The following is a 53431-nucleotide window of genomic DNA, read 5'->3' on the forward strand; positions in this document are numbered from 1 at the left end:
GGGTCAAGAATGAGCACCGCCCGCCCAAGGTGGTCCGCGATGAACGGCTGAAACAGACCCGCACGCCCCACGATCTGATGTGGGAGGCCATGCGCGGCCTTGGTCAGTTCACACCGCGTGATGTGGTGGCCCATGCGACGACGGACTGGCTTTCCGTCAGCGAGGACGAGGCGCGCGACTTTTGCCGGCTGCTTCTCAAGGGCGGCTATTTCAAGGTCATGGAAAAGGCGATCCCCGGCAAACGCGAGGCGACCTACCGCCTTCGCCGGAACACAGGGCCGCTGCCGCCCCGCGAACGCAGGGTCACGGTCGTCTATGACCCGAACCTGAACGAGATCACCCACATGCCGGAGGCCTTGGCATGAGTGGCGCTGTGACAGTAGCCCGCGAGGCATGGGGTGCGGCTTTGCCCGACTGGGTTCTGCGTCTGGCCGAGGCCTGCGAAGAAACATCCCAGAACAAGGTCGCAAGGCGGCTCGAACGGTCGCCCGCCTTGGTCAGTCAGGTCTTGCGCAACAAATATGCGGCCGAGCTCGACCTGGTCGAAGAGCTGGTCACGGGCAAGCTGCTGGCCGCGACGCGCGATTGCCCGGCGTTGGGCGAGCTGCCGCTGGATCAATGCCAAGCGTGGCGCAGGCGCGCCCGCGTGTTCAACGGGGCCAATGCGCAAGGCGTCAAGATGTACCGCGCCTGCCACCGCTGCCCGGTCTTTCTGGTGGAGGCCCGCAAATGACCCGCGAAATCGAGAACCGCATCATCGCCCTCGCCAAGGAAGGCATGGCACCTGCCCAGATCGCGCTCGAGGTCGATCGGCAGATCACCACGGTCTATCACTATTGCTGCAAGGCACGACGTAATGGCGAGGTCATCCCGAAGTTTCGTACCGGCATGGGCGCGGGGCAGCGGCCGACCTTGATGTCTGTGGCACCGCAGACCGTGAGCCGTTTGCGGCCACTCGCCCATGAGCGTGGCCAGACCGTGCCGGAATTCTGCAACGAGTTGCTGGCCGTGATCGCCCAAGACGATCTCGCGGCCTCCGTCCTTGATGATGGAGAGCCAGATGCCTGATCCGCACCATCCAATGAAATCCGCAAAAAAGGAGAACCGGACATGACCGGCACCCTGATTTTCATCGCGGGCACGGTCGTGGGCGTTTTCGCCTTTGCCGTGTTCATCGCCGCCATCGACAAAAAGGACCACACCCATGACTGACATGACCCCCATCGGCACCGGCCGTCGCGAAATCGACGGCCGCATCGAAATCGGCGACGGCAAGGGCGGCTGGAAGCCCGTTGACCTGGTCAAGCCGCAACACCTGCTGGAGGACGAAACCGTCCGCAAGATCGTGGGCTTTGCCTGCGCGCTGTCGGACCAGGTCGCCCGTTTCAAGGAACACACCTTTGACGACATCGGGGCCTTCGAGGCGCTGCTTGCCCAGGAGTACGACGCCAAGCTGGGCGGTAAAAAGGGTAACAAGACCCTGATGAGCGTGGACAGCCTGTTCAAAGTGCAGGTTCAGGTCAGCGACCACATCGACTTTGGTCCCGAACTCCAGATCGCCAAGGAGCTGGTGGACGAGTGCCTGAACGAGTGGGCGGCCAACGCCCGTGACGAGATCCGCACGATCGTCACCCGCGCCTTCAACACCGACAAGGCGGGGCAGATCAATCGCTCTGAAGTATTCATGCTGCTGCGTCTGGATATCGCAGACCCGCGCTGGACCAAGGCGATGGACGCGATCCGTGACGCCATGCGCGTGGTCGGGTCGAAAACATATGTCCGCTGCTACCGTCGCGACCGCTTTGACGCACCTTGGCAGGCCATCACCATCGATCTTGCTAAGGCCTAATCGATGACCCGTGCTCTGCAACGCCTTGTCCATGTCGCCTGCCGCGAGCTGGCGATCGACGCTGAAACCCGCCGCGACCTGCAACTGGTCGTGACGGGCAAGGCGTCGATGGCGGACATGGACGAGGCGGACCTGCAAAAGCTGCTGACCCGGCTCAAGGAAAAGGGGTTCCGGGTCACGACCACGGGCAAACGCGCGGCCGCACCCCGCGCGGACCTGCGCTACATCCATGTGCTCTGGCGGCTGCTGGGCAAGGATGGAGCATTGGATCGTCCAGGGCGCGCAGGTCTGAACGCCTTCGTCCGGTCCCGGTTCGAGGGCAAGTGGGCCTCGGTGCCGATCGACATCGACGCACTGCAGGACGCGGGCCAGATCAACGATGTGACCCGCGCACTGAAGGACTGGTGCGCGCGCCGCGGCATCAAGACCGAGCGATGACCCAGTTGCCGGGCATCGCTGGCGAGATCGAGGATGCGATCGGGCTGGAGTTGACCGCCAAGCTGCTCAAGCGGCGGGGCGGGACAGAGGTCAACATCCCAGTTAGACCATCTCGCAGCTTGATCGCCGACATCATCGGCGAGCAGGCGACCCTCAAATTGATAGAGACATTCGGCCCTGGGCGGATCACTCTGCCTTGCGGGCATATGCGCGGCCGGGATGCCGAGCGCCTGGAGCGCCGCCGTCGTGCGCTCGACATGCTGCAGGCTGGTGAAACCGTCCTCGACGTTGCGCTTCAATGCGACCTCAACCAGAGGACGGTCAAAAAGTATCGCGCCGAACTGCGCCGCGACGACGACCAGAAAGACTTCGGGTTTTAGATTTACGGTGTCGGTTTATCTGTCAGACGACAGCTATGCTCAAGAGCGAGCTAATCTTCCTGTGTGACATCATCTGATAATTCAATGCCTTTCTTGCGAAGGTCCGCCCGCAGCTCGGAAGCAAATTCCTGAATTTTACGGTCGGGAAAAACCTCTTCCAAAGGTCGCCACCGATAGAGGAATTCTACTTTGCCATCGAGATCAGAGCTCCAGACACCTTCGTCACCATCTTCGGAATCATACCAAATTCTTGAGGTGGACGTATTGGTAAGCTCGTTTTGAACAATGAATGCACTGAGGGTCAGTGTTGAGGTCGCCTCTCTAGCATCCGGAAGCTTTGCAGGATTGGGGCTGCCACCTTTATGTCGCTGGTCACGCTCGGCATCGAAAACTGTATCGTCACTTTCGAGGTGAGCAACTAGAAACCAGTTGCCCTTCGCGAATGGACCCGTCGTACCACTACCTCTTAAGGTGAAGCAGACCAGCATATTGTGAAAAGGAACCCCATCCCATGTCCACTTTTCCATAGGTCTTTTAAGTCGGCTAGGAGGCCGGTGTGTATATGTAGGTTGCCATTCCGCAAACTGAAGTTCAGGAAATAGGTTTTCAATTTCTCGCAAAAGGTGATGGGTGCGATCATGATACGCGACCACGATGCGATAAGCTTGCCTTAGATCGGCGAGAGTTGCCTTCCAGTCGTGATCATCGCTCATGTCAAATTTCCTCCAATGCCAGTGCCCGCAGAGTGCTTGTCCCAGCAGTCAGGGGCTTCAATTTTTCAAGGCCTCTTGGGGTTTCAATGAAACTATAGCCAAAAAGGTTAAGCGCCTTGGTCATGTCGTCAAGGATACGCTGCTCGCCTGAGTTTACAGGCTCGACAGATGCACAGGCTTTGACAAGATCCATCCAGCCGATCAGAACAAACGACAGATTATCAATTTCCGTAGCTTGGATATCTGAGTTCGCGTAGGCATCTGCGATTAAATCCGTGTTTGAAATGTGACGGCTACTCAAGCCGTCTAGAGCCATGTAAACAACATAATCGGCGGGATCGATCACTTCCGAGTCTATTGATTGACGGTAAGCTGAAAGCTGTTCGGCCCACTGGCTCACTCTTTGCGGGTTACCTCTGTATTTAGACTCTACGATCAGATGGACTCGCTTTTCCGGATCGCCGACCGTGAAGGTGATTAAGACGTCAGGCTCTACACCGATCTTCTTCCCTTCGAACTCCCACATTGGCCAGAACTCAATTTCGACCAGCTCACCGAGACGAAACCTGGTAAGCGTCTCAGACATGCTCGCACGTAAGATTGACCAAGATGTCGATCCAGACAGGTACGACAATCGCTCCATAACCGTAGCGGTTACGAGATCTTCGCTTCCCTTAAATAAATCGCGCCATCGAGTGACCGCATCACCATCATGCAGGCGTCCGGCTTTACTTGATAGAATAGCGTTGAGCATGTTGCGCGTCCAAATCCTTCAAAGAATCTTGTAGATTCATCAAAGCCGTTATCTGCGATCACAACAATCCCGATTTAAGGCAGCCCTCCAGTTGAGAATAATGGACACCCGGTGAACGCGTTCACCGGCTACGGCCCGCGCGCGCGATGGCAAATTGACCGGGACACTGCCGCCCGGAGCCCGCGCCATGAAACTTTCCCGCCACAAGATCTCGACTGCCACATGGCAGGCCGCAACGCATGTCGGCGGCACGATCGAGCCGACGCTGATCGTCCTGCACGATACAGCCAGCCGCTTGGACGAAGGCTCCGCCGCTGACTACTTGGCAGACAACGCCGCCAAGGTTTCGGTCCACTTTGTCGTCGAGCGCGACGGTTCGCTGATCCAGCAGGTCGCGACTAACCGGCGCGCCAACCACGCGGGCCGGTCGGAATACCACGGCCAGACCGGCTGCAACGGCTTTTCCATCGGGATCGAGATCGTGAACCCCGGCCGCATGACGGCCGCAGGGCATGGCTTTGCGCGGACGTGGTTCAAGGAGACCTTCAACGTCGAGACATTCCACATCCACGAGGTCACGACAGACGAACACGGTCACGGCTGGTGGATGGACTACACGCCCGAACAGATCGCCACGGTCACCGCACTTTGCACCGCGCTGTTCGCCGGTATCCCGACGCTGATGGACATCCGCACGCACTGGTATGTCTCACCCGGCCGCAAGACCGACACCAACCCACTGTTCCCGCTTGAGGCGATCCGCGCCAAGGTTCTAGGCCGTGACGATCCGGCTGACATCGCAGCCGAGGAACAATCGTCCCGCCGTCAGGGCCAGCAGCTTGTCCAGATCGCCACACGCGGCAGCCGCCTGAACATGCGCCGCTGGCCCAGCTTCAACCCCAACGTCATCGCAGCGATCCCCGACGGGACTGCCGTCCCGGTCATCCGCGAGGGCGTCTTTGCCGGGCGGCCCTGGATGCGCGTCCTGTGGGGCGGGCAAGAGGGATGGATCGTCGCCGACTACACCACCGAACTGACCAAACCCATCTGAAAGGGCATCCCGATGCTGAACTCACCCAAATCTCCCTTTGCGTCGAAAACGATCTGGGGCGCTGTCGCGGCCGTGATCATCGGCCTGCTGAACCTGCTTGGCTATGCGACATCCGAGGCTGACGCGGAAACCCTGTCGCAGCTCCTGACCGGCATCGCTGCCAGCGTTGCGGGGGCTGTCGCGCTCTATGGTCGGATCAAGGCCAACGCCCCGATCAAGCTGACCAAGGACTAGGCCCGTGGAATTGGGCTGGTCCGCCATCACCCTCGCCGGGCATGTGACGCTTTGCCTGTCGATCCTGCTGATCCTCTGGAACGGGGTAACGGTGCTGCCCTACGTTCAGGCCCCCGCCAGCTTTGCGCCGGTCGCCAGTCCGCTGTTCCTGTTCGGGGCCGCGATCCTTGTTGAACGGATCTACTACATCGCGGCGCGGCTGTTGGTGAACAGCGGCACGAACCTTTGGGAATTGCACCCTGCCCCGGATCTGCTGTCAGCCATCGTTGCTGCGGCAGGTTTCTGGGTTGCTGCGACGGTGCGCATGATCGGACGCCCGCGCGGACTACCCTGCCGAGGCGCAATCACCACACAGGCAGGCGTGATGCTGTCCGTATTCGGCCTGCTGTCTTGGGGGTTGGCATGATGGAATGGATCACGGGCGGAAAGGAACTGCTGGGTCTGATCCTCGCGGCAATCGGCGTTCTGGGGTTCCTCGGACGCTGGTTCTGGGGCCGCGTGTCCAGTCGGGTCAAATCCGATTTCAGCGGCCTGACCTCTGGCCACAAGGAAATCGTCAAGCGGCTTGAGGATGTCGAAAAGGATCAAGGCCGCCTGGGGGACGAGCTCAAGAAGGTCGAGACGCGCCTGACGGCGGTCGAGGCACGCATGGGCTCACTCGCGACCAAGTCCGACCTCCAGGCTGTCGTGGTCTCGATCGCCAAGCTGGAAGTCACGGGCGCGCATACAGCCCAGATGGTCGATACGCTCTACCGCGGTGTGCTGGCCAATGCGGAGCGCGGCAAGTGAGCATGCTGCGCCAATGGGCCAACAGCGTGGTCCGGATCGAGACCGAGAAGCGCCGCTTGGAAATCCTCGAATACCTGATGGGCACCCCCGGTTACGAGGCCGCCGCGAGCCTGTTGCGCCTGAACTGCCAACGCCTCGGCGTGCCCTCGACGATGGACCAGACAATCGCCGCGCTGCAGTGGCTGGAAGAACAAGAGCTGATCACGGTCCGACGGCATGCTGACGAGATCATTGCCCGCATCACGCTCGATGGGCGCGAGGTCGCCGACGGCACGCGGACAGTGCCGGGCGTCATGCGCCCCGATCCCTGAACCCGTTTCAATACCCTTTCAAAGGAGCCTTCAACATGGCTGCAAACCCTGAGACTGAACACCGCCGCCTGTCGATCCTTCGGCATCTCGAACGGTCGTCTGATTACACGTCGAACGCCTCGATCCTGATCGATGTGGTCAACGGTGTCGGTGTGTCCACGACCGAGGACCAGATGCGGGCCGCACTTGCCTGGCTGGCGGATGCCGAATTGATCGAGATGACGGACCACGGCCATGTCGTCATCGCCACGGCGACTGTGCGGGGTGCAGAGGTGGCGCTTGGCCGCAGCGTTCATCCCGGCGTCAAACGTCCGACGGCGCGGCGCTGACATGCCCCCGCCCCGCAAGATCGATCTGCTGCCAAAGGAGCTGCGCGACTGGCTTCAGGACGCGCTGAAGGAGCGCGGGTTTTCCGGCTATGTCGAACTCGCGGCGGATCTGAACGACAAGCTGGAAGAGCGCGGCCTTGAGGTGCGGATCGGCAAATCGGCGGTGCATGCCTACGGGCAGGAATACGAACAGATGGCCCGCGCCCAGGAAGAGGCGAGCGCCTGGGCGATCAGCTGGATGGAGGGAAACGGTCTCGAAGAGGAGGCCAAGCGCCACAACGTCCTGTTCCAGATGATCACGACGCTGGCCTTCAAGGTCATGAAATCCCAGATGCTCAAGGAAGGCGAGGAAATCGACCCGCGCGAGTTGGCGTTCTTGGGCAAGATGCTCAAGGACGTGATGAGTTCGTCCGGTATGCGCGAGAAGATGACGGCTGATCAGGAAAAGCGCATCGCAGAACAAGCCGCGCGCGAGGCCAAGGCCGCTGTCGCCGATGACCTGACCCAGAACGCCAAGACCTTTGGCCTGACCGCAGACACGGCGGCCGCGATCAAGGCGCGCATCCTCGGGGTGGCGCTGTGACCGGCGTTGCGACCAAACCGGAGCTGCCGGCCAACGTGGTCGCAGGCCGTGACCTGCCGTCTGTCCTGCTGCCCTACCAACAGCGCTTGCTGTCGCTGATGGCGACAGAGCAGCTCGTCGTTTGTGAGAAGTCGCGTCGCATTGGCATGACCTGGGGGATCGGGTCGGACGCCGTGCTGACGGCCGGCGCGCAACGGGCGGCAGGCGGGATGGACGTGCTCTACATCGGGTTCAATCTGGACATGGCGCAAGAGTTCATCGACGTCTGCGCGATGTGGGCCAAGGCCTTCATGCCCGCTGCGAGCGCTGTCGAGGAGTTCATCTTCAAGGACCAGACCGAGGACGGGGCGGACAAGGACATCAACGCCTTTCGCATCCGGTTCGCGTCCGGTTTCGACATCGTTGCCCTGACCAGCAAGCCGCGCAGCTTGCGTGGCCGCCAGGGCTTCGTGATCTTTGACGAGGCCGCGTTCCACGATGAGTTGGACGAGATGCTCAAGGCTGCGGTGGCGCTGTTGATGCTGGGCGGCAAGGTTCTGGTGATCAGCACGCACGACGGCGCGGAAAACGCCTTCAACCGTTTGATCGCCGACGTCCGGTCCGGAAAGCGCAAGGGCGTTGTGCTGCGGGTCACCTTTGACGATGCCGTCAACGACGGCTGGTACGAACAGATGGCGCTATCGCGCGGCTGGCCCAATACACCCGAGGCCAAGGCGGAAAAGATCGCGGACATCATGGCCTTCTACGGCGATGACGCCGACGAGGAATTGCACTGCATCCCCAAGATGGGCAGCGGAGCCTATATCTCGGCTGCCGCCGTCGAGGCCTGCATGACCGATGCGCATCACGTCGCCCGGCTGTCATGCCCGTCAGGGTTCGAGTTGCGGCCTGCCGCAGAGCGCAGGACCTTTGTGCAGACGTTCCTCGATAATGAGGTCGTGCCACATCTGACCCGGCTGGACGACGATCGGTTGACCGCGATGGGCGAGGACTTCGGCCGCACCTCTGACCTGACCATCCTCGCCATCGGGCAGGAACAGCGGGACCTGTCCGTCATGGTGCCGCTGATAATCGAGCTCAAGAACATGCCGATCGAACAGCAATACCAGGTGATCGAATGCGTCATCACCAGGCTGACGCGGTTTCTGGGGGCCAAGTTCGACGCGACGGGCAACGGCCTTGGCCTGGCCGAGCGATGCCAGGAGAGGTTTGGCTACGACCGGATCGAGGCGGTGAAGCTGAGCCAGAGCTATTACCTGGAGCACGGACCGCGCGTGAAGAAACACTTCGAGGATCAGACGATCAGCCTCGCCAACGATGTCGATGTCCGCGACGACATGCGGGCGGTCAAGCTGGTGCGGGGCATCCCGACGATCCCGAACGAGCGCAACAAGGGACGGCACGGCGATGCCTTCGTCGCCCTGATGCTGCTGCTGGCCGCACTCAAAACTGAATACCAGGTCGCGACCTATGAGCGGGTGCCACGGGGCGGGCGGCCTGACGATGACGGAAAGACGGTGGAGACCACCGCAGGCTTTGGATCACGCGAGGGGCTATGGTGAAAATCAGGGATATGTTGCGCGATGCCTGGGGCCGCCTGGTCAAGACGGGCGAGCTGACCGAGGAACAGGCCGAAGGCGGCATGACCGGTGTCCGCCAGTCTTGGGTGGAATCCGTGGCCAGCGGTCTGACGCCGCAGGCGCTGGCGGGTATTCTGCAGGACTGCGACCGGGGCGAGCTGGACGCCTTCATGACGCTGGCCGAAGAGATGGAAGAACGCGACCCGCACTACGCCTCTGTCCTGGGCCAGCGCAAACGTGCCGTGTCCGGTATCAAGGCAACGGTCAAACCCTATTCCGAGGATGCCGCCGACGTGGCCATCGCCATATGGGTCGAGGACAATATCACCGGGCACGATCAATTCGCGGACCTGGTCGAGGATTTGATGGATGCCGTCGGCAAGGGTTTTGCAGTGGTCGAGATCGACTGGTCCACGGATGCGACCGGCTGGACGCCCCGCGCCTTTGTCTGGCGGACGCAGCGGTTTTTCCAGTTCGACCGCGAGACCGGACGCAAGATCAGGCTGCGCGATGATGCCGATCCGCTGGACGGGGTCGAGCTGCGCCCGTTTCGGTTCATCGTCCACACCGCCAAGCTGAAATCCGGTCAGGCGTTTCGTGGTGGTCTGGCCCGCGTCGTGGCCTTCAGCTGGATGTGCAAGGCCTACACGGTCAAGGACTGGATGGCCTTTGTCGAAACCTACGGCCTGCCGCTGCGCCTGGGCAAATACGATCAGGCCGCGACAAAGCAGGATGTGGCCACCTTGTTCCGCGCGGTGGCCAACATCGGCACGGATGCGGCGGCGGTGATCCCCAAGCATATGGATATCGAATTCGTCCAGAACACGTCCGGCAACGGCAGCCAGCCGATCTTTGAAAACCTCGCCCGCTATGTTGATGAGCAGATCAGCAAGGCAGTGCTGGGTCAGACGATGACCACCGACAACGGGTCCAGCCAGGCGCAGGCCAATGTCCACAACGAAGTCCGCCACGACGTTGCCACAGCCGACGCGCGGGGCATCACGGGCTCGATCAATCGGGACTTGGTGATCCCGGCGGTGCTGCTGAACTTCGGCCCGGTCAAAGGCTTTCCCAAGGTTCTGATCACGGTCGAGGAACCCGAGGACATCAAGGCCAAGGTCGATGGTGTCGTGGCACTCGCCAGTGCTGGTGTGACCTTCAAGGCGACCGAGGCGCGCGGGATCGTGCGCATGTCCGACCCCGACGATGACGACGAAGTCTTTGGCGGTGCGCCTGCGGCTCCGGAGCCAACCAGAAAGGCGCGGGTGTGGTTTTCGCGGTTCGGTTCAGAGGCCGATATGATCGACGACATTCAGCGCGACATGCTGTCGGACTGGGAACCGGTCATGGACGAGTTGATGGAGCCGTTCATGGCGGCGATCGCGGAGGCAGACAGCTATGAGACCGCCCGTGCGGCCCTGGACAAGATCGACGGCTTGCCCAGCTCCCGGCTGATCGACCAGCTCGTCCGCGCCAGCTTTACCGCCCGCGCCGCCGGGGACGTGGCGGATGGCTGAAGCTGACGACCGGCCCGGCTACAGCTTTGATCCGGGCCCACCGCCTGAGGCGTCACGCTTTCTCGCCAACAAGGGCTGGCAGCCGGCCTTTAGCTGGCTGGATGTTGAACCCGAGGAACACGCCGTCGCCTTTAGCGTAGCCAAGGCCACCAGCCTTGACGTCCTGGGCGATATCCGTGCCGAGCTGCAAACGGCCCTTGATGACGGGCTGCCCTTTGCGGAGTTTCAAAAGCGGTTGCGCCCCCGTCTTCAGGCCCGCGGCTGGTGGGGCATGCAGGCTGTCACCGATCCGGCCACCGGCGAGACGGCCCCGGCCAAGCTGGGCACGCCGCGCCGTCTGCGCACGATCTATGACGCGAACCTGCGATCGGCCCGCGCGGCCGGCCAATGGGACCGCATCCAGCGGACCAAGGCGGCCCTGCCCTATCTGGCCTATCGCCTGGGACCGAGCGAACGGCACCGCCCGCATCACGCCGCCAAGGAATGGCTGGTCCTGCCGGTGGACGACCCGTTCTGGCAAACGTGGTATCCCCCCAACGGCTGGGGCTGCAAATGCTGGGTCATGCAGATCTCGCGCTCCCGCGCCGAGGAACTGGGCATCGACGACAGCCCCGTGATCGACACGCGCGAATGGCTGAATAACCGCACCGGCGAGACAAAGATGGTTCCGGTCGGCATCGATCCCGGCTGGGACCGCAATCCGGGTGCGATGCGTCAGGCGGCGATGCAAGGCTTTCTCGAACGCCGGGTCGCTGATTTACCGGAGGCTCAGGCGCGGACAGCCCTTCGAGATATGGCGTCTTCTTGGTTGGTGCAGCGCGTACTTGCTGGCCGAAGCGGCGCGAAGGTCGCTGTCGGCTTTATGCCGCCTGACATCGCCGAGGCCGTGGGCAACCGTGCGGCCTTCGTGCGCATCGCTGACGAATACGGCGCGAAGGTCGGCTCGAAAGCTGCGCCGGTGACGCCGGACGTGATGGCACGTGTCTCTGAGGCGATCGTCGAGGGGCCGCTGGCCCGTGACCGCAGGCGGGGTCAAGACGATCTGCTGGTGATGGTCGATGGAATAGAGCCGTGGATCGCCATCATCAAAAATCATCCGGCGACGAATGAATTCTGGATCAAGACGATACATCGCACAACACAGCGCAAGTGGCTGGCCGATCTCGCAGCAACCGATGTCGAGCAGTTAAGGTGAAGGATGCACCTGGAGGGTCGGAACCCCCTCACGGCACTGGTCGCCGGTACTCCGAATGGCTCAGGTGCGAGTGCGAAATATGCCGATACCGGTCCAAAATCAACCGCCACGCGCCGATCTGACATCCGCCCTGCGACGCAATAGGCCCTGAGAGCTCGATTAAATACCGTTTAAATACCCCCCTTTTGGTTTTGACGACCGTGGGTAGGGTTTTGGCGGTGAAGGCCCTGTATGGCCCTCTGAGCGGGTCGCGGAATTTCAGGCCAAATCGGCAATCACCCGGTGAACGCGTTCACGGGCTACCCGTCGCGCGCGCGATGTCACAACGGCAGCATGAACACTGCCCGTATTTCACAAATCACCCCCGTTGCTTTGGCCGCCGATGGCGGTGCCGCACCCGAGTGGGTCCAACTGACCCCCAAGGGGCCGGAGCTTGCCGCCAATGACGGGCGCAAGCATCGGCTGACGCGGCCCGACCAAGTGATCGCTGCCTTCCACGCCTACGGTCACCCGCTGCCGATAGATGTTGAGCACGCGACGCACGTCCGCGCCGACCAAGGCCTCGACGCACCTGCCTACGGCTGGGTGCGCGAGATCGAGACCCGCGACGGCGCGCTTTGGGGGCGTGTCGAGTGGAATGAACAGGGGGCCGCCTGGGTCGCGTCCAAGGCCTACAAGTTTCTGTCGATCGGCTACGCAGCCGACCCCGCGACCGGCGAGATCACCCGCCTGATCTCTGTCGGTCTGACCAACACCCCCGGTTTCAAAATGCCAGAGCTCGCGAAGGCGGGCACCACAAAGGAGAACGACATCATGGACAAAGCCGTCCTCGACGCGCTGGGGCTTGCCTCGGACGCGACCGCCGCCGACGCGGTGGCCAAGATCAAGGACCTCAAGCTGGAGGTCCACACCGCCAGCGCCAAGGCACCGGACCCGACGCTCTATGTCGCCAAGGCACAGCTTGATGCGGCCAACGCCAAGCTGACCCAGATGGAAGAGGCGGAAACCGCCCGCGCCGACCTGGCGATTACGGCAGCCGTCGATGCGGGTGTCGCCGCAGGCAAGATCGCGCCCGCCGCCAAGGATGGGTTCCTCGCCATGGCCAAGGCGCAGGGCATCGAGGCCTTTACCGCCACCGTCGCCAAGATGCCGGTCATCGTCGGCGGCAAGTCCGAGCTGGACGACAAGGACCCCGACAAGAAATCCACCACGCTCTCCGCCGAGGAGATCGCCGTCGCAAAACAGATGGGTCTGACCGAGGCGGAATTCGCCACGGCCAAGGCCGAACAGGAGGCCTGATCCATGGCTATCATCACCCCCGCCCTGCTCCTGGCGCTGAACACCTCGATCCAGAAGGCGTTCAAGGATGCCTACGCCCAGATGACGGTCGATCCGTTCTGGAAAAAGGTCGCCACGCTGGTGCCGTCCACGACCAGTTCCAACACCTACGGCTGGCTGCAGGATTTCCCGCAGTTGCGCGAATGGATCGGCGACCGCGTCGTCAAGGACATGAAGTCCCAGGGCTACGAGATCACCAACCGCCTGTTCGAGGCCACGCTCGGCGTCAAACGCACCGCGATCGAGGATGATCAATACGGTCACTATTCGCCGATTGCCGCGCACATGGGTCAGGAATCCGCACAGCACCCGGACCGTCTGATCTCTGACCTGATGGGCCAAGGCACCGCCTCGCTCTGCTACGACGGGCAGAACTTCTTCGATGTCGATCATCCGGTCTATGCCAACCCTGACGGGACCGGTGCCGTCACGACCGTCGCCAACTACGCCGACGGTCTGGAGCCTGCCTGGTATCTGCTGGACACCCGCAAGGTACTCAAGCCGTTCATCTTCCAGGAACGCACCAAGCCCGAGATGACCATGAAGATGGACCCCAAGACCTCGGACGTGGTGTTCACCAAGGACGAGTTCCAATGGGGCATCCGGTATCGCTGCGAGGCAGGCTTCGGCTTCTGGCAGATGGCCTATTGCTCGCGCCAGCCGCTGACGGTCGCCAACTTCGAGGCCGCCCGCACCGCGATGCGCAAGGTGACAGCCGACGGCGGCCGCCCGCTGGGGATCGCGCCCAACATGATCGTCGTCAACGCCGACAACCAGTCCGCGGCCGAGGACATCTTTGCGGTCCGCAGCCTGCCGAACGGTGGCGACAACAAGCATTACAACAAGGTCGAGATCGTCGTTGACGACTGGGCCGCGTAAGGGAGCGCGCGCATGAAACTCTTCATTCAAGCCACCACACCGTCGGGCACGTTTTTCCGGGCCGGGCGGATGTGGACCAAGGACGGCACCGTCGTGGACAGCGACGACTTCACCGACGCCCACGCTAAGGCGATCGAGAACGAGCCGCACCTGAAGGTCCGCGCCGCCACCCCGGCCGAGATCGCGGCCAGCGACTTGCCGGCAACGATCCCGACCGAAGCTGAGGTCATCGACGCGCTGCTGTCCGCGATCCCGCAGATGGTGGACGACGATTTCACCAAGGGCGGTCTGCCCGACATGGGCAAGCTGCGCGCTGCCGTGGCGATCGACGACAAGCTGGTCACGCCAGAGCTGCGCGACGCGGCGATGGAGCAGCTCGTCAAAGGTGGCTTCAAGGCCCCGTTGAAAGCCTGATCCCATTCGGCACCGCGGCAAGCAGACATCCTCCCCAGATGGCTGCGGTTGCCGATACGCCCGCCCCCGTGTGGCAGCGTCGGGGGCGGGCACGAAGACCAGGGGAAGCCATCGCGCCCCGCATCGCTGCACCGTCCGGTGGAACAAGCCCGGACCCGATGGCCCAGGGGGAGGATGGCCCCCACGAATTTCGAGGACACCATGTACGCAAGCCAGGACGACATCATCACGCTCTACACCGCCGACGCGCTGGTCGTGGCCGATCGCGACGGTGACGGTGTGCCTGACGATGCGGCGATCACCCGCGCCCTGCGCTCGGCCAGTGCCGAGATCAACGGCTATGTCGGTGTCCGCTACGACCTGCCGCTGGCCGATCCCCACGACATCCTGACGCAATACTGCGTTGATATCGCGCTTTACCGCCTTGCCGGATCGTCCAGCACGATGACCGAGGAGCTGCGCCAGCGATACGAGGACGCAATGGCCGCCCTCAAGCGGATCGCCAAGGGCGAGATGCGCCTGACCATCGCCCCGGTCGCGGGCGAGGAACCGGACGACGGTGGCCCCAACCCGCTGACAACCGGCGGACCCGCGCGTCTGTTTTCCCGTGACAAGATGCGGGGGCTCTGATGGTCGGCGTTGTCGCACAGTTTGAACTCGACACCGCCATGGTAGAGGCCGGTTTGCGTGACCTTGCCGCCTGGCAGATCGACGCGCTGGCCTTCAACATCGGGGCGCTGCTGGAAGGCTCGACCAAGGAACGCATCGCCGACGACAAGGCCGGTCCCGACGGCGAGCCATGGGCCGCATGGTCCGAAGCCTATGCCGCGACGCGCAGCGCACGTCATTCGCTGTTGGTCGGTGACGGCCTGCCGGGCCTACTGGACAGCATCCAGAACTATTCCGACGGCCCCGAGGCACGGGTCGGCACCAACCTGGTCTATGGCGCGATCCAGCAATTCGGCGGCGAAGAGGTCGGCAAACCCGGCTTGCCCGCAAGGCCCTACCTTGGCCTGTCCGATCAGGACCGTCGCGACATTGCAGAATTAGTGACCGGTGACCTGGGCGAGGTGCTGCAATGACCGGCCTGCTGCAAGAGCTGCCGGATGCTGTAGCTGTCCGCCTGAAGGAGGTGCTGCCGGCAAGCCGAACCTGCAAGGGCATCACCGGGCGGTTCAACCTCGAACGCCTCAAATCCGATGCGATCCAGACGCCCGCCGTGCTGGTTTCGATCCTCGACATCAAGCAGGCGGAGACCGCCGCCGGGGCATTCCACACCTTTGACCTCGCCATGGCCGCCTTCATCGTGACCAAGGATGCGCTGGGGCTGGACCGCGATACTGCTGCCGCCGCGATGATGGGTGCGCTGGCGACCGCCATTCCCGACCGCCGCTGGGGCCGCCCCGATTGCGGTCAGGCGCGCAACGTACGCGGTCAGTCTGTCGTGACCGCAGGCTGGCAAAAGTCAGCGGCCAGCCTTTGGGCTGTCACCTGGACGCAGCCCTGCACCTTTGATCCCGCCGCACCCGACGCGCCGCTGGGTGTCGACCTTTACGTCGGTCAATCGCCGGACATCGGTGCGGATCATGTCGATGACTACACCCGGATCGGAGAGGCACCATGACCCTTGCCGCCGCCGAAGGCGACCGCCGTATCGCCAATGTTCTGCAAGTCGGGACCATCGTGTCGGTCGATCCCGCCGGACCCAGCGTCGCCGTCAACCTGGGCGACATCACGATCCCCGCCGCGGCCGTCGGCATGATGCGCGCGGGGAGCCTCTCGCTGTGGTGGATGCCCGCCGTCGGCGAACAGGTCCTGGTCGCATGCCCCGGCGGCGACATGGCCCGCGCCATTGTCGTGTGCGGGATCTTCGCGGGCAACGCGCCCTCTGCCGATGCCGCCGTGCCGCTGTTCGAGTTGGCCGGTGGCGAGATCCACTTCAACGGCACCCTGATCGTCAGCGGCGATGTCATCGCCGGAGGGATCAGCCTGCAAAACCACATCCACGGCGGCGTCGCAGCCGGTGCCGCCACAACCGAAGGACCGCAGTGATGACCAAACCGACCAAAGCCAACCCGGGGGCCACACCCGACCCGCGCAAATCCTATGTGGCCAGTGCGTCCGGCTGGATTGCAGGCGCTTACCGCAAGAAAGGCGACGCCCTGATGCTCACACCGCAGGCCGCCGCCTATGAGAACGTGACACTGGCACCCGAGGCCAAGGACGCGAAGTGACAGGCCTCAGCCGCCATACTGGTCAGCGCCTGACCCTGGACGCGCATCTGGCGCAGTCCGTCGGTGTGATCCTGTCCACCCCCAAGGGCAGCCGCGTTTTGCGGCGTGACTTTGGGTCGGACCTGCCGCGCCTGATCGACATGCCGGTCACACCTGCGACGGTGATCGAGGTCTATGCCGCGACGGCCGAGGCGATTGATCTGTGGGAACCGCGCCTGACCCTGCGCCGTGTCAGCGTGATTGCCAGTGCGGCCGGTCGCGTGTCGCTGGCGCTGGAAGCCGAGATCGCGGGCGAGGTCACGACCCGCACGATCCCGGTCGAGGTGGCGGCATGACCCGGTTCACGCAGATCGATCTGGAAAACCTGCCTGCCCCCCAGGTGGTCGACACGCAGGACGTCGAGGCGATCTTTGCCCGCAAGCGTGATGCGCTGCTGGCGCTGGCACCTGACCTTGCCCCGGTGCTGGCGCTCGAAAGCGAGCCGCTGACGATGTATCTGCAGCGCGACGCCTTTGATGAGGTGCTCTTGCGGGCTGTCGTCAACGACGGCGCGCGCGCCGTGATGCCCGCCTATGCGACCGGCGCAAACCTCGACCAGCTTGCGGCCTTCTACGGTGTGGCCCGCCTTGTCCTCGCCCCGGCGCAACCGGACGCCACGCCGCCGGTCGCGGCGGTAATGGAGACCGACAGCGATTTCCGCAGCCGCATGCAGTTGGCGCTTGAGGCACAGACGACAGCCGGGACCATCGGGTCGTATCTGTTCTTTGCCAGATCCGCCGATCCGCGAGTCCGCGACATCGCGGTCGCCAACCTCGCGCCCGGCGTCGTGGGCATCCGTGTTCTGGCCGAGGCCGGTGATGGCAGCGCACCTGCGGACCTTTTGCAGGCCGTTGAAACCGCGTTGAACGATGACTTCGTCCGGCCCCTGACCGATCTGGTGCAGGTCAAAAGTGCAGTCATCGTGCCCTATCAGATCGCGGCCACCCTGACCTTTTACGACGGTCCCGACAGTGCGGTGGTACTGGAAACATCGCGCGCGGCCGTCACCGCCTACGTCGCCGCGCGCCGCCTGATCGGTGAGAACGTCACGCGCTCCGGCCTCTTTGCCGCGCTGCACGGTGCTGGCGTACAGAACGTGGTTCTCGCCAGTCCCGCCGCCGATATCGAGATCGATGGGACACGTGCCGCGTTCTGCACTGACATCACCCTGACCGCAGGGGGCGTCGATGCTTGATCAATCCCTCCTGGCCTCGAACGCCACAATGCTCGACCGCGCGATCGAGGCGGCAACGGCTGTACCTGACGACCTCAAGTTCGACATCGGCCGCGTTGGTCGGGTCGCGGATTGCCCGGCGGATTTGCTGCCCTGGCTCGCCTGGGCGATGTCCGTCGATAACTGGGATGCGACCTGGTCGGATGCGGTCAAGCGTGCCGTGATCGCGCGCTCGGTCGAGGTGCATCGCCGCAAGGGCACACGCGGTGCCGTCATCGCGGCCCTGGATGCAGCCGGCATCGATGCCGTGCTGGAGGAATGGTTCCAGTACTACGGCACCCCGCACACCTTCCGCCTCGATATCGGCATGGAGCGGATCGAGAACTCCGGTCGCCGCGCCGATGACGTCTTTGTCCAGGACGTGGCGCGCATCGTCGAAAGCATCAAGCCGGTCCGGTCGCAATACGCGCTTCGCGTCCGCTCGACCGTCGCCAGCGATGCCCGCGCCGCCACCGGCCAGCGCGCGCGCCTCGATGCGACCGGTATCCTGCGGCCCGCGGTGCCGGTCACCGATCAATCCATTCATCAGCCAGCCCACATCGCCACGCGCGGACGCATCGTCCAGCGCGGTGACGTGCGGCCCGCATAGGGGAACGCCATGCCTGCCACGATCATCTTTACCGACCTCGGCCTTGCCAAGGTCAACACAGCCTCGGGGTCCGAGGCGGCCGTCGTCATCACCGAGGTCGCCTTGGGGGACGGCGGCGGCGCGCTCTACGATCCCACGACGGATCAGGTGGCGCTGCTGGGCGAGGTCATCCGTCGCCCGTTCGACCGTCGCGCCCAGACCGAGGCCAGCAGTTGGATGATCAACGCGGTTTTCCCCTCGGCCGACTTGCCCGCGATGACCCTGCGCGAGGTCGGGTTCTTCGACCAAGACGGCGATCTGATCGTGGTGGCGGCCGGGCTCGATTACCCGACAGCGGACCTCGGGGCCTATGACTTTGTGCTCGACCAGACCATCACGCTGGACCGCGTGGCCGAGGGGGCGATCATCGTCGATGGTCCCGACTGGGCACTGGTCGATCACATCGCCGAGGATCTTGCCGCCCATGCCATCTTCACGCAGGCACTGGCACAGGCTGCAGAGCGGATCGTGGTGCTGGAACGTGCGCAGGTGCCCATCGGCACGATTGTCGATAGTGCCGGGCCGGTGGCACCGGACGGCTGGATGACGGCTGACGGGCGCGCGCTGGCGCGGGATGAATACCCCGAGCTGTGGGCAGCCATTGGTGATGCGTGGGGCGCGGGCGACGGTGCAACCACGTTTAACATTCCCGAGCTGCGAACCGAGTTCCGCCGCGGTGCCGATCTTGGACGCGGCGAGCTGCCCGCCCTCGAAATCGGGACCTGGCAGGCGGATGAAATCCGCGCGCACAAGCACGGTATTTCACCGGCGGCGGTGTCCGACGCCAACGCTAACGTAGACGGGCCCGACCTCAACAACGACGGCCAATCTGTCAGCGAGACCGATCTGTTCGGCGGTGAAGAAACCCGCCCGCGCGCCGTGTCCGTCCATCCCATCATCCGTGTGCGATAGGAGGTCTGGTCATGCCTACCAATTTTGCAACGATGAACGAGGCGCTGGCGCAGTTGTCTTCGTTGGCCACCTTTCTTGCAAACATGCCAGCTGGGGTGCGCGCCCAAGTCGAGGCGGCCGTGGCCGAAGGCGAGGCAGACCTCGCAGCGCTGCAGGCTGCCGTCGATGCGCTGGCCGTCGAGGTCGCGGCCGGCGTCGAGGGCCTGATCCCGTCGCTTGCCTTCGAGGCGACCATCGACCCGGCGGACCCGAATCCGACCCAGCTCAACGGCGGGACCTTCAACACGATCGCGGAGGCGGTCGCGGCATCGTCACCTGGTCAGCGGGTTGTTCTGAACCTGCCCGGTGGTAGCGCAGGGTCAGTGCCGTTCACGTCTGACATTGATTTGAAAGGCAACCGCCACTTGGTTCTTGCCGGCCCGACAAACAACCCGGCGGTCATAAACCACGATGTGAAGGTGACCTCGTCCCGCAACGGCTTGCGCGGTTTTCGTCTGCACGACACCTGCACGGTGACGACGGTAGAGGTCGAGCACACTCACGGCGCGCTTGCTGTTCCGGGCGAGCTGTTTCGCGAAAACGCCTCGATTTTTACCGGTGAAGCAGGATGGATCGGTGGCGTAAGCCTGTCTGATTTTGCTTTTACAGGTCAGCAGACAGCTTGCTTGGTCGGGTTCAACGGCCTTGCGTGTGCTCGGGTGGCTTTCTGGCGCGGCACGCTTTCGGGTGTCGTGACAGCCATCGGTCGCCCGGCAAGCGTTGACCCGTTTGTCATGGCTGGAACGCAGGGTGTTCAGCAGCAGAACGGCGCGGTCATGCTCAGTCGCTTCACCCCTGGCAGCAACATCGTTGGGACGGTCTGATATGCCTGAAACCATGCTGAACGTCACGGACGGCGACCGCTCCGTCTATTCCGTCACCCGCGCCGAAGCGCTGGCCCTGGGCTATCCCGAAGCCGCAATCGCGCAGGCTGAAGCGCAGGCTGCGGCCGCTGCTGCCCGTGCGGCGATCCGGGCCACGATTGACCGCACTGTAGGCGACACACCCAGCATCGTCGGCACCTTGGCTGATGTTTCCGGCATCCTGACAGCCGGTCAGATGGTGCGTGTCGTGGCCTTGGCCGATCATGCCAGCACAGCCGCCGAACAGGCCGAGCTGGACATGCTCAAGGCCTTGGCCGGTTACGCGGACCTCGTCCAGATTTGCCGCGACGGGCTGGCAGCCTTGCAGGGTGGACAGGCGCTGCTGACCGCCTCGGCCAAGGGGATCGACACGGTGTTTGCCGAGGCGATGACCCGGTCAACCGCGACCGCCGCGATCCTGGCTGCACGCAAGGAGGGCGAGGCATGAGCGCCTACACCGATGCAAAGCCGATCTTTTCGCGCTTGCCGCGCAGCAACCGGTATCGCACCTGCCTGAGCTTTGCTTGGGAGCTTGGCTGCAGAGGCTCCGGCCTGCTGATCGAGATCCCCGAGGGCTACACCTTCGACGTCTCTGTTCCGCCTGGCTTGCGGCTGATTTTCAATCCGCACGATCCGAAGTTCCTCAAGGCTGCGGCGCTGCACGACAACCTGCTGGAGCGCGGCTGGGACCGGGTCACGGCAGCCGGTCCGTTTCACCGCGCGCTGCGCGCCGACGGCGTCGGTCCGTTCAAACGCCTCGCCATGCTGCTTGCCGTCATTCTGTGGCGCTGGTCATGACCGCCGCCCCCTCACACCAAAAGGAGAACCACCATGCCTGAACAGTTTCTACACGGGGTCGAGGTCGTCCAGATCGACGACGGCCTGCGTCCCATCTCGACCGTCAAGTCCTCGATCATCGGGATCGTCGGCACCGCACCGGAGGCCACCGACGACGCGTTCCCGTTGAACACGCCCGTCCTGATCACCGGGCCCCGCGCATCGGCAGCACTCGGGCCGACCGGGACCCTGCGCGATGCCTACGACGCAGTCTATGCCCAGGGCGTTGCCGTGGCGATCGTCGTGCGGGTGGCAGAGGGGGCCGACGATGCCGCGACCCTCGGCAATGCCGTGGGCAACGCAGCCCAGCAGTCCGGCGCTTATGCCCTGATCGGGGCTGGTGCCGTCACGGGTCAGATCCCGCGCATCCTGATCGCGCCTGGTCTGACGCGCCCCACCGATCCCAGTGCCGCCAACCCGCTGACCAACGCGCTGATCACTGTCGCGGCCAAGCTGCGGGCCGTCGTCGTGGCCGATGGTCCCAACACGGTCGAGGCCGATGCGATCACCTACGCCGGTCAATTCGGGTCGGACCGCCTGTTCCTGGTCGATGCCCATGTCCGCGTCTTTGACACCGTGTCAGCGCAGACCGTGACACGTCCGGGCTCGGCCTATGTGGCGGGCGTGATCAGCCGCACCGACAACGAACGCGGGTTCTGGTGGTCGGCCTCCAACCGGCTGGTCGGCGGCGTCACCGGGCTGGCCCGCCCCATCGGCTTTGCGATCTCGGACCCGGACACCGAGGCCAACCGCCTGAACGAGGCCAAGGTCTCCGTCATCATCCGTGAGGACGGCTTCCGCGTCTGGGGCAACCGCAGCACGTCGGACGATCCGCTCTGGGCCTTCCTCAGCGTGCGGCGCACCGCCGATCTGATCTACGACAGCATCGAACGGGCGCACCGCTGGGCGACGGACCGTCCGTTGTCCGCGCAACTGCTGATCGACATCCGCGACAGCGTGCAGGCCTACCTTGACCGGCTCACAGCCCAGGGCGCGCTGCTGGGCGGCACCGTCTGGCTGGACCCGGAGCTGAACACCAAGGCCACGCTGGCCGCAGGTCAGCTCTATCTCGATTTCGACATCGAGCCGCCCGCCCCGCTGGAACGCCTGACGTTCCGCGCCCGTCGCAACGGTGACTACTACGAAGAGCTGATCACCGACTTTCAAGCCGCAAGCTAAAGGAGGCACCTGATGTCTTTCCCGCGCACAATCCGCAACTACAACGCCTTCCTCGATGGCGTCAGCTACATGGGGTTGGTCAGCACCGGCAAGCTGCCCGCCCTCAAGATCAAGACCGCCGCACATCGCGGTGCCGGCATGGATGCCGAGACGGCCGTCGACATGGGCATGGAGGCCATGACGACCGAGCTGACATTCGACGAATGGTCGGACGCGCCGATCCGGCTGTTCGGGTCCAAGAACCGCATCGTCCTGCGTCCCGCCGCCATGGGCGAGGACGACTTCGCGGCGGACACGTTCATCTTTGCGATGGGCGGTCGCATCACCGACGTCAACTGGGACGACCTGAAGGCAGGCACCGAGTCCAAGATGAAGGCGATGATGGATGTCGATTTCTTCAGCATCGAGAAGAATGGGCAGCAGCTCGTGAAAATCGATGTCGAGAACGGCGTCCGCGTCATCGACGGCGTCGACCAGCTTGCAGGCATCCGCACTGCAATGGGTCTTTAAGGGGGGATTGAACCATGGCCAAACTGACCACTCCGATCAAGCGCGAGGGCGGCGACTTGAAGTCCGTCGAGATCCGCCAGCCTACCGCAGGCGAGCTGCGCGGCTGTAAGCTGACCTCACTATTGCAGATGGACACGTCCGAGCTGCTCAAGGTGCTTCCGCGCGTCACCGTGCCCGCGCTGTTGCCCGCCGAGGTCGAGGCGTTGGCCCCGGCGGACCTTTTGACACTGGGGATGGAGGTGGTCGGTTTTTTGGCCTCTCCGGCCCTCAAGGAAGAGGCGCTGCGGGCAGCCGAAGCCTGATCCCGCACGACGACACCGGCGACACCATGGCGGATATCGCCGTGGTGTTCGGCTGGGGCCCCGATGTCACCGGCCCCATGACACTGGACGATCTGGCCTACTGGTGGGCCAAGGCCCGCGACCGCGCACCACGACAGGAGGATGACGATGACTGACATGAATATCGCCCTGATCCTGCGCCTGGTGGACCGCGCGACAGGACCGGCTAAGCAAGCCTTGCAACAGGTCGAGCGGGTCAGCAACCAGATCGGCCAGGCGGGCCTGCGCAACCTCGAACGCGCCGACGCGATCGGCGAGATGGCCGACCGCCAGCAGGCGCGCATCGTGGGACAGGCAGCCGGGCTTGCCAGCATGGCCGCCGGGTTCTGGGCGATGACCGAACCGGCGATCGAGGCTGAGGCCCGCATGGCCGAGATTGCCAAGGTCGTGGATTTCGACAGCGAGAACGGGTTCGTCGATCTGCAACGCGATATCGCGGCGCTGGTCACCTCGGGCGGGCTCTACGCCACGTCGCAGGGCATCATGGATATCGTCGCGGCTGCCGGACGCATGGGGGTCGTCGATGCCAACCTGCCCGACGCGGAAAAGCGTGCGCAGCTTCTGGAATTTGCCGAGGCCGCGACGGTGATGGGCGTGGCCCTTGGCGTATCAGCCGAGACCGCGGGCGAGACGCTCGCACGGTGGCGCGCGAACCTGAACCTGACCCAGGACGAGGCCATGCAGCTTGGCGACATGGTCAACCTGCTGGGCAACACCATGGCCACGAATGAGGCCGATATCCTCGCTGTGCTGAACCGTCAGGCGGTTCTGTCCGACGTGTCCGGTCTGGCCACCAGCGAGATCGCGGCGCTGAGTGCCACGCTGCTGGCGGCGGGCAGCAGCCCCGAGATCGCCGCCACGGGCATGAAGAACTTCATCAACGCGATGACCGTCGGCCGAAGTGCCACGGCCCGGCAAAAGGCTGTGTTTCAGGAGCTGGGCATCGACGCCGAGGATCTGGCGCGGGCGATGCAAGAGGACGCCAGCGGCGCGATCCTGTCGGTGCTGGATGCGCTGAACGAGATGGAGCCCTATCGTCGGTCGTCGCTGGTCGGTGATCTGTTCGGCGAGGAAGGCAAGGCTGCGATCATTCCGCTGATCGCCCAGACCGACACCCTGCGCGTCGCACTTGCCGCGACCGCAGACAGCGCGTCATTGCTTGGCTTGATGGAGTTGGAATACGCCCGCCAGGTCGAGACGACCAAGGCGCAGCGCGCCCGCACCATCGAATACTTCAAGACGCTCAGCGTGGTTGTCGGATCGCAGCTCTTGCCGATGCTGAACGACATGCTTGAAACCATCATGCCGGTCATCGGGCGCACGGTTGAATGGGCCGAGGCGAACCCGCAACTGATCCAGCAGCTTGGCTGGCTGGCGGCGGGGCTGTTTGGCCTGTCGGTTGCATCCTTTGCGGTCAGTCTGGCGCTGTTGCCGCTGTTGCGTCTGGTCAGTGTCGGCGTCCGTCTGTTCGGTTGGATGCAGATCGCCCTTGGTGTCGCCGGTCGGGCCGCCAGTGCCTTGGGCCGGGGTCTGATCCTGCTGGCCACCAACCCCGTCGCTGCCCTCGGCCGTCTGTGGGCGGCGACCGGGATCGTGGGCCGCGCGCTGATCTGGCTGGGCCGCCTCGCGATGCGGCACCCGCTGATCCTGACGCTGGCACTGATCGCCTATGCCGTCGATGCCATCTACCAGAACTGGGACGGAATCGTCGCCTATTTCACCGACAAGGTGAACCGGGTGAAGGCGGCGTTTCAGGACGGGCTGATCGACGGCGTGTTCCAGGTCATCAAAGACTTCAACGGTTTCACGCTGATCTTTGACGCGGCCAGCGGGTTCCTGGAATACCTGACCGGCTGGTCCTTTGAGGATGTCGCCGCCAGCATCGCGTCGATCACCGATCACCCGTGGTTTGATATGGGCGTCGAGATGATCCAAAGCCTCGGCGCGGGCATCTGGTCGGTGCTGACCGGGTTGGTCGAGACGATCAAGGCATCGCTGGCCGCGATCGTGCCGCAGTGGATGATCGACGGGATTGCGCTGATCAAGGACATAGGCGCAACCCCGGACGCAGCCCCGGCGATGGCAGCGACCGCAGGCGTTGGTGGCACTTCCGCCGGACGCCGTGCCCTCGGCGGTCCCGTCCGGGCCGGTGGCATCTACGAGGTCAACGAACGCGGGCAGGAATTCTTTGCCCCCGGCCAGTCGGGCAGCATCATCACCGCCCGCGACGCGCGGCGGGCCGGTGCCGCACCCACGCGCAGCGTCAGGTTCGGCGACATAGTCATCAACGCGGCCCCCGGCATGGATGCCCAGGCGGTCGCGCGGGCGGTCAAGCGCGAGCTGGCGGACCTGATGGATACCAGCCGAGCCCTGCACGACGGGGGTTTTTATGAATAGCCTCGTGATGATGGCGCTGGGGGTGTTCCGGTTCGGCGTGGCGGGAGCGGATTATCAGACCTTCCGCCGCACGGCCGCCTACCGGTGGGAACAGGTGGACCGCATCGGCCGCCAGCCTGCCGCACAGTTCGCAGGCCGTGGCACGGAAAGCGTCACCCTGTCCGGTGTGATCTATCCGCACTTCAAGGGCGGGCTGCGTCAGGTCGAGCTGATGCGCTTGCAGGCCGGACTGGGGCAGCCGCTGATCCTGGTCGATGGCCTCGGGTTCATCTGGGACCGCTGGGTCATCACGTCGGTCGAGGAAACCAAATCGGTGTTCATGGCCGACGGGGCCCCGCGCAAGATCGACTTTGCCGTCGATCTGCAAAGCTACGGAGGCGACCGGGCATGACACCATATGTGACCCGCCAGGGCGACGTCGTCGATCTGATCGCCCATCGCGAGCTGGGCGATGCCCGGCTCTGCACCGCGATTCTGGACGCGAACCCCGGTCTGGCCGCCGCCGGTGCGGTGCTGCCCGATGGTTTGCTGATCATGCTGCCGGACGCCGCCCCCGCGCCGACCCGCACGACAATCCGCCTCTGGGGTCGCACGTGACGCCCGCGGTCCGCATCATCGCCGCCAACACGGATATCACCGCGACCATCGCCGACCGGCTGATCTCGCTGTCCGTCACCGATGAGGACGGGCTATCGGCCGACACATTACGCCTGAAGGTCGATGACCGCGACGGCCGCATCGCGGCCCCCGAGACCGGCGTCGTCCTGGACGTCGCTCTGGGCCACGTGGGCCAGCAGCTGGTCCCGGTCGGTCTCTTTGCCGTGGACCGCGTGCGCGGCACGGGCATGCCGCAGACCCTGACGATCGACGCGACCGCCGCCGACATGACCGGCCCGCTGCGCGCGCCGCGATCGCGCGGCTGGACCGGTCAAACGCTGGGCCAGATCGTCGAGACCATCGCGGGCCGGGTCGGGCTGGAACCGGTCGTCGCCGATGCGCTCGCCACCATTCGCTACCCCTTCCTCGCCCAGACCGCCGAGAGCGATCTGAACTTTCTGACCCGCATCGCACGAACGCTGGACGCCACCGCCAAGCCCGCAGCCGGTCGCCTGGTCGTCATGCCGCGCGGCACGGGGCGGGACGCGACCGGTGCATCGATCCCGCCCGTGGCCATCGACCGCACCGATCTGTCCGACTGGTCCTGGGATCGCGGCGCGCGCAAGGCCTACGCCAGCGTGACGGCCGAATGGGGCGACATCGCGGGCGGCCAGACCGTCAAGGTCACCGTCGGCAGCGGCAATCCCGTCCACCGGCTGCGTCACGTCTATGCCACCGCCGCCGACGCGCAGCGCGCCTGTGCGGCCGAGCTTGCCATGTCTGACCGGGCGCGGCTGACGCTGGACGGCATGCTGCACCGCTTCAACGGCGATCTCTTTGCAGGCGGGACGATCCGCATGTCCGGCCTGCGGGCCGAGCTGAACGGCGACTGGCTGATCCGCAAGGTCACGCATGATCTGGCCGGCGCACTCACGACATCCTTCTCCACTGAACGCGGGGCAGATCAGACGGCCCCGTAAGGGCCGTTGAACACCCCCTTAAACGGGGGGCCAAAGGGTGCGCCAACACCCTTCGACACGGGGAAAGTTTCGACGCAATCCCGCCGACCGCAAGGAACTTACAGCCGCCCCCTCCCTCATGAGGGACGGCCACTGTGAGGCGATTCTATATCCCATGGCTACCCATGAAATCCGTTGCTCGGGCTGTGCCCGATTGCTATTCAAAACCGACGGCGCAGACTTCGGCTGCAAGATCAGCATCAAATGCCCCCGATGCCGCGCCTTCAATCATCTGAGGCCCCAGACGAGCCCCTCACCGAAGCGACCCGATCGCGATGGAAAGGACCCCTCGTGTGGCTCTTCGTACCCCCGAACGACATGACGACTTTTGCGGCATCAGCCTTTGCGCCGGTGTCGGCGGACTGGATCTCGGCCTTCACCTCGCAGAACCCGGATATCGCACTGTGTGTTATGTCGAGCGAAACAGTTTCGCCGCGTCCACTCTCGTGGCACGGATGGCGGACACGTCCCTGGCTCCGGCTCCTGTCTGGGACGATCTCAAATCCTTCGACGGCCGCCCGTGGCGTGGCCGCGTTCATATCGTCACTGCCGGATATCCGTGCCAGCCGTTCACCCTGTCTGGCAACCGGCGCGGACGCGACGACCCCCGGCACCTCTGGCCCTATGTTGCACGTATCATCGACGAAGTCCGACCCGAGTGGTGCTTCTTCGAGAACGTCCCCGGCCATCTGTCCCTGGGCTTCCATGATGTCGCCCGAGACCTTCAAGGCATGGGCTACCGGGTTGCAGCGTGCGTCGTATCAGCGGCGGAAGTCGGCGGGTCTCACCTACGCGAACGGATGTTCATTCTGGCCCACGCCGACCTACCTGATGGGCGGCAACAGGACGAGCATCCGCGTGGGACCGGGGCGGTTTCAGTTCATCGCGGACCAAAACCAGAAGGGGAGCCAGGTCGGCCTGATCATGGCCGCCCGGTGCTGGGTCATGATGTGGGACCTATTGAAGGCCACGGGCTGGACGCCCGGACCGCTCGTCTCTTCCCCCCGATGCCAGGTGACTTTGCTGCCTGGGGCGCTGCACTCCAAGGAGGCGCTGCATCTCAACCCGTCCTTCACCGACTGGATGATGGGCTGGCCCTCAGGGTGGACCGATCCGCTGCAGCCGGTAACGGCGTGGTCCCGCTGGCTGCAGCAAGGGCGTGGCGTTGGCTGAGGGGCTGTTTTTGAGGGCGGACGGGGCGGAGAGCGGCCGTTCGCTGCAAGTGCGAGGTTACTATGTCATAATCCCCCAAGCCGACACTCGGGCAACATTGTATTGTCGCTATTTATAGGCCATCTTGACCAGACCAGTTGGGGAGATATTCCCGCGAAGGGAGACGCAAATGATTATCGTTAGCGAGTTGTCATGCCATGAATAGCCTGGCGTTCGAAGATGATTCGCGACCATCACGTTCGATCATCTCGCCCCGGCGGGAATTGGGTGCGTATGAAGCCCTGTTCATGCAGCAAGGTGCAACATTCAAGACATTGGCTGACAAGTTTGCCGCTGATGCGACTGCATTGCCGTCTGATTTCGTATCACACACAGAGGCTGATCAGACAGCAACGTCGGTCATCGAAAAACTGCATAAATCTGGCGTCTATCAGTTTGGTGTACGCATCAACAAAGCTGGTGACTACCCGGTCAAATTGCGCGATGCAAAGCATCCTGTGGAACTCCTCTACTATCAAGGCACTTGGGAACTTACTGAGATGCGCGGCCTTGCAGTCGTTGGCAGTCGCAAGCCTTCAGAAGAAGGGACTAGACGGGCCGGGCGACTCGCGAGAGAGCTTGTAGCTCGTGGCTTTTCCGTCGTTTCTGGCCTTGCCACGGGTATCGATAAGGCTGCTCACACCGCCGCTCTAGAAGCGGGTGGGCGAACCATTGCGGTCATCGGTACGCCTCTGGGTGAGAATTATCCTAAAGAGAATGTTGAGTTGCAGGCCCGTATCGCCAAAGAGCACTTGCTGGTCTCGCAGGTTCCCGTCTTGAGGTATGCGGTCCAGCCCTTCCATCACAAGCGATACTATTTCCCCGAACGCAACGCGACGATGAGTGCGTTGACGGAGGGTACCATTATCGTCGAAGCGGGAGAGACGTCAGGAACGCTGACGCAGGCACGTGCAGCCCTTTATCAGGGCCGTAAGCTTTTCATCTTGGAGAGTTGCTTCAACAACCCTGCGATCACTTGGCCAGCCCGCTTTGAGAAGGAAGGAGCGATCCGTGTCCGGGACCCTGAAGACATTTGGAAAGCCCTGCAATCAGGATGAGGCTAACAGAAGTTGATGATCTTATCAGGGGCGACCACAGCGCGCTAGAGGCGGGTGACAAGTGCTTGTTTCTGCGAGAGTATAAGGCTAGCGCAGGGTATGAAGGTGAGACGAACAGCCTTATCTGGAACCTTAAAAAGAAGCCCAGTGAGCGCAGGATCAAAGGCGGCTGGCATCACAAAGGTCGGGCCATCAGTCAGGCCTCGCGAGAACTTGCAGCGTCTTTAAATCCAAAGTGGCTGGACCACGCCACGCTAGTGCCGGTTCCGGGTTCTAAAGCGGCTGGCCATCCTGATTATGATGACCGCATGGAGCAAATTTGCCGGGGAATTAGGCCAGGTCTTGATGTTCGCTGTCTAGTGACTCAGGCCGCATCGACCGAAGCGTCACATTCAGCAGGCGACGGCAACCGTGCTTCAGTTAGTGAGTTGTTGTCCAACTATCAGTTGGATGAAGCACTTGCCGAGCCAGCCCCTTCCGGTATCGGTATCTTCGACGATGTCCTGACCGTTGGACGGCACTATCGCGCCATGCATACCATTCTGTCCAAGAGGTTTCCTGGTGTTCCGATCACAGGCATATTCATCGCTCGGACAATCCATCCTAATCCATTTGGAGATATAGACCTATCTGACTTGATTTGATGCAAGGTGGGTTGAGCCTAAATGTTAAACGACGCCATAGGGCGACTTTTTATAAGGTAGACTGACCATGGCAGAGGCGCATTACAGGGTTCAGGTCGAACGTGACCACCTTAAAAAACTTGCAAGCGCAAAACCTATTCAGGGACTCTCGGAACTGATCTGGAATGCTCTCGACGCCGACGCCACTCGTGTTGACGTGGAAATTGATAGCGATGACATTTCTATGCGGTCAGTCACTGTTCGGGATAATGGGCACGGCATTCCGCACGGCGAGGTGGAAGCATTATTTGGGCAGCTTGGCGGCTCTTGGAAGCGCGGCGGTGTGACCTCAAAGGGCAAGGGCCGTATCCTTCATGGAAAAGAGGGCAAAGGCCGCTTGCAAGCTCTTGCATTAGGACGCTCGGCCGTTTGGTCGGTTCGCTATCGTGATGGAAAAAAGCTGTTGGGTTATCGCATCTCATTGTTGAAGGATGACCTCGTCGACGTCCGTGTCTCCAACCCAGAAGAGGTAGACGCGGCCCTGGGTGCCGGTGTTGAAGTGACAGTGTCAGAATTGGACCGGACTTACCGGTCTTTGGAACCGACAAAATCCGTTCAATCACTTTCTGAAGTCTTCGCGCTCTACTTAACTGATTATAAGGATGTTTCTGTTTTCGTCGAAAGCGAGAAGCTAGACCCAAGCCAGGCCATAGTCGAGAAGACGAGTTTCGAACTTGAGCCAATTTTCGTTACTGAGGGGGATACGGTCACCAAGTACCCAGCAGCTTTTGACTTAATTGAGTGGAAGTCGGCTTCAGATCGATGGTTCTTCTTATGCGGCTCACATGGGTTTCCATTTGTTCGGACCCAACCCGGTTTCAATACGCCAGGCTATAAATTTTCCGCTTATTTAAAATCGACGTATATCGACGCACTTCAGGAACGGGGTGATTTGACGCTGCCAGAGATGAATGATGCGTTAGCAAAAACCCGCGATGCAGCGGCGGAGCTTATTAAGGCTCACTTCAGTTCCAAGGATGTTGAGACTGCCAAGACAGAAATCGACCAGTGGAAAGATGAAGAAATTTATCCATTCAAAACCGAACCTCGGACATCAGTCGAAGTGGCAGAGCGGAAAGTGTTTGATATTGTCGCACTGAACGTAAACAAGCATCTACCCGACTTTAAAGTTCAAAGTTCCAAGAGCCGTGCATTTCAAATGCGTATGTTGCGTCAGGCCATTGAGCGCGGCCCGGATGAATTACAGCATATTCTGACGGAGGTTTTGGATCTTCCTGAAAGAACTCAGCGTGAGATGTCTAAGTTGCTAGAGGAAGCAGACCTTGCTAACGTCATCAGTGCATCACGCCTTGTAGCTGACCGGCTGAAATTTGTTAACGGTCTTGAAGCCCTACTATTTGATAAAGACAGCAAAAAATTATTTAAAGAACGTAGCCAGCTCCACCGTATGATCGCAGAGAACAATACTTGGATATTTGGCGAGGAGTTCAATCTCACGGTCGATGATAAGTCTCTGACGGAAGTCCTTCGGAAACATCAAAAGCAGATAGGCAAGGCGACCGTAATCGATAGCCCGGTTAAGCGAATTGATGGCAAGACTGGAATTGTCGACCTCATGCTGTCGCGTGCTGTACCCCAGAGCCGGGCGGACGAGAAGGAACACTTGGTTGTTGAACTCAAACGACCCAATTGCACGATCGGATCAGACGAAATCAGCCAGGTAGAAAAATATGCGTTCACTATCGCAGATGATGAAAGGTTCCGGCACGTCAAAACTCGCTGGAGCTTTTGGGTGATCTCGAATGAACTGGACGGGTATGCCAAGACCAAGACTCGACAAAAAGATAGTCCACCAGGCAGAATATTTCTTTCTGAAGACGGTAATGTTGAGGTTTGGGTGAAAAGTTGGGCCGAAGTTCTGACTGCGTGCAAGGCGCGCCTACACTTTGTTCAGGAAACATTGAAGGCCAATGTCGATAAAGAGTCGTCGCTGCAGTACCTTAAGAAGACCTACGACAAATATCTCGTGGGCGTCGCGGATGAATATTCTGAGATTGTGGAGCCAAGCGAGGTCGAGCCGTAGTACTGGACCGACTCTCTGGGTAGGTGCGGCCCTCCACAGCATCCGACAGCCTAAATGCCTCCACTGAGGATAGAGAACTGCTCGCGGAGTAATTTCGTTCCGTTTTCAAAAAAAATCGCTTGCTGCAACTTTAACTGTCACGCACTGCAAAACCTGCTGTCACGCTACAGCTGTCACGCTACAGTCACGCTACACACGCACTACAAAACCTGCTGTCACACGACGCCCCTGATGCATCCGGGACTCACCCTCGCAGCAACATCATGCGGGTTATCCACAGGGCTACCCAAAGTGTGGGCCCAATCCTATAGTCGATGTGGATAAGTGGGGTTCAGCCCCCAGGACAGGACAAGGAACGGCCCATGCGTTGCCCCTTTTGCGGAAATGTCGACACTCAGGTCAAGGACAGCCGCCCCGCCGAGGATCATGTCGCGATCCGCAGGCGCCGCTTTTGCCCCGCCTGTGGCGGTCGTTTCACGACCTATGAACGCGTCCAGTTGCGTGACCTTGTCGTCATCAAATCCAATGGCCGACGCGAGGATTTCGACCGCGACAAACTGGAGCGGTCGATCCGGATCGCACTTCAGAAGCGCCCGGTCGAACCCGAGCGCATGGACCAGATGATCTCGGGCATCGTGCGCCGACTGGAGAGCATGGGCGAAACAGACATCCCCTCGGGCACCATCGGCGAGATCGTGATGGAGAGCCTCGCGCGGATCGACACTGTGGCCTACGTCCGTTTTGCCAGTGTTTACAAAAACTTTCAGGCGGCTGACGATTTCGAGAAGTTCATGGAAGACCTGCGCCCGAACACCAAGCCGGACGTATGACGCCCGAGATCAGGTTCATGGAACTGGCGCTGTCGCTGGGACGGCGCGGGTTGGGTCAGGTCTGGCCGAACCCGGCGGTGGGATGCGTCATCGTACGGGACGGGGTCATCGTCGGACGCGGGCACACGCGGCGCGGCGGCAGGCCGCATGCCGAACGCGTGGCGCTGGATCAGGCAGGCGAGGCCGCGCGCGGTGCTGTGGCCTATGTCACGCTCGAACCCTGTGCGCACCACGGTCAGACGCCGCCCTGCGCCGATGCATTGGTTGCCGCAGGCATTGCCCGCGTCGTGGTCGGCACCGGGGATCCTGATCCGCGCGTGGCGGGCCGGGGCCTGGACATTCTGCGTGCAGCAGGCATCGCCGTGACCACGGGAGTCTGCGCCGCGCAGGCGCAGGACGCAAACGCGGGCTTTCTGAAATCGGTGACACAGGGTCTGCCCTGGGTCACGCTGAAACTGGCCACCACGCTGGACGGACGGATCGCGACTGCGACAGGCGAAAGCCGCTGGATCACCGGCCCGCAGGCCCGCCGTGCGGTGCACGGGCTGCGCGCGACGCATGACGCGGTGCTGGTGGGGGCCGGAACGGCCCGCGCCGATGACCCGGCGCTGGACGTGCGCGATCTGGGTGATGTGCGTCAGCCGGTCCGTATCGTTGTCTCGCGCGATCTGAATTTGCGGGTCAACGGGCGATTGGGACAGACCGCCCACCTGCAACCGGTCTGGATCGTTCACGCGAACGACGCCGAAACACGCGACTGGTCATCGACCGGGGCGACATTGATCCCCTGCCCCCTGCACCACCATCAGATCGACATGCTGGCTGCCTTGCAAGAGCTGGCGCGCCGCGGATTGACCCGCATCCTGTGCGAAGGCGGCAGCCATCTGGCCGCGTCGCTGCTGCATGCCCGCCTCGTGGACGAGGTGGTGATGATGCAGGCAGGCTGCATGATCGGGGCGGATGGTCTGCCGTCCATGGCTGGCCTGGGCACACGCGAGTTGGGCGATGCGCCCCGGTTCGATCTGATCGAGACCCGCGCCTTGGGCGGCGATGTGCTGCACCGCTGGCGACCGCGCCGCAGCCACGCGGACGGCTGACCGGCCCCAGCCCAGACGTAAACGCCTGCGGCATGCTGATCCAGCGGTCACAACTTGGCATCCGCCGTGAATTGGTCTAAGCGGCACTCTCCGGTCGCAGCCTACCCGGATATCAAAACAAGGGTTAAAAAAATGAAGACGATTGTCATCTGCTCCGGCGGACTCGATTCAGTGTCGCTTGCGCATATGGTGGCGGCGGAGCATCAGCTGACGCGACTTGTGTCGTTCGACTATGGGCAGCGCCACCGCAAGGAACTGGATTTCGCGGCCCGCTGTGCCGGGCGGCTGGGCGTGCCCCATGACGTCATCGATTTGCGCGGGATCGGTGCTGCCCTGACGGGATCGGCGCTGACCGATGACGTGGATGTGCCCGACGGACACTACGCCGAAGAAAGCATGCGGATCACGGTCGTGCCGAACCGCAACGCGATCATGCTGGCCGTGGCATTCGGCGTGGCGGCCGCCAATGGTGACGATGCGGTGGCGACTGCGGTGCACGGGGGCGATCATTTCATCTATCCCGACTGCCGGCCTGCCTTTACCCAGGCGTTCGAAGCCATGCAAAAGGCTGCGCTGGACGGCTATGCGGATGTGTCGCTGTACACACCCTTCGTGAACCGGACCAAGGCAGATATCGTCACCGCAGGCGCGCGCCACAGCACACCGTTTGCAGACACATGGTCCTGCTACAAGGGCGGCGAAGTTCACTGCGGACGCTGCGGCACCTGCGTCGAACGGCGCGAGGCTTTTGACTTGGCGGGGATCACCGATCCCACAACCTATGCCGACCCCGATTTCTGGGCCCATGCCATCGCCGCAAAGGAAGGTGTCTGATGTACCGGATCACCAAGGAATTCCATTTTTCCGCCTCTCACAAGTTGAGCCATTTGCCCGCAGATCATCAATGCGCGCGCCTGCATGGTCACAACTACATCGTGGTGGTGGAATTGGCCGCGCCGACGTTGGACAGCGATGGTTTCGTACGCGACTACGGAGAGCTGAAGGCGCTCAAGACCTATATCGATGACACCTTTGACCATCGCCACCTGAACGATGTGCTGGACGTCCATTCCACGGGCGAAAACATGGCGCGGCATTTCTACGACTGGTGCCGGGCGCGTTGGCCCGAAACCACTGCGGTCAAGGTCAGTGAAACGCCCAAGACCTGGGCGGAATACCGGCCGTGACCCGGCTGCGCATCGTCGAAATATTCGGACCCACGGTTCAAGGCGAAGGCGCGCTGATCGGGGAACCGACCGTGTTCGTGCGCAGCGGCGGCTGTGACTATCGCTGCAGCTGGTGCGACAGCATGCATGCGGTTGACCCGGCGTTTCGCGCGTCCTGGGCTGCAATGGATACTGCCGAGGTCTGGGCCAAGGTGCAGCGCCTGTCGGGGGGCCAGCCACTGACCGTATCGCTGTCGGGCGGCAACCCGGCCATTCAGGATTTCGCGCCGCTGATCGCGTTGGGTCAGGCGCAAGGATACCGTTTCGCTTGCGAAACCCAAGGATCCATCGCCAAACCCTGGTTCGCCGATTTGGACACATTGGTGCTGAGCCCGAAACCACCATCAAGTGGGGAAACTGTCGATTGGGATGCCTTTGACACCTGCTGTCAGGCCGCCCGTGGCGCGGCCGCGGTCGTGATGAAGATCGTGATTTTCGACGACACGGATTACGCCTGGGCGCGGGCAGCGGCGGACAGATATCCGCATCTGCCGCTGTATCTGCAACCGGGCAATCCAGAGGTCGATCCCGACCGCGCGGTCGATCCCCAACGCCTGTCCGACAGGTTGCTGTGGCTGGTCGACAAAACGATGAACGACAACTGGTTTGCCCCGCGCATTCTGCCGCAATTGCACGTGCTGCTGTGGGGCAACAAACGCGGGGTGTGACCCCGTAGAGGAGACGACAATGGAAACGATTTACAGCGATCTGAAACAACTGGGCGACCAGACCAAACTGCCAAACACACCCGAAGAGGCCGTGTTGGAACGTGTGGCCAACCCGCAGGCCGATATCGCCTATTGCGTGCGGTTTACCGCGCCAGAGTTCACATCGCTGTGCCCGATGACCGGTCAGCCCGACTTTGCCCATCTGGTGATCGACTACGTCCCTGGGGATTATCTGGTCGAATCCAAATCGCTGAAACTGTTTTTGGGGTCATTTCGCAACCACGGTGCGTTCCACGAGGATTGCACGATCTCGATCGCGCGGCGTCTGGTCGATTTTCTGAACCCGCAATGGCTGCGCATCGGTGGCTATTGGTATCCGCGCGGTGGCATTCCCATCGACGTGTTCTGGCAGACGGGCGCCGTCCCGCAAAACGTGTGGATCCCGGATCAGGGCGTGCCGCCCTATCGCGGTCGGGGCTGATCTGCGACGTCGGACGTCAGGCGACCTGTGACAGATACGGGCCGCCATCGTCCGTGTCAGCATCCCCGATCAGCCGATCGAATTCCACGAAAAAGGTCGAGCCGACACCAAGTTCGCTGGTGTAGTCGATGAGGCCACCGTGCTGTTCGACAATCAGTTTCGAGATGTTCAATCCCAGGCCCGTGCCACCCACCTTGCGGATATCAGAGGAATCGACTTGCGTGAAACGGCCGAACACGCTTTCGCGGGCGCCGTCGGGGATGCCCTGACCGTGGTCGTGAACGGACACGCGCGTCCGCTGACCAAAGGTTTCGACCTGCACCGTGACCGTGCCGCCCTTTTCCGAGAACTTGATGGCGTTCGACAGCATGTTGTTCATCACCTGGATCAGTCGTTTGCGGTCACCAGCGATTAGCGCATCCTGGGCGCACAGATCGGTTTCCACCACGATCCCAAAGTTGCTTGCGTATCCTGCGATGCTCTCGGCGGCCTCTATCGCAAGCGTGTTTACCGAGATCGGGTGTAGATCGAATACCATCTCGCCTGCCTCGATCTTTTGCATGTCGAGCAGATCCTCGACGAGGTCGGCCAGGCGTCGCGCATTGCGCGCCGCAATCGTTATTGCAGGTTTGAGGTTGTCTGGCACAGCACCGAGCCGGTTGCCGTTTATCAATTCCAAAGAGCCGATGATCGACGTCAGCGGCGTGCGCAGCTCGTGGCTGACAGTGGCCAGAAACCTGGTCTTGATCTCAAGTGCCGCCTTAGCCCGGGCGTGCTCTTGTTCGATGCGTCGGAGTTGCTGATAGCGCTCGCGATAGCCCTGATTGAACTTGATCGAGATATCGCAGAGGAAATAAAGCACAAAGATGACCGTAAAGAATTCCAGCCAGATCGGCGAGGAAAACGCGGGTAGCTCTCGCATCACGTCAAGCAGCGCAATCGTCAGAAACGCGATGCCGTAGATGCCTAGCCGGAGCAGGAGAATGCCGATCATTTGGCTGTTGTGCATCGCCGCAAAGACAGAGGCCGAAAACAGCAGGAACAGCGGCGTGAAGTGACCGCCCGATGTTTGCTGGATCGCCATGTTCACGCTGAAAATGCTGATTGCAGTGGCGCTGATCAAGGTATTGATCGTGATGCGCCACAGAATCGCCCGCCCGACGGCGCGGTTCCGACCGTCCCAATTCGCCGCAACCGAACCCAGACGCAGATCGAGGATCTCTGAAAAGACGACGAAAGCGTAGCACAGCACGACTGACGAGGGATCGAAATAGAATGCCGCAAGAATCGCAGCGGCAAGAAAGCTGGCCTGCCGTTTCCAGATCAGCTGATTGGAAAGCGCGATGTAGTCCTTGATCTTTTGTTCACGACCATGAACGCTGAACCACCTGCGCGGCGACGCAAAGAGAGCCTGTAAGAAGGTCATTGTAACCTCTGATGCAATTCCGAGGTCCGGTTTAACCAGAAGTTGTGTTCTAAATTGGACGCATGAGAGGTTCGATCGAAAGAAGTGCAAAACTCTGTTAAGAGTTTAGTAGCATTTTATTGAATATGGTTCGGTTCCCGTTGGGTAATCCGCCGGCAACGTCGGTCAGGCCGCGGCGGTGCGTCTGTCCTGCGACGGTACATACACACCGGCGAGGTCGGGAAACGCGATGTCGGACTGGGGCATATCGGCAATGGGGCCGAAAACCGGGGTCCGCGACAACACGGCGGCGCGTTGTTCGCGCACGTTTGTCGTCAGCAAGTGAATGGGTTTGGCCAACCCGGGATAACTGCGCGGATCAAGCATCGGCGCATAACCAAGATAGCGGCGATAGAATGCCATATGTTCGGAGCGCACGGGCGCGAGCGCCAGATCGACGTCGTAGAAAAGTGCCGCCATGAACGGAATGCGCAGCACCAGAAAATGCAATGATACCCGCTGCTTGCGTGCGGATGGATCAATCACGAAACGCGTGGGATCAAGGACGGTCCTACCCTGGCCGAAACCGGACGTGATTTCGGGGAACACTTCTGCGGTGGGGGAAACCGCCGACAGTTCCGACATCAGATGCAACCGCACCGCCGCGAGCAATTTGCCGTTGGTCTCGACCGCGATGTGAAGGCAATTGGCCGTGTCATCGTAGGCGTCGTGCATGATGCCTTGCGCGTTTGCGGCGATCGACCCTTCGGCACGATAGCAATCGTATCGCAGGCGGTAGATATCATCGAGGTCACGATCGTCTGTCATCACGCGGTACCGCGACTGACGCAGTGCATTCAAAACCCGCTCATTCATGTTGAGGTCTCTTTGATGGGTCACAGATCAATCGCGCGGCAGACCAGCAGGTCACTGTATCCGCGATAGACGACCTCTTGGCGCAGGATCTCGAATCCGGCATCACGGACCGCAGTGGCAAGTTCGTCTCCGCTGTGTGTCCAGTAGGTGCCATCCTCTTGCGATGACCGGATATTCGCGTTCTGTTTCGCGATTTCACGCCCCTGCCAGAAAATCCGGCATGCACCAAGCAGACCATGTTCCCGCCGCAGATGACCAAAAAGGTAGCGCCGCCAATCAGAGACATTCATCTCGCGTCCCAGATCCACGAGATACAGCAACCCGCCCGGTCGCAGCATGCGGCGCATGTCTGCCAGACGATCCTCCTGGTCCGGCATGGCATACAGGGAATGGATCGAAACGATCAGATCGGCATCGCCCGGCGCACCGGCAGATTCCAGTCCCGCATTTTCAAATATGATGTTGTCGTGGTCCGAAAGCTTTCGCTGCGCGACGCCCAACATTCCGGAATCAGGTTCGATAAAGCGAATCTGACTGTTTGGGCAGCGACGCGCGATGATCTGCGAATAGTTTCCGGTCCCGCCGCCAATATCGTAAATCACCGACGGACCGTTCAATTGCGACAAAAAGCCCTCAAAACCAGAGAGAAGGGACTGATACTCTGGGTTGTGCGCTGACAACAGATCATAGGCGGTCGCGTAGGCTTGCCAATCGGTCTGCGCTGCGCGCCTGCCCTCTCCCTTTGAAAAAATATTATTATTTTCAACGGAATGTGCGGACATGGCTGCGATACCTCTGGCAACAGGATCTGGAAATGTCCCGAACTGCGCCGGGCATAACATCACTATAGGTTGCAAATTAAATCCGGCACAACCCGGACCGAGAACAGTTTCGATGTTATGCAGATATTAACCTCGGTTTGAGAACAATTTGCCGGATCGCAAAGTTCAAAAAGGTTAATCTAGATCAAGAATCTTTAGCGGACAAACATGCCAGCTCATGATTTGCGCGGAAATCAGGCAAAATTGAATCAGAGACGCGAGACCCATTGCCGCGTCGTTTTTTCAACAAGTTGAAACGTTTGCAGCCCGATCGGCATGTCCAGACAGGGAATGGTCCTTGGATGTTTTTTCACCCCGCCCACGTTGGCGATCTGGCCCCCGGCACTGCGGCATGAATTTCACGATGCCGCCAAATCAGGGCCTCAATTATAGGCGATCGGAACATGCATGGTCACATCGAACCGAAAGGAGGCACCATGGACTACGACGCTGCACAGCCCTGTGACATGGACCTCGAACTTGTCGCGCACTTTCTTGGTCTGGTGACCTGCGCCAATGACAACGCGCCACCGCAACAGCCCGAGGCGCGCGCCGTGCACGGCCCACATCGCAGTGTCGGCAACGGGGCCACCCTGCGCCGCCCGCTGCCCCGTAACACAGGCCCGGACGTCTGATCCGTTTGCTAGTGCAATTTACGCGCGGCGTTGATCTGTCTTGAGATCTGCCAGATATCCCGCCCAGCCCGTTCGGCATATTGGATCAGGACGAGCAGCACCTCACCGGGAACCAGCAGCGACAGCAGCAACATTGCATCCTCGCGGTCTGCGGTAACAGCGGCTGTCAGGATATGGGCGACGACCGCCTCGTCCGCGCCCACGCAACGGCAGTCGGCACCGTGACGCATGACCGGACGGCGTGCATGATCGACCAACGCTGTCACAAAGGTCGCCCAGTTTTCAGTCGCGGATTGCCCAAGATCCGGCCCGAGGGCGGAGTCAAAAAAATCGCCGACGCGGTCGCGACCGGCTGGACCGTCGAACCAGTCACGAAACAATGAAACCGTCACGAACTGCATCGGGCTCAGCGCGCGGATATCCCCAACCACGACGCTGCCCGTCACGGATTGGCGATTGTCGATCCCCGTATCCATCATCATGACGCTGCACCTCCGGTTTCCGTGGCCCAGGCCATGGCGGAAAACGCTTCCCTGAACGCGAAACGCGCGAGGTGGCTGTCGACGATGCCGCGCATCCGGTCCAGTTTTTCCGGGTCATCCGTGGTGACAACAACCCGCAACACATCGTCGGTTGCCGTCAGTGCAACATTGCCGGGCGGCAGCGCGATTTCGGCGGAGGCCGGACCGAAACGCACCTCTGCCTTGTGCGCGAAATGTTTGCTGAGCTGCTGAAGATAGCGGCTGGCCTGTGTCGTGTCGAAGTGACCTTCGTCGCGGAAAGCGGGTTGCATCTGGTTTTATCCTGAGTATTTCTGTCTGATATAACCTGACAAGTTTAATCAGGTTTGTCTAGCCACTTTGGACCAACTGGAGTCTCACATGAAAGTCACCCTTCCCATGCTCGCCCTGGCGGGGTTCGCAACCACGGCGGCAGCCCAGCAGGTCGAGGTTCCCACCTTTGCCGGGCCGGTCGATGTGGCAACCAGCCCGCAACGCGTCGTGGCATTCGACCTTGCGGCAATCGACAGTCTGGACGCGCTGGGGGTCACCGTGGACGGTGTGCCCGATTTCACCCCGCCGGCCTATCTTGCGGATGCGATGGACGGGATCACGACCGTCGGCACCCTGTTCGAGCCTGATTTCGAAGCCTTGGCCGTCATGGCACCGGACCTGATCATCGCGGGTGGACGGTCGCAAACCCAGGTCGACGCATTGTCCCGCGTGGCCCCGACCCTGGACATGACCATCAGCGAGACGGTGATCGACGATGCCATCGCGCGCGTCATCGCCTACGGTCAGATTTTCGACAAGGCCGAGGCCGCCGCAACCCTGACCGCAGATCTGGACACTGCCGTGACACGGGCGCAATCGGTCGCAGCCGGCAAAGGCCGTGCGCTGATCCTGTTGACCAACGGCGGCAAGATTTCGGCCTATGGCGAAGGGTCCCGGTTTGGCTGGATTCACAGCGCATTGAACATCCCGCAGGCCTACCCCGACCTGACAGCCGGGTCGCACGGCGAGGCCGTGTCGTTTGAATTCGTGGCAGAGGTCGACCCCGACTGGATCTTTGTCGTCGATCGCGGTGCTGCAATCGGTCAGAAAGGCGAGGCCGCAGCCGTCACGCTGGACAACCCGCTGGTTGCTGAAACCAAGGCAGCACAGCAAGGTCAGATCGTCTATCTGGACAGCGCGCCCCTGTATCTGGCGGGCGGCGGCATCCAGTCGCTGATGGGCACCATCGCTGACATCACGGCCGCCCTTCAGGGCGACACGGACAGCTAAGGTGACCCGCAACGCACTCCTTGGTGCACTGACGCTCGTGCTGTTGATCGGCACGAGCGTTTTCGTCGGGGCAACGGACCTGCTGTCGGGCGATCTGGACGCGGGGTTCCTGATGGCGGTCAGTCGCCTGCCCCGGACCGCTGCCGCGATCCTGACCGGCGCGGGTCTGGCGATGGCGGGTGTCGTCGTACAACTGTGCGTGCAGAATCGCATGGTCGAACCGGGTCTGGTCGGCACACCTGAATCCGCCATGCTGGGATTGCTGGCCATCACCCTGATCGCCCCGGGTGCCGCGCTGATGACCAAGATGTCGGTGGCGGCCGTCACGGCATTGGTCGGCACGCTGGGGTTTCTGGCGCTGGCCCGGCAGGTGCCCCGGCAGGATCCCGTACTGTTGCCATTGGTCGGCCTGATCTACGGCGGCATTCTGGGGTCAGTGGTTTTGGGCATCGCCTGGGTCACCGATCTGGTGCAATTCATAGGCGTCTGGCAGTCAGGCGAATTTTCCGGCGTCCTGCAAGGCCGCTATGAATTGCTCTGGATCGTGGCACTGGTGGCAGCCGCACTTTACCTTGCCGCCGACCGTCTGACGCTGCTGGGACTGGGAGAGGATGCTGCCCGCAGTCTGGGGCTGGATTACCGGCAGACATTGATCGGCGGGCTGGTCCTTGTGGCGGTTACGGTCGCCGTCATTGTGGTCACCGTCGGCAGCATCCCGTTTGTGGGCCTCGTCGTGCCCAACATCGTATCCCGCCTGCGCGGGGACAATCTGCACGACAATCTGCCTGTCGTGGCGTGGACCGGCGCGGTGCTTGTGCTGGCCTGCGACATCCTGGGGCGGGTGCTGCGCTGGCCCTATGAAATTCCTGCGGGCACGATCTTTGCCGTGTTCGGTGCGGGCCTGTTTTTGTGGTTGCTGCACAGCAGACCGGGGCGGTCCCATGGCTGAGCGTCGCCTGTTCGCCCTGTTGGGTCTGCTCGCACTGCTGTCGGCGCTGTTCCTGGGCTGGGGATTGCGCGAACCGGCGGGGTTCATCCTGTCGCTGCGCGCGGTCAAGCTGGCGTCACTGCTCGTCGTCGGTGCCGCGATCGGTGCCGCGACGGTCATGTTCCAGACGGTCGCTGCCAATAGGTTGCTGACCCCCGGTATCGTGGGTTTCGACGCGCTGTTCGTCTTTCTCCAGACGGGGTTGGTCCTGCTGCTGGGGGGTGCGGGGTTCGCCACACTGCCGGACCTGGCAAAGTTCGGTGCGGAACTGCTGTGCATGTTGCTGGCCGGTGTCGCCCTGTTCGGCGTGATGTTGCGAAGGGGTGCCGAGGATGTCCTGCGGCTGGTGCTGACAGGCGTGATTCTTGGCGTTTTCCTGCGGGGGCTGTCCGGTTTTGCGGGCCGTCTGCTGGACCCATCGGAATACAGTATCGTGCAACAGGCCAGTTTTGCCACTTTTGGCGCTGTCGACAGCACCCAGCTGGCGATTGCCGCCGCGGTTTTGGCGGCGGCGTTGACCGGTGCAAGTCTGCTGGCGCCTTCGCTGGATGCGGCAGCGCTGGGGAGCACGACCGCGCGTGCGATCGGGCTGCCGTTCGACCGCATCGCACTGTTGGCACTGGTGATCGTCTCGGCCTGTGTTGCCGCATCGACCGCACTGGTCGGGCCGATCACGTTTCTGGGCCTGTTGGCCGCGAGTCTCGCCCATGCTGTCCTGCGAACCTGGCGGCATGCGCTGCTGATCCCCGGTGCCGCGATCATCGGCGCGAGCATCCTCGTGGCCGGGCAGTTCGTATTCGAACGCCTGCTGGGCCAGCAATCGACATTGGCCGTGATCGTGGAATGCGTTGGCGGCCTGCTGTTCCTGTTTCTTGTCCTACGAAAGTCTCGTCCATGATCCGGATCGAAAACATGTCCGTCGCACGTCAGGGCATTACGACCCTGTCAGACATCAACCTCGGCTTTGGCGAAGGTGGCGTCACCGCACTGATTGGTCCGAACGGCGCGGGGAAATCGACCCTGTTGCACGCGATGTCGGGGCTGCTGCCACTGGCAAGCGGTCGCGTCACGATCGCGGGTCAGGATATCGCCGGTGCGACGGCGCAGGTGCGGGCCCGCACCGTCGCCCTGTTGACCCAGTCGGAACATGTGACTGCCCGGCTGACCGTCGCCGATCTTGTGACGTTCGGACGTTGGCCGCACCATCGCGGCAGGCCAGGTCCGGCCGACCATGCCGCCGTCGCACAGGCGCTGGACCTGTTTGCGCTGACCGACCTCGGGCAGCGTCAGATTGACCGGCTGTCAGGTGGCCAGCGGCAACGCGCCTTTGTCGCGATGGCCTATGCGCAGGGCACGCCTTGGATGCTGCTGGATGAACCACTGGCGGCGTTGGACCCGCGCCATGCGCGCGACCTGATGGAACGGCTGCACGCGTTGTCGCGACCAGGACCACGGCAGCGCAGCGTCATCATCGTGGTGCACGATCTGAATATCGCGGCCCGCTATGCCGACCGCATCGTCGCGCTGAAGGATGGCCGGATCGCCCGGACCGGACCCAAGGTGATCGCCCTGACCTCGGCCATGCTGTCAGACCTGTTCGACACGCGCATGGCGGTGGACGCGGTGAACGGCCATCCCGTGGTGGTCCCGGTGTGAGGGCGCGATAGCCCCCTCACCCGCTGAAATGCGCCATCACGTTCCGCCGGTGCGAGGCCGTGCGGTGTTCGAACACATAAATCCCCTGCCAGGTGCCCAAGGCCATGCGCCCGGCCGTCACCGGGATCGACAGACTGACAGGTAGCAGCGCCGCCTTGATATGGGCGGGCATGTCGTCGGGGCCTTCGTAGGTGTGGGTCAGATAGGACATGGCCGGGTCCGTCGTCGGCGGCACAAGCCGCGCAAAATAGGCGTTCAGGTCGGTCTGCACCTCGGGGTCGGCGTTTTCCTGCACCAGCAGGCTGGCCGAGGTGTGCTGGATGAACAGCGTCAGCAGGCCGTCGCGGCCAGTCTGGCGCACCCAGTCCGCGACCTGATTTGTGATCTCCGTCAGGCCGGGGCCGCGGGTCGGAACGGTGAAACGGGTCTGCATCGGGAACCTTTCGGGTGGGGGGCGACGTTGAGTCCGCAACACGGATAAGGAGAGACAGAATGGCCGACAAGACATTGTTCATCACGGGCGCATCCAGCGGTATCGGTGCAGCAACTGCACGCAAGGCGGTGGCAAGCGGCTGGAACGTGGGCCTGTTTGCCCGGTCCGAGGATAAACTGGCGCATCTGGTGAACGAACTGGGTGATGCTGCGCTGGCCTTGCCGGGTGATGCGACCGACTATGATGCACTGAGCGCCGCGCTGGATATGCTGGCCGACAAATTCGGCGGTGTGCACGCAGCCTTTGCCAATGCGGGGCGTGGCACGTCGCAGGGCGGCACCGAAGGCGGCGATGTGGATGATTGGCAGGGCATGATCGACCTGAATGTCATGGGCCTGCTGAAAACCACCAAGGCCGCGCTGCCGCACCTGAAAAAGACCAAGGGACATATGGTGCTGACCGGCTCTGCCGCCGGACGCCGCCATTTGTCGGGATCGGTTTACGGCGCGACCAAATGGTTCGTACATGGTTACGGCGGCAACCTGGCCGAAGAGATGAAGGAATGGGGCGGTCGATGCACCGTCGTGGCACCCGGCATGGTGAACACCGCATTTTTCGATGAGCCGAAACCCGACAAGCTGCAACCCGATGACGTGGCCGATGCGGTCATGCTGGCACTGAATGCGTCCGAGGTGAACGATGTGCGCGAAGTGTTCCTGATGCCGCGCGGCTGATTTCGATTGTCGCAGCTACATAGTTTCAGACGCGACCGCAGGACCTAGCCTGCGGTCGCGTCGTATTTGGCCCGAGCCTGCGCCAGCGTATCGGCGTGCGTCTCGGCCCAGTCCAGCAGGCCCTGCACAGGGACCAGCAAGGACTGTCCCAGATCCGTCAATTCATAAGACACGCTGGGCGGTTTCGTCGGAAAGACACGCCGCAGGATCAGGCCGTCCCGTTCAAGATCGCGCAACGATTGGGTTAGCATCCGTTTCGATATATCGGGTAAGGCGCGGCCAAGCGCATTGAACCGTGCCGGGCCGTTATGCAGCGTCAGCAGGATCAGTGTCGTCCATTTGGCCGCCACATGATCGAGGACATGGCGCACAGGACAATTGTTCAGATCTATCTCCTCTGACTGCCAGCGTTCCATGCGCGAAATCTGTTTTTGTCCGTCCACGGGTGGTTCCCTCTGTGTGCCTTGTGCAGGAAATCCTGCCTCCTTTTCAGGGTGCGATGCAGTCTCTAACTGAGACCTGTATTCGATTTTCATTACAGAGGACAGAGTCATGTCAGAACACTATATGGTCACGGGGGCCACCGGCCAATTGGGCCGCAAGGTCATCGCAAACCTGCGCCAGCGCGTTCCGGCGTCGCAGATCACCGCGATGGTGCGCAGCACCACGGCCAAGGACGCATTCGAGACCGACGGCATCACCGCCCGTATCGCCGACTATCACGACCCAGACAGTCTGGATGCGGCACTCGACGGGGTCACCCGGCTGTTGCTGATTTCATCGTCGGACTTCAACGACCGACAGGGGCAACATGCCAACGTCATCAACGCCGCCAAGGCGCGTGGCGTCGGTCTGATCGCCTATACGTCGGTGCTGCATGCATCTGATAGCCCGCTCTGGCTGGCCGCCGATCACAAGGCGACCGAGGCGCTGCTGGCCGACAGTGGCGTGCCGCACACGCTGTTGCGCAACGGCTGGTACATCGAAAACCTACTGATGAGCCTGCCGCAGGATTTGACGATGGGCCAGCATTTCGGTGCGGCCCGTGACGGCAGATTTGCCGCAGCCACACGGCAGGACTTTGCCGAGGCAGCGGCGGCAGCGCTGGCCGATCCCAGCCACGACGGCGCGACATTCGAATTGGCGGGCGATACCAGCTTTACCCTGACAGAACTGGCGCAGGACATCAGCGTACAATCCGGCAAACCGGTCGCCTATGTCGATCTGCCCGAGGCAGATTTCGCAGCCGCGTTGATCAGCGCGGGCCTGCCGCCTGCATTTGCGGAATTGTTGGCCCAGACGGATGCAATGGCCGCGGATGGTGCGCTGGACGACCAGTCGGGCGATTTGCGCCGCCTGATCGGCAGGCCGACCACACCCCTGTCAGATGCGGTCAAGGCTGCGTTGGCCGCCTGAATGCAATGGGGCCGCAGTGCAGACTGCGGCCCCGTTTTGTCGGAACGTCACGATCAGGCGTTGAACAGACCGGCCCCTTGCTGATCGATCATCAGCTTGGCCTTGGCGATGGACGCGGCCACGGCATCGTCGAACGACTGGAGCGTATCGGCCCTGATCAACTGGTGTTCGCGGCTCTCGCCATCGACCTCGCCGATGATCCGTGCCCCAATGCGATAGGCCTTGTCAGCCTTGATCGGTGCCGGGATGATCGTGAAACCCTTGTAGACCTCGCCTTGCGGCTCGGCTGCGACGGGGTCTGCGGATTGCCCCCCGCCAAAGAGTTTCGACAGCCAGGACATGCCTATTGATCCAGGAACGACCGCAGTTTGCGCGACCGGCTGGGATGCTTGAGCTTGCGCAGTGCCTTGGCTTCGATCTGACGGATACGTTCGCGCGTCACGCTGAACTGCTGACCGACCTCTTCCAGCGTGTGATCGGTGTTCATGCCGATGCCGAAACGCATACGCAGCACGCGTTCCTCACGCGGGGTGAGCGAGGCCAGCACGCGGGTCGTGGTTTCCTTGAGGTTTTCCTGAATGGCGGAATCCAGCGGCAGGATCGCATTCTTGTCCTCGATGAAATCGCCAAGTTGGCTGTCTTCCTCGTCGCCAATCGGCGTTTCCAGCGAAATCGGTTCCTTGGCGATTTTCATCACCTTGCGGACCTTTTCCAGCGGCATCTGCAGTTTTTCTGCCAATTCCTCGGGCGTGGGTTCGCGGCCGATTTCGTGCAGCATCTGGCGCCCGGTGCGGACCAGCTTGTTGATCGTCTCTATCATGTGGACCGGGATACGGATCGTGCGCGCCTGATCCGCGATGGATCGGGTTATCGCCTGACGGATCCACCAGGTCGCATAGGTCGAGAATTTGTAGCCCCGACGATATTCAAATTTGTCGACGGCCTTCATCAGGCCGATGTTGCCTTCCTGGATCAGGTCCAGGAATTGCAGACCACGGTTTGTGTATTTCTTGGCGATGGAAATCACGAGACGCAGGTTGGCCTCGACCATTTCCTTTTTCGCGGCGCGGGCTTCTTTTTCGCCCTTCTGGACCTGCTGCACGATGCGGCGGAATTCGGTGATGTCGACGCCGACGTACTGACCGACCTGGGCCATGTCGCCGCGCAACTCCTCGATCTTGTCAGTGGACCGTTCCAGCAGCATCGACCAGCCACGGCCGGATTTGCTGGCGATTTCGTCCAGCCAGTTGGGGTCGAGTTCGCGACCCCGGTAGGCGTCGATGAATTCACGCCGATTGATGCGGGCCTGATCGGCCAGTTTCACCATGGCCGAGTCGATCTGCATGATGCGGCGGTTGATGCCGTACAGCTGGTCGATCAGCGCCTCGATCCGGTTGTTGTGCAGATGAAGCGAATTCACCATCTCGACGATCTCGGACCGCAGTTTCTGGTAGGTCTCTTCCTCGCCCGAGGAAAAGCTGCTGTCCTCGTTCAGGGTGGCGTCCATGCGCGCATCCTGCATGTCGGACAGTTTGGCAAAATCGGCGGCGATGATGTCGAGTGTTTCCAGCACGCGCGGTTTCAGCGCGGCCTCCATCGCGGCAAGCGACATGTTCGCCTGCTCGTCATCGTCGTCGTCGTCATCCTTGGCGATCGGGTTGCCGTCGGCGTCCAGATCGGGTTTGTCGTCACCTTCGGATGTGCCGCCCGTGCCAGCCGTCACGACCGGTTCGGTGGCATCGTCGTCACCCAGCTGGTTGCCAAAGGTGGTTTCCAGATCGATCACGTCGCGCAGCAGGATGTCTTCGCTCAGAAGTTCGTCGCGCCAGATCGTGATGGCCTGGAATGTCAGCGGGCTTTCGCACAGCCCGAGGATCATCGTGTTGCGACCGGCCTCGATCCGCTTGGCGATGGCGATTTCGCCCTCGCGGGACAGCAGCTCGACACTGCCCATTTCGCGCAGGTACATCCGCACGGGGTCATCGGTGCGATCAAGCTTTTCCGCCTCGGCACCGCCGAGGGCGACATCACGCGACCCGGCAATGGTCGCCACGTCGGTGCTGGTCTTGTTTTCTTCGGTTTCCTCGGATTCTTCTTCCTCGGTGACCTGGATGCCCATTTCAGACAGCATCGACATCACGTCCTCGATCTGGTCCGAGGACACCTGATCGGGTGGCAGCACCGCGTTCAACTGGTCATAGGTGATGTAACCACGCTCGCGCGCGTCCTGGATCATCTTCTTGACGGCAGCCTGGCTGAGGTCGAGGGAAATGTCGCTGTCGGAATTGTCCTTGCGGTCGTCATTGTCTTTGGCGGCCATGGTACGGTCTCCCTCGTTCCAGCAACGATCAGTCCCAGTGATTCGGGTGATTCGGCTTTGTACGAATCAACGCGTCATTCGCGTGATTCGCAACCTGTTGCCGGTCAATTTCGGCTGATGTTGCAACTATCCCTGCGGCCAAAGGCGAGTCTGACCGCGTGTCAGCGCTATTTAGGGTCCTCTGGCGGCTTTGCAATCGCCAACGCCTCCCAAAGCGCCCGCGCCGCCGAAAGTTCGTCGCTATCCAGTTCAGCGCCGTTCTCGGCGACGATCATTTCGCCACTGGACCCCGCCGCGATGATTGCGGCCCGGTCGCGGGCAGTCGTGGCCTGCCGCAGACGCCATGTCAGACCTTCGTCACCCGCGTCGATGTCCTCTTGGGCCTCGCGGACCTCTTGCGGCAGGGCGCGCGCGGTCGACAGTTTGGCAAAGGCCTCGGACAGACATGCGCTGGCGAAGTCCAGATCACCGGGTTTGCGCAGCCCCGATGACAGTTGCACGATGCGTTGACAGGTCAGCGCATCGACCGCTGCTTCTAGCCCGGCATCGTGCAATGCCGCGCGCAGGTCGGTGCCAGGCGCCATGCGCAGAATGACCCCGCGCAGGGCCGCATGATCGTCATCGGTGCATTCCATCGCCTCGATCTGCGCCATGAAGGGTTCGATGGCCGCAGGTGTTGCGATCAGCGTGGCCAGGATCACCGCCTCGCGCAGATGATCGTCGCGGGTGGCCCCTGTTGCCAGCGCCGAGTTGCGGTTGGTGGCCACCGGCGATTGATCACGGTGCCAGGCATCCAGTCCGCGCGGATTGAAGGTCCCTCGGCGGCCGGGGGCGCGGGCCTGTGGCTTGCGCGTCCGAAACAGATCCCATTTCAGTTCCTTGAGCGCTTGATCATAGTGGTTGCGCAGATCGGGGTCCTGTATCAGGGCCGTTTTCTGGCGCAGCGCCTTGTCCAGCGCGGCCCGGCGTTCGGGGCTGTCGAATGTGCGGCCTTCGGTTTCGCGTTGCCACAACAGTTGAACCATGGGGTTTGCAGCATCCAGAATGCCCTGCATCGCGCCCTTGCCCTGTTGTTTCAGTACGTCGTCGGGGTCCAGCCCCTTGGGCATCACGGCAAAGCGCAGGGATTTGCCCGCCGAGAGCAATGGCAGGGCGATGTCGATGGTGCGCATCGCCGCGCGCAGACCGGCGGTATCGCCGTCCAGCGCGATGATCGGTTCGTCCGCCACCCGCCACAGCATCGCCAGATGATGTTCGGTGACAGCGGTGCCAAGGGGGGCGACAGCGGCCTCGAACCCGGCCTCGGACAGGGCGATCACGTCCATGTAGCCTTCGGCCACGATCAGCGGCTGGCCCTTGCCCGCAGCGGTGCGGGCGTTCTGGATGTTGTAAAGCGTGCGGGATTTGTCGAACAGCAGCGTTTCGGGCGAGTTGTAGTATTTCGCCTTGGCATCTGCCGCCATCGCGCGACCACCCAGACCGATGGGCCGCCCCCGCGCATTGCGGATCGGAAAGATGATGCGGTCGCGAAACCGGTCATAGGGCGCACCGCCGTAATCCGATTTCGCAGCAAGGCCGGCATCAATTACCATCTGCTGCGACACGCCCTTGCCCGTCAGGGCGGCCAGCACGCCGCCCTTGTCCGGGGCGAAACCGATGTCCCAGCGCGCGCATGCCTCGGGGTCCAGCCCGCGCCGGGTCAGGTAGTCGCGGGCCTCTGACGCGGCTGCCATGTTCAGGTTCAGGCGAAAATGCTGCACCGCCAGTTCCATGACGTCGGCCAGTTCGGTGCGGGCATCGGCCTTTTCCTGCGCACGCGGGTCGCGTTCGGGCATGGTCAGGCCCGCCTCGCCCGCGAGGATCTGAACCGCCTCCATGAAGCCCACGTTCTCGGTTTCGCGTACAAAGGAAATCGCGTCGCCCTTGGCGTGACAGCCAAAGCAATAATAGAACCCCTTGCGGTCATCGACGTGAAAACTGGCGGATTTTTCCTGATGGAAGGGGCAAGGCGCCCACATGTCGCCCTTGCCTGCATTGGATTTGCGGCTGTCCCACATGACCTTGCGGCCGACAACGTCGGAGATCGACAGGCGGGTGCGCAATTCGTCGAGGAAACCGGGCGGGAGTGACATGGCCCCAATATCGGGGTTGCAACGCGCGGAGTCGAGTGGCTGGCGGCCGGTTGTTGTGGATAACGTCGCTGGGGGCGCTGCCCCCGGCTGCGCCTCCCCCGGAGTATTTTTGGCAAGATAATGCGAGACGCCCGCGTCAGGCGCGCGCGGCGCGTTCGAGTGCGGGGTAGCGCAGGCCCAGCGTCAGGCCGCGGACGATGAAACTGAGCAGCAGGGCCAGCCACAAGCCATGATTGCCGAAGGCCGCCATCAACGGAATGACGGCGGCGAAATACACGGCAGCGGAGACGATCATCATGTTGCGCATATCCGTGGTGCGGGTCGCGCCGATGAAGATGCCGTCAAGCATCCAGGCCGCTACCCCCAGTACCGGGGCCGCGATCATGTAGGGCAGGTAATCGCGCGCCACGTCCCGGACCAGCGGCGCCGTCGTCATCAGGTCGATCACAGCCCCGCCCAGCATGAGGAAACCCAGTGCAAGACCGGCACAGATGCCAGCACCCCAGGCGCTGGTCAGCAGCGCCGCCCGGCGCAGGGCCTGTGGCGCACGGCGGCCCAAAGCCTGGCCCACCAGCGCCTCGGCCGCGAGGGCAAAGCCGTCAAGCGCATAGGCTGTCACCTGGAGGAATTGCAGCAGGATCTGGTTGGCCGCCAATTGGACGTCGCCGAAATCGGCACCCCAGAACAGAAAGCTGACAAAGACCGCCTGCAACAGCACCGAGCGGATCATGATGTCGGAATTCACGATCGCCATGCGGGCCAGCTTGACGGGATCGAAAATCCGCGCCGTGTCGCGCCATGCGGGCACAGCAAAGGCCGCACGGCACAGCCACAGTCCGAACAGCATTCCCGACCATTCCGCGATGAACGTGGCCCAGGCCACGCCCGGCACGCCCCAGTCAAACCCAAGCACGAACAGCAGGTCGAGACCGATGTTGACGCCATTGGTCAGCACCTGAACCGCCAGCACCGCCATCGTGCGTTCCTGGGCAATGAGCCAGCCGGTGATCCCGTAGAGCGCAATTGCGGCGGGTGCGGACCAGACCCGCACGGACATGTACTGCCGGGCAAGGGTTTCGACCTCGGCGCTGGCGGGGGAGACGACGAAGGCCCCTGCGAAGAGCGGCCACTGCAACAGGATGATCGCGGCCCCGGCACTGAGGCCGATCAATAGCACCCGGCTGAGCAGGGCTGCCACCTCGGCCGTGTCGCCGGCCCCGATGGCCTGTGCGGTCAGGCCGGATGTCCCCATGCGCAGAAATCCGAAGATCCAGTAGATGGCCGTGAGGATGATCGCACCGATGGCCACGGCACCGATCGGGGCCGCCTGCCCCATCTGCCCCACGACGCCCGTATCGACGATGCCCAGGATCGGCACCGTTGCATTGGACACGACGACCGGGAGCGCGATGTGCAGCACGCGCCGATGGGTCAGCGTGTCAATCACGCTGCGGCATCAGGAAATGCCCGGTCGCCTGAGCAAAGGGGCGCGCGCTGTTGTCCTGCCAGCCCTCGGCGTGGACAGAGGCATAGCGCCGTCCCGACCGGGTGATCCGCGCACGGGCATAGGCGTCGCGCGGCAGGCCCGAGCGCAGGTAATCCACGGTGAAATCAATGGTCTTGGGCAGGCGGCGCGGCGAATCCTCGACGCCCTCGCCCGCCTCGAGCGCATCCCATTGCGTGAACCAGCTAAGCGAGATGATCGACGTCACCTCGAGGAATGCCGCCGTCACGCCACCGTGGATCGCA

At 62.3% G+C, this 53431-nt stretch carries 71 protein-coding genes (2 of these 71 cut by a window edge); 57 read left to right on the plus strand and 14 right to left on the minus strand.

Annotation, left to right across the window (positions count from 1 at the left end):
- The 6 genes from BMX27_RS12820 to BMX27_RS12845 form a co-directional block, all read left to right on the plus strand.
- On the plus strand, positions 1–365 hold the 3' portion of the coding sequence (locus BMX27_RS12820) for a hypothetical protein (protein WP_090160202.1). The gene continues 199 nt to the left of window position 1, outside the view; only the last 365 of its 564 coding nucleotides appear in the window; the start codon falls outside the window, past its left edge; its stop codon occupies positions 363–365.
- Complete coding sequence (locus BMX27_RS12825; protein WP_090160203.1) at positions 362–733, plus strand: hypothetical protein; 372 nt, start codon at positions 362–364, stop codon at positions 731–733. Before BMX27_RS12820 ends, BMX27_RS12825 begins: the two co-directional genes overlap by 4 nt.
- Positions 730–1068 (plus strand): hypothetical protein, encoded by a 339-nt coding sequence (locus tag BMX27_RS12830; RefSeq protein ID WP_090160204.1) that lies wholly within the window; start codon positions 730–732, stop codon positions 1066–1068. The genes BMX27_RS12825 and BMX27_RS12830 overlap by 4 nt, the downstream gene beginning before the upstream one ends.
- Positions 1069–1204: 136 nt before the next feature.
- A complete protein-coding gene (locus tag BMX27_RS12835) occupies positions 1205–1849 on the plus strand; it encodes a DUF3164 family protein (protein ID WP_090160205.1) in 645 nt (214 codons plus the stop codon).
- A gap of 3 nt (positions 1850–1852) precedes the next feature.
- Positions 1853–2287, plus strand: coding sequence for a regulatory protein GemA (locus BMX27_RS12840; RefSeq protein WP_090160206.1), 435 nt, complete (start codon positions 1853–1855; stop codon positions 2285–2287).
- Positions 2284–2667, plus strand: coding sequence for a hypothetical protein (locus BMX27_RS12845; protein WP_090160207.1), 384 nt, complete (start codon positions 2284–2286; stop codon positions 2665–2667). The genes BMX27_RS12840 and BMX27_RS12845 overlap by 4 nt, the downstream gene beginning before the upstream one ends.
- A 50-nt stretch (positions 2668–2717) precedes the next feature.
- On the opposite strand, the gene BMX27_RS12850 is transcribed toward BMX27_RS12845, so the two are convergent.
- Together BMX27_RS12850 and BMX27_RS12855 are read right to left on the minus strand one after the other, a co-directional pair.
- A complete protein-coding gene (locus tag BMX27_RS12850; protein WP_143056822.1) occupies positions 2718–3380 on the minus strand; it encodes a hypothetical protein in 663 nt (220 codons plus the stop codon).
- A 1-nt stretch (position 3381) separates the two neighbouring features.
- On the minus strand, positions 3382–4134 hold the full coding sequence (locus BMX27_RS12855; protein WP_090160209.1) for a hypothetical protein: 753 nt from the start codon (positions 4132–4134) through the stop codon (positions 3382–3384).
- Between the two features lie 187 nt (positions 4135–4321).
- Between BMX27_RS12855 and BMX27_RS12860 the strand changes: the two genes are divergently transcribed.
- The 44 genes from BMX27_RS12860 to queF all read left to right on the plus strand — a co-directional run bounded on the left by BMX27_RS12860 (position 4322) and on the right by queF (position 36482).
- A complete protein-coding gene (locus BMX27_RS12860) occupies positions 4322–5185 on the plus strand; it encodes an N-acetylmuramoyl-L-alanine amidase (protein ID WP_090160210.1) in 864 nt (287 codons plus the stop codon).
- 12 nt (positions 5186–5197) lie between these two features.
- On the plus strand, positions 5198–5419 hold the full coding sequence (locus BMX27_RS12865; RefSeq protein WP_090160211.1) for a hypothetical protein: 222 nt from the start codon (positions 5198–5200) through the stop codon (positions 5417–5419).
- Between the two features lie 4 nt (positions 5420–5423).
- A complete protein-coding gene (locus BMX27_RS12870; protein WP_090160212.1) occupies positions 5424–5825 on the plus strand; it encodes a hypothetical protein in 402 nt (133 codons plus the stop codon).
- Positions 5825–6208: a hypothetical protein gene (locus BMX27_RS12875; protein WP_177172720.1), complete on the plus strand. Its 384-nt coding sequence runs from the start codon at positions 5825–5827 to the stop codon at positions 6206–6208. Before BMX27_RS12870 ends, BMX27_RS12875 begins: the two co-directional genes overlap by 1 nt.
- Positions 6209–6210: 2 nt before the next feature.
- Complete coding sequence (locus BMX27_RS12880) at positions 6211–6519, plus strand: VpaChn25_0724 family phage protein (RefSeq protein ID WP_090160214.1); 309 nt, start codon at positions 6211–6213, stop codon at positions 6517–6519.
- 35 nt (positions 6520–6554) lie between these two features.
- Entirely contained in the window at positions 6555–6848 is a 294-nt protein-coding gene (locus BMX27_RS12885) for a VpaChn25_0724 family phage protein (RefSeq protein WP_090160215.1), read from the plus strand.
- Between the two features lies 1 nt (position 6849).
- Positions 6850–7431: a phage protein Gp27 family protein gene (locus BMX27_RS12890; RefSeq protein WP_090160216.1), complete on the plus strand. Its 582-nt coding sequence runs from the start codon at positions 6850–6852 to the stop codon at positions 7429–7431.
- On the plus strand, positions 7428–8993 hold the full coding sequence (locus BMX27_RS12895; RefSeq protein WP_090160217.1) for a hypothetical protein: 1566 nt from the start codon (positions 7428–7430) through the stop codon (positions 8991–8993). The genes BMX27_RS12890 and BMX27_RS12895 overlap by 4 nt, the downstream gene beginning before the upstream one ends.
- Positions 8990–10528 carry a DUF935 domain-containing protein gene (locus BMX27_RS12900; protein ID WP_177172721.1) on the plus strand — a complete coding sequence of 513 codons (1539 nt, stop codon included), beginning with the start codon at positions 8990–8992 and terminating at the stop codon, positions 10526–10528. The genes BMX27_RS12895 and BMX27_RS12900 overlap by 4 nt, the downstream gene beginning before the upstream one ends.
- On the plus strand, positions 10521–11723 hold the full coding sequence (locus BMX27_RS12905; protein WP_090160219.1) for a phage head morphogenesis protein: 1203 nt from the start codon (positions 10521–10523) through the stop codon (positions 11721–11723). The genes BMX27_RS12900 and BMX27_RS12905 overlap by 8 nt, the downstream gene beginning before the upstream one ends.
- 333 nt (positions 11724–12056) lie before the next feature.
- The gene (locus BMX27_RS12910; RefSeq protein WP_090160220.1) at positions 12057–13022 is read left to right on the plus strand and encodes a phage protease; all 966 of its coding nucleotides are present in this window, start codon (positions 12057–12059) and stop codon (positions 13020–13022) included.
- Positions 13023–13025: 3 nt separating this feature from the next.
- Complete coding sequence (locus BMX27_RS12915) at positions 13026–13940, plus strand: Mu-like prophage major head subunit gpT family protein (RefSeq protein ID WP_090160221.1); 915 nt, start codon at positions 13026–13028, stop codon at positions 13938–13940.
- A gap of 12 nt (positions 13941–13952) precedes the next feature.
- Positions 13953–14354 carry a hypothetical protein gene (locus BMX27_RS12920; protein WP_090160222.1) on the plus strand — a complete coding sequence of 134 codons (402 nt, stop codon included), beginning with the start codon at positions 13953–13955 and terminating at the stop codon, positions 14352–14354.
- Positions 14355–14528: 174 nt separating this feature from the next.
- Positions 14529–14984: a gp436 family protein gene (locus tag BMX27_RS12925; RefSeq protein WP_090160223.1), complete on the plus strand. Its 456-nt coding sequence runs from the start codon at positions 14529–14531 to the stop codon at positions 14982–14984.
- Positions 14984–15436 carry a phage virion morphogenesis protein gene (locus BMX27_RS12930; protein ID WP_090160224.1) on the plus strand — a complete coding sequence of 151 codons (453 nt, stop codon included), beginning with the start codon at positions 14984–14986 and terminating at the stop codon, positions 15434–15436. Before BMX27_RS12925 ends, BMX27_RS12930 begins: the two co-directional genes overlap by 1 nt.
- Complete coding sequence (locus BMX27_RS12935) at positions 15433–15978, plus strand: hypothetical protein (RefSeq protein WP_090160225.1); 546 nt, start codon at positions 15433–15435, stop codon at positions 15976–15978. Before BMX27_RS12930 ends, BMX27_RS12935 begins: the two co-directional genes overlap by 4 nt.
- Positions 15975–16406, plus strand: a complete 432-nt coding sequence (locus BMX27_RS12940; RefSeq protein WP_090160226.1) for a phage baseplate assembly protein V — start codon at positions 15975–15977, stop codon at positions 16404–16406. Before BMX27_RS12935 ends, BMX27_RS12940 begins: the two co-directional genes overlap by 4 nt.
- Positions 16406–16588, plus strand: coding sequence for a hypothetical protein (locus tag BMX27_RS12945; protein ID WP_090160227.1), 183 nt, complete (start codon positions 16406–16408; stop codon positions 16586–16588). The genes BMX27_RS12940 and BMX27_RS12945 overlap by 1 nt, the downstream gene beginning before the upstream one ends.
- Positions 16585–16923, plus strand: a complete 339-nt coding sequence (locus BMX27_RS12950) for a GPW/gp25 family protein (RefSeq protein ID WP_090160228.1) — start codon at positions 16585–16587, stop codon at positions 16921–16923. Before BMX27_RS12945 ends, BMX27_RS12950 begins: the two co-directional genes overlap by 4 nt.
- A complete protein-coding gene (locus BMX27_RS12955; RefSeq protein ID WP_090160229.1) occupies positions 16920–17822 on the plus strand; it encodes a baseplate assembly protein in 903 nt (300 codons plus the stop codon). The genes BMX27_RS12950 and BMX27_RS12955 overlap by 4 nt, the downstream gene beginning before the upstream one ends.
- Entirely contained in the window at positions 17815–18450 is a 636-nt protein-coding gene (locus BMX27_RS12960) for a phage tail protein I (protein ID WP_090160230.1), read from the plus strand. Before BMX27_RS12955 ends, BMX27_RS12960 begins: the two co-directional genes overlap by 8 nt.
- A 9-nt stretch (positions 18451–18459) precedes the next feature.
- Positions 18460–19401, plus strand: a complete 942-nt coding sequence (locus tag BMX27_RS12965) for a tail fiber protein (RefSeq protein ID WP_090160231.1) — start codon at positions 18460–18462, stop codon at positions 19399–19401.
- Between the two features lie 11 nt (positions 19402–19412).
- On the plus strand, positions 19413–20264 hold the full coding sequence (locus BMX27_RS12970; protein ID WP_090160232.1) for a hypothetical protein: 852 nt from the start codon (positions 19413–19415) through the stop codon (positions 20262–20264).
- Position 20265: 1 nt separating this feature from the next.
- On the plus strand, positions 20266–20751 hold the full coding sequence (locus BMX27_RS12975; RefSeq protein WP_090160233.1) for a hypothetical protein: 486 nt from the start codon (positions 20266–20268) through the stop codon (positions 20749–20751).
- Complete coding sequence (locus BMX27_RS12980; RefSeq protein ID WP_090160234.1) at positions 20748–21101, plus strand: DUF1353 domain-containing protein; 354 nt, start codon at positions 20748–20750, stop codon at positions 21099–21101. Before BMX27_RS12975 ends, BMX27_RS12980 begins: the two co-directional genes overlap by 4 nt.
- 33 nt (positions 21102–21134) lie before the next feature.
- Complete coding sequence (locus BMX27_RS12985) at positions 21135–22319, plus strand: phage tail sheath subtilisin-like domain-containing protein (protein WP_090160235.1); 1185 nt, start codon at positions 21135–21137, stop codon at positions 22317–22319.
- A 12-nt stretch (positions 22320–22331) separates the two neighbouring features.
- Complete coding sequence (locus BMX27_RS12990; protein ID WP_090160236.1) at positions 22332–22829, plus strand: phage major tail tube protein; 498 nt, start codon at positions 22332–22334, stop codon at positions 22827–22829.
- 14 nt (positions 22830–22843) lie between these two features.
- Entirely contained in the window at positions 22844–23131 is a 288-nt protein-coding gene (locus BMX27_RS12995; protein WP_090160237.1) for a phage tail assembly protein, read from the plus strand.
- 26 nt (positions 23132–23157) lie between these two features.
- The gene (locus tag BMX27_RS13000; RefSeq protein WP_090160238.1) at positions 23158–23286 is read left to right on the plus strand and encodes a GpE family phage tail protein; all 129 of its coding nucleotides are present in this window, start codon (positions 23158–23160) and stop codon (positions 23284–23286) included.
- Positions 23279–25567: a phage tail tape measure protein gene (locus BMX27_RS13005; protein ID WP_177172722.1), complete on the plus strand. Its 2289-nt coding sequence runs from the start codon at positions 23279–23281 to the stop codon at positions 25565–25567. Before BMX27_RS13000 ends, BMX27_RS13005 begins: the two co-directional genes overlap by 8 nt.
- Positions 25560–25958 carry a phage tail protein gene (locus BMX27_RS13010; RefSeq protein ID WP_256212525.1) on the plus strand — a complete coding sequence of 133 codons (399 nt, stop codon included), beginning with the start codon at positions 25560–25562 and terminating at the stop codon, positions 25956–25958. Before BMX27_RS13005 ends, BMX27_RS13010 begins: the two co-directional genes overlap by 8 nt.
- On the plus strand, positions 25955–26164 hold the full coding sequence (locus BMX27_RS13015) for a tail protein X (protein WP_090160240.1): 210 nt from the start codon (positions 25955–25957) through the stop codon (positions 26162–26164). The genes BMX27_RS13010 and BMX27_RS13015 overlap by 4 nt, the downstream gene beginning before the upstream one ends.
- Positions 26161–27144 (plus strand): phage late control D family protein, encoded by a 984-nt coding sequence (locus tag BMX27_RS13020; protein WP_090160241.1) that lies wholly within the window; start codon positions 26161–26163, stop codon positions 27142–27144. The genes BMX27_RS13015 and BMX27_RS13020 overlap by 4 nt, the downstream gene beginning before the upstream one ends.
- Before the next feature lie 154 nt (positions 27145–27298).
- Positions 27299–27505: a zinc finger domain-containing protein gene (locus BMX27_RS17135; RefSeq protein WP_143056824.1), complete on the plus strand. Its 207-nt coding sequence runs from the start codon at positions 27299–27301 to the stop codon at positions 27503–27505.
- A complete protein-coding gene (locus tag BMX27_RS13030) occupies positions 27459–28370 on the plus strand; it encodes a DNA cytosine methyltransferase (RefSeq protein WP_090160242.1) in 912 nt (303 codons plus the stop codon). Before BMX27_RS17135 ends, BMX27_RS13030 begins: the two co-directional genes overlap by 47 nt.
- A 183-nt stretch (positions 28371–28553) precedes the next feature.
- Positions 28554–29453 (plus strand): DNA-processing protein DprA, encoded by a 900-nt coding sequence (locus BMX27_RS13035; RefSeq protein ID WP_090160243.1) that lies wholly within the window; start codon positions 28554–28556, stop codon positions 29451–29453.
- Between the two features lie 65 nt (positions 29454–29518).
- A complete protein-coding gene (locus tag BMX27_RS13040) occupies positions 29519–30097 on the plus strand; it encodes a hypothetical protein (RefSeq protein WP_218144663.1) in 579 nt (192 codons plus the stop codon).
- Positions 30098–30164: 67 nt separating this feature from the next.
- The gene (locus BMX27_RS13045) at positions 30165–32180 is read left to right on the plus strand and encodes an ATP-binding protein (protein WP_090160245.1); all 2016 of its coding nucleotides are present in this window, start codon (positions 30165–30167) and stop codon (positions 32178–32180) included.
- 362 nt (positions 32181–32542) lie between these two features.
- Entirely contained in the window at positions 32543–33010 is a 468-nt protein-coding gene (gene nrdR, locus BMX27_RS13050) for a transcriptional regulator NrdR (protein WP_056035826.1), read from the plus strand.
- Positions 33007–34107, plus strand: a complete 1101-nt coding sequence (gene ribD / locus BMX27_RS13055; protein ID WP_090160246.1) for a bifunctional diaminohydroxyphosphoribosylaminopyrimidine deaminase/5-amino-6-(5-phosphoribosylamino)uracil reductase RibD — start codon at positions 33007–33009, stop codon at positions 34105–34107. The genes nrdR and ribD overlap by 4 nt, the downstream gene beginning before the upstream one ends.
- Before the next feature lie 132 nt (positions 34108–34239).
- On the plus strand, positions 34240–34941 hold the full coding sequence (queC, locus tag BMX27_RS13060) for a 7-cyano-7-deazaguanine synthase QueC (protein WP_090160247.1): 702 nt from the start codon (positions 34240–34242) through the stop codon (positions 34939–34941).
- The gene (gene queD, locus BMX27_RS13065; protein ID WP_090160248.1) at positions 34941–35294 is read left to right on the plus strand and encodes a 6-carboxytetrahydropterin synthase QueD; all 354 of its coding nucleotides are present in this window, start codon (positions 34941–34943) and stop codon (positions 35292–35294) included. The genes queC and queD overlap by 1 nt, the downstream gene beginning before the upstream one ends.
- Positions 35291–36001 carry a 7-carboxy-7-deazaguanine synthase QueE gene (queE, locus tag BMX27_RS13070; protein WP_090160249.1) on the plus strand — a complete coding sequence of 237 codons (711 nt, stop codon included), beginning with the start codon at positions 35291–35293 and terminating at the stop codon, positions 35999–36001. Before queD ends, queE begins: the two co-directional genes overlap by 4 nt.
- A 19-nt stretch (positions 36002–36020) precedes the next feature.
- The gene (gene queF, locus BMX27_RS13075; protein ID WP_090160250.1) at positions 36021–36482 is read left to right on the plus strand and encodes a preQ(1) synthase; all 462 of its coding nucleotides are present in this window, start codon (positions 36021–36023) and stop codon (positions 36480–36482) included.
- Between the two features lie 16 nt (positions 36483–36498).
- Here the strand turns inward: queF and BMX27_RS13080 are convergent, their stop codons facing one another.
- The 3 genes from BMX27_RS13080 to BMX27_RS13090 form a co-directional block, all read right to left on the minus strand.
- Positions 36499–37908 (minus strand): sensor histidine kinase, encoded by a 1410-nt coding sequence (locus BMX27_RS13080; protein ID WP_090160251.1) that lies wholly within the window; start codon positions 37906–37908, stop codon positions 36499–36501.
- A gap of 165 nt (positions 37909–38073) precedes the next feature.
- Positions 38074–38715, minus strand: a complete 642-nt coding sequence (locus BMX27_RS13085; protein ID WP_256212526.1) for an N-acyl amino acid synthase FeeM domain-containing protein — start codon at positions 38713–38715, stop codon at positions 38074–38076.
- A gap of 68 nt (positions 38716–38783) precedes the next feature.
- Positions 38784–39605, minus strand: a complete 822-nt coding sequence (locus BMX27_RS13090; RefSeq protein ID WP_371260145.1) for a class I SAM-dependent methyltransferase — start codon at positions 39603–39605, stop codon at positions 38784–38786.
- A gap of 416 nt (positions 39606–40021) precedes the next feature.
- On the opposite strand from BMX27_RS13090, the gene BMX27_RS13095 reads away from it, so the two are divergent.
- Positions 40022–40219 carry a hypothetical protein gene (locus tag BMX27_RS13095; RefSeq protein WP_090160254.1) on the plus strand — a complete coding sequence of 66 codons (198 nt, stop codon included), beginning with the start codon at positions 40022–40024 and terminating at the stop codon, positions 40217–40219.
- An 8-nt stretch (positions 40220–40227) separates the two neighbouring features.
- On the opposite strand, the gene BMX27_RS13100 is transcribed toward BMX27_RS13095, so the two are convergent.
- Positions 40228–40701, minus strand: coding sequence for a hypothetical protein (locus BMX27_RS13100; RefSeq protein ID WP_090160255.1), 474 nt, complete (start codon positions 40699–40701; stop codon positions 40228–40230).
- Positions 40698–41012 carry a DUF2218 domain-containing protein gene (locus BMX27_RS13105; RefSeq protein WP_090160256.1) on the minus strand — a complete coding sequence of 105 codons (315 nt, stop codon included), beginning with the start codon at positions 41010–41012 and terminating at the stop codon, positions 40698–40700. The genes BMX27_RS13100 and BMX27_RS13105 overlap by 4 nt, the downstream gene beginning before the upstream one ends.
- Positions 41013–41100: 88 nt before the next feature.
- Here BMX27_RS13105 and BMX27_RS13110 point away from each other — a divergent pair, with 88 nt between their 5' ends.
- The 4 genes from BMX27_RS13110 to BMX27_RS13125 are packed head-to-tail and all read left to right on the plus strand — an operon-like array spanning position 41101 to position 44647.
- Positions 41101–42003, plus strand: a complete 903-nt coding sequence (locus tag BMX27_RS13110; RefSeq protein ID WP_090160257.1) for a siderophore ABC transporter substrate-binding protein — start codon at positions 41101–41103, stop codon at positions 42001–42003.
- A gap of 1 nt (position 42004) precedes the next feature.
- The gene (locus BMX27_RS13115; RefSeq protein ID WP_090160258.1) at positions 42005–42952 is read left to right on the plus strand and encodes an ABC transporter permease; all 948 of its coding nucleotides are present in this window, start codon (positions 42005–42007) and stop codon (positions 42950–42952) included.
- On the plus strand, positions 42945–43889 hold the full coding sequence (locus tag BMX27_RS13120) for an iron chelate uptake ABC transporter family permease subunit (protein WP_090160259.1): 945 nt from the start codon (positions 42945–42947) through the stop codon (positions 43887–43889). Before BMX27_RS13115 ends, BMX27_RS13120 begins: the two co-directional genes overlap by 8 nt.
- Positions 43886–44647 (plus strand): ATP-binding cassette domain-containing protein, encoded by a 762-nt coding sequence (locus BMX27_RS13125; RefSeq protein ID WP_090160260.1) that lies wholly within the window; start codon positions 43886–43888, stop codon positions 44645–44647. Before BMX27_RS13120 ends, BMX27_RS13125 begins: the two co-directional genes overlap by 4 nt.
- 16 nt (positions 44648–44663) lie before the next feature.
- Here the strand turns inward: BMX27_RS13125 and BMX27_RS13130 are convergent, their stop codons facing one another.
- Positions 44664–45080, minus strand: a complete 417-nt coding sequence (locus tag BMX27_RS13130) for a secondary thiamine-phosphate synthase enzyme YjbQ (protein WP_090160261.1) — start codon at positions 45078–45080, stop codon at positions 44664–44666.
- Positions 45081–45139: 59 nt separating this feature from the next.
- Between BMX27_RS13130 and BMX27_RS13135 the strand changes: the two genes are divergently transcribed.
- Complete coding sequence (locus BMX27_RS13135) at positions 45140–45814, plus strand: SDR family oxidoreductase (RefSeq protein WP_090160262.1); 675 nt, start codon at positions 45140–45142, stop codon at positions 45812–45814.
- Between the two features lie 44 nt (positions 45815–45858).
- On the opposite strand, the gene BMX27_RS13140 is transcribed toward BMX27_RS13135, so the two are convergent.
- Positions 45859–46257, minus strand: coding sequence for a winged helix-turn-helix transcriptional regulator (locus BMX27_RS13140; protein WP_371260136.1), 399 nt, complete (start codon positions 46255–46257; stop codon positions 45859–45861).
- A 109-nt stretch (positions 46258–46366) separates the two neighbouring features.
- Between BMX27_RS13140 and BMX27_RS13145 the strand changes: the two genes are divergently transcribed.
- Positions 46367–47230, plus strand: coding sequence for an SDR family oxidoreductase (locus BMX27_RS13145; protein ID WP_090160263.1), 864 nt, complete (start codon positions 46367–46369; stop codon positions 47228–47230).
- A gap of 53 nt (positions 47231–47283) precedes the next feature.
- Here BMX27_RS13145 and BMX27_RS13150 read toward each other — a convergent pair whose 3' ends face one another.
- The 5 genes from BMX27_RS13150 to BMX27_RS13170 all read right to left on the minus strand — a co-directional run.
- Complete coding sequence (locus tag BMX27_RS13150) at positions 47284–47571, minus strand: HlyU family transcriptional regulator (protein ID WP_090160264.1); 288 nt, start codon at positions 47569–47571, stop codon at positions 47284–47286.
- 2 nt (positions 47572–47573) lie between these two features.
- On the minus strand, positions 47574–49550 hold the full coding sequence (rpoD, locus tag BMX27_RS13155) for an RNA polymerase sigma factor RpoD (protein WP_090160265.1): 1977 nt from the start codon (positions 49548–49550) through the stop codon (positions 47574–47576).
- Between the two features lie 167 nt (positions 49551–49717).
- Positions 49718–51682: a DNA primase gene (gene dnaG, locus BMX27_RS13160; protein WP_090160266.1), complete on the minus strand. Its 1965-nt coding sequence runs from the start codon at positions 51680–51682 to the stop codon at positions 49718–49720.
- 136 nt (positions 51683–51818) lie between these two features.
- Positions 51819–53129: an MATE family efflux transporter gene (locus BMX27_RS13165; protein WP_090160267.1), complete on the minus strand. Its 1311-nt coding sequence runs from the start codon at positions 53127–53129 to the stop codon at positions 51819–51821.
- Positions 53122–53431, minus strand: the 3' portion of a protein-coding gene (locus tag BMX27_RS13170; protein WP_090160268.1) for a PaaI family thioesterase. Its footprint extends 179 nt past the window's final position; only the last 310 of its 489 coding nucleotides appear in the window; the start codon falls outside the window, past its right edge; its stop codon occupies positions 53122–53124. Before BMX27_RS13170 ends, BMX27_RS13165 begins: the two co-directional genes overlap by 8 nt.

The organism is Loktanella sp. DSM 29012 (genome assembly GCF_900110705.1).
Lineage (GTDB): Bacteria > Pseudomonadota > Alphaproteobacteria > Rhodobacterales > Rhodobacteraceae > Loktanella > Loktanella gaetbuli.

Excerpts from the sequence above, each read along its gene's own strand:
- BMX27_RS12825 (WP_090160203.1), top strand. The coding sequence starts at position 362 with ATGAGTGGCGCTGTGACAGTAGCCCGCGAGGCATGGGGTGCGGCTTTG.
- BMX27_RS12830 (WP_090160204.1), top strand. The coding sequence starts at position 730 with ATGACCCGCGAAATCGAGAACCGCATCATCGCCCTCGCCAAGGAAGGC.
- BMX27_RS12835 (WP_090160205.1), top strand. The coding sequence starts at position 1,205 with ATGACTGACATGACCCCCATCGGCACCGGCCGTCGCGAAATCGACGGC.
- BMX27_RS12840 (WP_090160206.1), top strand. The coding sequence starts at position 1,853 with ATGACCCGTGCTCTGCAACGCCTTGTCCATGTCGCCTGCCGCGAGCTG.
- BMX27_RS12845 (WP_090160207.1), top strand. The coding sequence starts at position 2,284 with ATGACCCAGTTGCCGGGCATCGCTGGCGAGATCGAGGATGCGATCGGG.
- BMX27_RS12850 (WP_143056822.1), bottom strand. The coding sequence starts at position 3,380 with ATGAGCGATGATCACGACTGGAAGGCAACTCTCGCCGATCTAAGGCAA.
- BMX27_RS12855 (WP_090160209.1), bottom strand. The coding sequence starts at position 4,134 with ATGCTCAACGCTATTCTATCAAGTAAAGCCGGACGCCTGCATGATGGT.
- BMX27_RS12860 (WP_090160210.1), top strand. The coding sequence starts at position 4,322 with ATGAAACTTTCCCGCCACAAGATCTCGACTGCCACATGGCAGGCCGCA.
- BMX27_RS12865 (WP_090160211.1), top strand. The coding sequence starts at position 5,198 with ATGCTGAACTCACCCAAATCTCCCTTTGCGTCGAAAACGATCTGGGGC.
- BMX27_RS12875 (WP_177172720.1), top strand. The coding sequence starts at position 5,825 with ATGGAATGGATCACGGGCGGAAAGGAACTGCTGGGTCTGATCCTCGCG.
- BMX27_RS12880 (WP_090160214.1), top strand. The coding sequence starts at position 6,211 with ATGCTGCGCCAATGGGCCAACAGCGTGGTCCGGATCGAGACCGAGAAG.
- BMX27_RS12885 (WP_090160215.1), top strand. The coding sequence starts at position 6,555 with ATGGCTGCAAACCCTGAGACTGAACACCGCCGCCTGTCGATCCTTCGG.
- BMX27_RS12890 (WP_090160216.1), top strand. The coding sequence starts at position 6,850 with ATGCCCCCGCCCCGCAAGATCGATCTGCTGCCAAAGGAGCTGCGCGAC.
- BMX27_RS12905 (WP_090160219.1), top strand. The coding sequence starts at position 10,521 with ATGGCTGAAGCTGACGACCGGCCCGGCTACAGCTTTGATCCGGGCCCA.
- BMX27_RS12910 (WP_090160220.1), top strand. The coding sequence starts at position 12,057 with ATGAACACTGCCCGTATTTCACAAATCACCCCCGTTGCTTTGGCCGCC.
- BMX27_RS12915 (WP_090160221.1), top strand. The coding sequence starts at position 13,026 with ATGGCTATCATCACCCCCGCCCTGCTCCTGGCGCTGAACACCTCGATC.
- BMX27_RS12920 (WP_090160222.1), top strand. The coding sequence starts at position 13,953 with ATGAAACTCTTCATTCAAGCCACCACACCGTCGGGCACGTTTTTCCGG.
- BMX27_RS12925 (WP_090160223.1), top strand. The coding sequence starts at position 14,529 with ATGGCCCCCACGAATTTCGAGGACACCATGTACGCAAGCCAGGACGAC.
- BMX27_RS12930 (WP_090160224.1), top strand. The coding sequence starts at position 14,984 with ATGGTCGGCGTTGTCGCACAGTTTGAACTCGACACCGCCATGGTAGAG.
- BMX27_RS12935 (WP_090160225.1), top strand. The coding sequence starts at position 15,433 with ATGACCGGCCTGCTGCAAGAGCTGCCGGATGCTGTAGCTGTCCGCCTG.
- BMX27_RS12940 (WP_090160226.1), top strand. The coding sequence starts at position 15,975 with ATGACCCTTGCCGCCGCCGAAGGCGACCGCCGTATCGCCAATGTTCTG.
- BMX27_RS12945 (WP_090160227.1), top strand. The coding sequence starts at position 16,406 with ATGACCAAACCGACCAAAGCCAACCCGGGGGCCACACCCGACCCGCGC.
- BMX27_RS12955 (WP_090160229.1), top strand. The coding sequence starts at position 16,920 with ATGACCCGGTTCACGCAGATCGATCTGGAAAACCTGCCTGCCCCCCAG.
- BMX27_RS12960 (WP_090160230.1), top strand. The coding sequence starts at position 17,815 with ATGCTTGATCAATCCCTCCTGGCCTCGAACGCCACAATGCTCGACCGC.
- BMX27_RS12965 (WP_090160231.1), top strand. The coding sequence starts at position 18,460 with ATGCCTGCCACGATCATCTTTACCGACCTCGGCCTTGCCAAGGTCAAC.
- BMX27_RS12970 (WP_090160232.1), top strand. The coding sequence starts at position 19,413 with ATGCCTACCAATTTTGCAACGATGAACGAGGCGCTGGCGCAGTTGTCT.
- BMX27_RS12975 (WP_090160233.1), top strand. The coding sequence starts at position 20,266 with ATGCCTGAAACCATGCTGAACGTCACGGACGGCGACCGCTCCGTCTAT.
- BMX27_RS12980 (WP_090160234.1), top strand. The coding sequence starts at position 20,748 with ATGAGCGCCTACACCGATGCAAAGCCGATCTTTTCGCGCTTGCCGCGC.
- BMX27_RS12985 (WP_090160235.1), top strand. The coding sequence starts at position 21,135 with ATGCCTGAACAGTTTCTACACGGGGTCGAGGTCGTCCAGATCGACGAC.
- BMX27_RS12990 (WP_090160236.1), top strand. The coding sequence starts at position 22,332 with ATGTCTTTCCCGCGCACAATCCGCAACTACAACGCCTTCCTCGATGGC.
- BMX27_RS12995 (WP_090160237.1), top strand. The coding sequence starts at position 22,844 with ATGGCCAAACTGACCACTCCGATCAAGCGCGAGGGCGGCGACTTGAAG.
- BMX27_RS13000 (WP_090160238.1), top strand. The coding sequence starts at position 23,158 with ATGGCGGATATCGCCGTGGTGTTCGGCTGGGGCCCCGATGTCACCGGC.
- BMX27_RS13005 (WP_177172722.1), top strand. The coding sequence starts at position 23,279 with ATGACTGACATGAATATCGCCCTGATCCTGCGCCTGGTGGACCGCGCG.
- BMX27_RS13010 (WP_256212525.1), top strand. The coding sequence starts at position 25,560 with ATGAATAGCCTCGTGATGATGGCGCTGGGGGTGTTCCGGTTCGGCGTG.
- BMX27_RS13015 (WP_090160240.1), top strand. The coding sequence starts at position 25,955 with ATGACACCATATGTGACCCGCCAGGGCGACGTCGTCGATCTGATCGCC.
- BMX27_RS17135 (WP_143056824.1), top strand. The coding sequence starts at position 27,299 with ATGGCTACCCATGAAATCCGTTGCTCGGGCTGTGCCCGATTGCTATTC.
- BMX27_RS13030 (WP_090160242.1), top strand. The coding sequence starts at position 27,459 with ATGGAAAGGACCCCTCGTGTGGCTCTTCGTACCCCCGAACGACATGAC.
- BMX27_RS13035 (WP_090160243.1), top strand. The coding sequence starts at position 28,554 with ATGAATAGCCTGGCGTTCGAAGATGATTCGCGACCATCACGTTCGATC.
- BMX27_RS13045 (WP_090160245.1), top strand. The coding sequence starts at position 30,165 with ATGGCAGAGGCGCATTACAGGGTTCAGGTCGAACGTGACCACCTTAAA.
- nrdR (WP_056035826.1), top strand. The coding sequence starts at position 32,543 with ATGCGTTGCCCCTTTTGCGGAAATGTCGACACTCAGGTCAAGGACAGC.
- ribD (WP_090160246.1), top strand. The coding sequence starts at position 33,007 with ATGACGCCCGAGATCAGGTTCATGGAACTGGCGCTGTCGCTGGGACGG.
- queC (WP_090160247.1), top strand. The coding sequence starts at position 34,240 with ATGAAGACGATTGTCATCTGCTCCGGCGGACTCGATTCAGTGTCGCTT.
- queD (WP_090160248.1), top strand. The coding sequence starts at position 34,941 with ATGTACCGGATCACCAAGGAATTCCATTTTTCCGCCTCTCACAAGTTG.
- queF (WP_090160250.1), top strand. The coding sequence starts at position 36,021 with ATGGAAACGATTTACAGCGATCTGAAACAACTGGGCGACCAGACCAAA.
- BMX27_RS13080 (WP_090160251.1), bottom strand. The coding sequence starts at position 37,908 with ATGACCTTCTTACAGGCTCTCTTTGCGTCGCCGCGCAGGTGGTTCAGC.
- BMX27_RS13085 (WP_256212526.1), bottom strand. The coding sequence starts at position 38,715 with ATGACAGACGATCGTGACCTCGATGATATCTACCGCCTGCGATACGAT.
- BMX27_RS13090 (WP_371260145.1), bottom strand. The coding sequence starts at position 39,605 with ATGTTATGCCCGGCGCAGTTCGGGACATTTCCAGATCCTGTTGCCAGA.
- BMX27_RS13095 (WP_090160254.1), top strand. The coding sequence starts at position 40,022 with ATGGACTACGACGCTGCACAGCCCTGTGACATGGACCTCGAACTTGTC.
- BMX27_RS13100 (WP_090160255.1), bottom strand. The coding sequence starts at position 40,701 with ATGATGATGGATACGGGGATCGACAATCGCCAATCCGTGACGGGCAGC.
- BMX27_RS13105 (WP_090160256.1), bottom strand. The coding sequence starts at position 41,012 with ATGCAACCCGCTTTCCGCGACGAAGGTCACTTCGACACGACACAGGCC.
- BMX27_RS13110 (WP_090160257.1), top strand. The coding sequence starts at position 41,101 with ATGAAAGTCACCCTTCCCATGCTCGCCCTGGCGGGGTTCGCAACCACG.
- BMX27_RS13120 (WP_090160259.1), top strand. The coding sequence starts at position 42,945 with ATGGCTGAGCGTCGCCTGTTCGCCCTGTTGGGTCTGCTCGCACTGCTG.
- BMX27_RS13125 (WP_090160260.1), top strand. The coding sequence starts at position 43,886 with ATGATCCGGATCGAAAACATGTCCGTCGCACGTCAGGGCATTACGACC.
- BMX27_RS13130 (WP_090160261.1), bottom strand. The coding sequence starts at position 45,080 with ATGCAGACCCGTTTCACCGTTCCGACCCGCGGCCCCGGCCTGACGGAG.
- BMX27_RS13135 (WP_090160262.1), top strand. The coding sequence starts at position 45,140 with ATGGCCGACAAGACATTGTTCATCACGGGCGCATCCAGCGGTATCGGT.
- BMX27_RS13145 (WP_090160263.1), top strand. The coding sequence starts at position 46,367 with ATGTCAGAACACTATATGGTCACGGGGGCCACCGGCCAATTGGGCCGC.
- BMX27_RS13150 (WP_090160264.1), bottom strand. The coding sequence starts at position 47,571 with ATGTCCTGGCTGTCGAAACTCTTTGGCGGGGGGCAATCCGCAGACCCC.
- rpoD (WP_090160265.1), bottom strand. The coding sequence starts at position 49,550 with ATGGCCGCCAAAGACAATGACGACCGCAAGGACAATTCCGACAGCGAC.
- dnaG (WP_090160266.1), bottom strand. The coding sequence starts at position 51,682 with ATGTCACTCCCGCCCGGTTTCCTCGACGAATTGCGCACCCGCCTGTCG.